We start from the raw sequence: 57,671 nt of genomic DNA on the forward strand, positions 1-57,671 counted from the left end.
GTATTTCTTATTAAAATTCCAGGAGGGATATAAATGTATAGTGATATTGAAGCAAGGGTAAGGAATATTTTAAAAGAGGAATTGAGTCAGTTAGCTTCGAGTGAAGCTATTGGCCCGGAAGAGGATATTTCTGTTCTAGGAATTACCTCTGTAAGTTATATAAAGTTACTGGTTCTTATCGAAGCTGAATTTGGGTTTGAGATTAATAATGAAGATTTGTCTTATGAAAATTTCAATACCATTCAAAAAATAGTTGTATACATCGAAAAGCGGTTGAAAGTTGCTTGAAATCCAGAAATAAAACCGGTGATGGTTTTGTTTTCAACTATTTGAATTTAGGGGGATAAATTCCTATGCATGATGGTTTTGAAATAAATGAATTTAGTCAGAATAAAAAAAATGAATTAAAAGTAAAGTTACATAATGAGATTACAACTTATTTATATCGTTCATTACCTATAGCAATTATTCTTTCCGAAAGCAGGTTACTTCCATGGTTTAACCAACATTACATACAAATCTGTTCTCAAATAAATCGAAACGGGTATATTATGGTGGATTATATGGAGCTTGGCTTAAATTTTGACGATATACTTGAGCATTCGTATATAGGCTATGATGCAATGGATCATACAGTGAATATAATCGATTTTGTAAGGGAACAGATAGAACATGGTTATTATGTTATTGCTTGCCTAGATGAATTTTATCTTAGCGAAAAAGAGTTTTATAACAAGAGGCATTTTGTGCATGAATCCCTTATATATGGTTATGACAATGTAAATAAGAAGTTTATGGGGATTGGATTTAACCGTTCTCATTCTTTCAGTAAGCTTAATTTTGACTATGATATGTTTTATAATGCATTTGAAAGTGGAAGAGGGTGCTATATGGAGACAGCTCCCTATGCAACAGACCAGGCTTTACAGCTTATACATATTAAGCCTTCAGGACTTAAATGTCGGTTTGATTTGAGTAATTTTCTGAAAGAAATCAAAAGTTTGATTGACTCAACCGGAAATATTAAAAGGGTAAATTATATTTCACCCCCGAACCATGAAAAAGATCAGTGGGATAACAATAATGCTTTTGTTTTAAAAAACCGGGTCATATACGGAATAGATACCTACGATGTAATTATAGGCGGTCTTGATTGCATACTTGAAGGTAAACAAGTTATGGATTATAGGGCATTTCACTTATTATTTGAGCATTCTAGTGGGATTTCCAAAAGGCTTGAGTATATCAGGTCAAATTTTAAGAAAGCAAATAATATTGAGAGTAGTTGTAGAATGTATGACTATGAGGTGAAAAAACTGGATTCGCTAAGGCTGGATGCACTAAAAACCCCCTATATTTCACAACCTAAATTAGAAAAGACTATTATTGATATGAAAAATTCGTTATACTCAGTTAAAGAAAATTCAAAAGTTATTTTATCAGAAGTATATGAATATTTATTGCGTATTTTGTAATGACATCGAATAGTTGGACAAAACCGGAAAGACTCGAAAACCCGCAGCATATAATAAAACTCAGACTTGTGGACACAATGTCCACAAGTCAAAAAACCACTGAAATCTGTTAAATTTCAATGGTTTCAAGTTATTTTCTATAATGCACCATCAGGGATTCGAACCCGGGACACCCTGATTAAGAGAAATATGTTCCAAAAGTCTGAAATGCCATTACTGTAAGGGATTTAAGGTGATTGATTATAAAAATACTACAATAATACTACATGGTAAATTATTGAAATAATCTTAAAATTAAATTGAGTATATAAAACTTATATGTTGAATTGAATTTTAAGGAAAAATTTGATAAAATAAAACCTAATACAAATAAAGGAGTTTAAATATGATAAGTAAAATTATTGCAGGAGATTATTTAAACCAAACTTTAATGATACATCAACCTATGTTTAAAAAAGAAATATTATATATAGTTAAAGGTTTTACCAAAAAGAACTGGATTGAAATAAATAAAGATACAGTTGAAGCATATGAAGTATTAAATAAAGAACATCAAAAAAGTGCTACAAGTGCTATAGGAAGAGCTTTTATTGGATCAGCTTTATTAGGTGGTATTGGTTTATTTGCTGGATTATCAGCTAAAAATAAAGGCATATATATAATTGCAATACAATTTAAAGATGGAAAGAAAAGTCTTTTAGAAACTGATGAAAAAATGTATAAGAAAATAATGCAAATTCTTTTTTAGTATATTTTAAAATTAAATAATTAAAGGAATAACATCAATTAAGTGTTATTCCTTTTTTTTTTACGATTTTTATAAAATAAAATTTATATTAATTTTCATTATAATATTGTTTCAATATAAAAATTATTTGAGCTGATGTACTTCTTAAACTTTCATCTGCATCTTTATTTATTTTTTCTAATAATTCTTTAGGACATGCAAATGTTACATTTTTATGTGTATTTGGATTAATAGCCATAATAAAACCACCCTTTATAAAATTTATTATTAATAGTATACAACTATTAAAATTTTTTTGCAACTATTATATGAAATTAAAAGTAAAAAATAACCATTAATAATAATTAAAAATATATTTTATTTTTTAAAAAAAGTTATTGACAGTCTGTAACTATTCGTATATAATTTAAACATAAGATAAATCAATCAAGGGGAGGAACAAAAAATGTTTATAGTTAATGAACAAAGTCAAATAGCAACAAATTTAATGTTTAAAGCAAGATATGGTTTAAGTTCTTACACAAACGAAAAGGTATTAATAGAAGAAAGAATTACTGAAGATAATTGTTGGGATTGCGGTGAAGATTTAAGTTCATTAAGAAAGTTTCAACCTAATATGTTAAGTGAAGAAGAAGTACAACAAATAGTTAAATTATTAAATAAGTCTGCTAAAATAGCAAGTGCTAAAGTTGAAAGTAATAGAGTACATATAATGTTAAAACTAAAAAACGGTAACCAAACAGGAATGTCACATGCAGTTATAAGAGAAGCAATAAGAAACAATTCTTTAAAATATTTTTTCCAAAGATATTCTAATCTACACTAGAGGGATAGGAAAGCTATCTATCCCTTATTCAAAGCAAGGTAATATAATTCTATTAGTAATTATTAAAATGTCTTAAAACTAATCCTAGGCTTTAATAAACAGGAGGATTTAAAAATGCTATTATACATTATTCTTTTACTGCTTTTCCAATCAATTGTAAATCCTGTACTTAGTTACATACTTATATCAGATATCAAGAAAAATTATATTCAGGAGGGTATTTAAATGGAATTTTATATTATGGATGAAAATGGTAATTACACTTTTAAAGATGGAATCAAAAAAGTAGGCAAAGACTTCTATTACAATCCTACTAAACAACCAGAAAGAGGATATTTGACAGAAGATATAGCAACAGAAGCTGTAAGTAAATTGGAATTGCATAACCAAGCAGGAAATTTAGGTCATACATTTAAAATTATTAAAAGCACAAGTCAATATGTAATTATGGAAGGTAATAGTAATACAATTGTAGATGAAAATTGCTTTGTTAAAGAATCGAAAGATAAATGGAAATTTGTTGGTGTTACTGGATACAACAAAGAAAGATCTGTAACAACTTATATAATAGATAGGGCAGAAGAAGTATTAAATAAGTTACAGGGCATAGGAGCAGGATTAAACTTTTACATTAGAGAAGTAAAAGATATACCATTCAACGGTCAAGTAATAACTATGGAGGTATGAATGTTATGGATATTAATATAAATCAAATAAGAATACCTAAATTATTTAGAACAAGTACACCAAATCAGAAAAAAATAAATAAAGTTAAAGAGTTTTATATTAAAAATGGATGTTTAAACAAACCTATAGTTATTTTAAGTAATAAAACAATACAAATAAGAAAACTAAAAATGTGGACATTCTGAAAACCATTGATATTATTATGTTTCAGACATTTAATAATTTATATAAATTTTAGAATCCTTTGATATCAACACTTTCAAGGTTTATATAAATTTTGCTTAATGGTATTTAAGGGAAGCATAACTATGTACATTGATAAATTCGGACGAAATAGAAAAGTCTGAAAAAACCTAATATAACTATATTATTTAACATTCTCGACAAATAGAAAATTATATAAAAATGTACTTCAAATCTAGTTATATCAATGCTTTCAAGTAATATTTTCAAAATTGTCTACTAGGGAAAGAGTATACTGATATACAAAGTGAAGAGATATAACTATCCCTTTTTATGAATAAGGGTATAAATATTATACCCTTATTTTTATAAACTATTAAAATAAAATTTATGGGTGATGACCGACATCAAGGAAAAATAAAGTAGTTATAAGAAAGAAGAGAGATAGAGAAAGAAAACGTAAAAATCGAGTTTTAGAAAATGATTAAAAATCCTTAAAGTTATTGCTATTACTATGCTTGGTTTGATTTTCATTATTTACTATAAAGGAATAGATAATAAATATTGTGGCAAAAAAATAGCTAAATTGAACGAAAAATTTTATTTGATATGCTTTAAATATAGATATATCAATAGTTTCAAAAAGCGTCATCTTTCTTGTATATGATATATATTTAATTTTTTAATATAGTAATCTGATTTAAAATCCAATGAAAATGGCTAAATGTATATTAGAGTTGGAAAGGATTTATGGAATTAGACAAGGTAGTGAAGGTAAAAGAAGTTTAGAGTCGAATAATTCTACTCTAAAAAATCAAAAGGAACTAGCAGAACAAATAGGTATAGATAGAACACAATTAATAAACTACAAAAAACTCCTTACACTTATACCAGAACTCCAATCTCTAATTGAAGATGGCGAACTATAAATATGCAAGAAATAAATTATAAACTTGTATTAATAATTCGCTTATAAAAAGTTAATAAATCTTGAAACTATATCAAAATCAACCTTTGTTAAATTATACCATTGACTTTTTATAAAAAATATGTTATAATTAAATTATAGGGTGGGTATGAATTTTGCAAGAGATTCTTGACAAAACTTGCAAATTTAAAATCATGATTATAAAAATAAAATATTTTTAAAAAGTGTTGACTTATTTTATTAAGGGTGATATAATATAATTAGAGGGGAAAAGTAATCTTTTCTCATAAGTGTATTTAAATAAGTTTTTTGATATGGTATATGAAAATGGTAATTTTAAAATAGTATTCTTTTTTAATGTCATTTTTCATATTCCCAATAATTATTAAAACAAAATTCTACCGATAAGCCAGAAATCTGCCAAACGGATAAATCTTTTCATACACGTAATGAGCGGTGGAAAAAACACCCACCGACCTAAAACAGAATGCTTCGATGGGAGAAAACACCCCATCGGTAAGAACATCAGAAAAACTAGCAGAAATACATAAAGTTAATGAACGTACTATAAGAGAAGATGGTAAATATGCTAAAGCTGTAGATAAAATTGGACGAAATAGAAAAGTTTTAAAACACTTGACATTATTATATCATAATTTAAAATTATATTTTTTAACTTATGATTATTAATATAAAATTATACGAAACTAACAAAAAGGAGGTATTACTGATGCAAGAGTTTAACCCACAAGAATTTAAATGCACTAGCAACAAACTAAAGAATTTTTTAATGGATAAAGGATTAAGGTATGAAAAATGTTATGTAGATGATAATGGCTGGACTATTTGGACATTTTCAAAAACTAACGAATTTTACAAAGTGTTAAGAGAATGGGAAAGAAATAAAAAAGCTTCGATATAGTAAAGGACGGTTAATATGGATAAAACAAATATAACAAAAGGACAGGTAATTAAGAATTATAAAGTTTTATGTGAAATTTTAGGTCATAAAGTTAAAGCAGGTAAATCTAAAATATTACATATGAAAGACTTAGAAAGATATTTTAAATTTCATTTTGATAAGCAAAAAATAATTATTGATGAAGTATATGATACTCCTAAAGAAAAAGTAGATGGTAGAATTACTAATGGTAAATCAAAATATGATAATTTAATGGATAATATTATTACAAATAGAGTACTTACTTATAATACAATAGAAGCTTCAAAAAATGATTTATTTAAAAATTACATTGAATTATTTACACCACAATATAATGATTTATTTTTAGATACTGAAGGATTTGCAGAAAGTAATAAATTAGGAATTGGAATAACAAACGAATACTTAAGCAAATTAAATAATATAGTAATGAATTGTACTACTTCAGCACTTAATAGACTACAAAAAAAAGGAGTAATTAAATGGTCATTGGATATGTTTATTAAGGATAACCCTGAAGAATATTATGCAGATCCTGAATTATTTCAATTGCTTAAAGTAAAAGAAAAGTTAGCTTATGAAGAAATGCAAATTAAACCTTTTGCCAGAGCAAACATTAGTATAAACAAAAAGTTTAAAAGACTTGTATGTGATTTTATTAATGAAGATATTAATCGTAGTATTTATAATTATTGGAAAGTTTATAATATTTCTTTGATTAAAGAAGATATTGAAGAACAAATAGAAGATATTGAAGAACTTAAAAAAAGATTATCTATATCTATTTGTGAAAGTGTTAAAAATAGAAAAATGTTTAATAAAGAAGTAGGTATATTTTATCCTTATGTAGCTGATAAATACAAAGAACAATTAGAAAAACTTAATCAATTAGTATTTGGAGTAAATGAAATTATAAATATAAAAGATAATACAAATATCATTAACATTGAAAATTATCTTAATATTGAAAATGAAAATAATAATGAAGATATGTTTTATGAAAATGAAGAAATGTTTCCATTTTAATTTTGACACCAATCAGCTCCTATATTATGTGCTGACGCACAATGTAAAAATTATTAAAATAAAATATATAAAAATTGACACAAATCAACTATAAGAATATAATATATATATATTATATATAATGTAGTATATTAGTGACAACTTTATTAATATAATATTATTTATATTTATTATTAATAATTAATAATATAGTTGATTAGTGACAAAAAATAAAATATTTTTAATGTAAGCTTCAGCTTACTCATATAAAAGCTAATAAGTGACAAAAAATAGTAACCAAATAAACAAATAAACGATTAACTAGCGGAGGTTGATATAGTATGGAAAAAGTAAATAACAAAAATATTGATTTAACAAAAGGTATATATATACCATCTATAGAATGTAATTGGTTGTATAAGGCTTATAAAGATTATATAGATTATGAGAATAAAAAGAAAAAAGAAGGTTTTAAAGAAGATATTAAAGATAAAAAAGATAATAATTATATTGTGGAGGAAAAGTATTTAGATAAATTATTAAATTGCAAAATTGATTGGTCATTTGAACTAATGGAAAATAATATATTACTAGATAAAATAAATATTATAGAAGTTAAAGAGACAAAGAAAAATAAAGAAGGTATAGAAGAAGAAGTTGTGGTTAAATTGTATACATTAGATATTGTTAATGTTAAATATACAAAAAAATATAAAAATAAAACTAAAAAAATGAAGAAAAATAAAAAAGGCATAGAAAAAGAAGTTATAGTTAATTATTCTAAATCTACAAAACAATTAAGGGATTGGTCATATGAATCTGGATTTGTTTTTAATGGTAAGAAAATGACTAATTGGAAAAGGTCTGGTGGAAAAGCTAGAATTGGAGAAGATTTGTTCATATTAGATTCTATTGTTAGTGAATGTTTAGATTGGTCAAGGATGGATTTAAAGTTTAATAATCCATTATCTATTGCAGCTATAAGAGCTTATGAAAGCTTACCTTTGTCTAGTGCTTTTACAAGTATAGATATTCCTGAACCACATAAATCAATTTTGGTTATTGATGATTTTAATAGTAAATTTAGTTTAAATATGTCTCAAACTTGGTTAGAAAATAAGGAGTTACATACAGCAACAAAATTAACAGAAGAATCTAATAGTATATGGGATGGTCAAGGCTTATTAAGTAATGAAATATTTAATAGTAATGAATTAACTATTGGTCATGGTAATATGTTGTTAAGAAATAGATTAACCAAAATCAATGGCATATCATGCAAAATAGAATTATATTACAGAGATTATTGTGAAGCCAATGGATTAGATTATGATACATTTACTGTTAAGGATATTGCAGGAAGAACAATATATGTTAAGGATATATTATTAATAACTACTCCTAGTGCATTAAAAATAGAAAAGTTTAATGACAGAGTTCTTGAAGAAGAAGGATATAAACAATATGGAAAACATGCATGGTTATATTACTATTTAGATAATTGCGGTAATAGATATGCAGTATGTAAAGTAGATAAGCCATCTAAATATGAAGATGGTAAGAATGTTTTGTCGTATCAGATGGTTAATACAATACCTTTTAGCAAAGAACAATTATCTGAACTTGTTAAACCAGAAATAGCTTATGTGGAAAAATTAAAAGATGATTTAAATTTCTTCTTAGCTGAAGTTAATAAAAATATAGAAGATGATGAAGATACTTTAAATTTTGAAAAAATAGAAAATCTTATTAATGATGATGATAACAAAATAAGAATAAGTAAAAATACTGATGTTACTGGAGCATTTACAGTTATGTGTAAACATAATCCTAATTTTGCTAATACATCTGTATTCAAAGAGTTTAGAAGAAGTTTTATTAAGGCTTATGTGGAAGAATTAAGACAGGGCAAAATTAAAATTTCTGGAGATTATTGTATTGCTAATGGAAATGTTATTGAAATGCTTAAAGCTACTACAGGAGATTTTGATGGTAAAACAAGTACATTGAAATGTAATCAAATATTTTGCAGTAGATTTAAAGAAAATGAATTAGTTGTAGGATTTAGAAACCCACATGTGAATATTTCAAATATTGGTACACATATAGTTGTGAATGTGCCTGAGATTAGAAGATATTTTGCATGTACAGCTAATCAAGTATTTTTGAATTCTATAGATTATCCTACATTAAGCTTATATCAGGGTGAAGATTTTGATATAGACAGTAATTTAATAACCAACGAACCATGTATTATTGATGCTTGTTTAAATGTAGATAAGACTGTTACAGCTATTAGTGTTAATAAGATAAAAGAAAGTGACAGTAATAAACAAGAATTAACACCTGAAAATATGTCAAAAGTAGATCATATAATAAGCAAAAATTATATTGGTGATGTTATTAATTTGTCACAAGAAATAAATAGTAAGTTTAATCATTATAAATATAATAAAATTAATACAGATAAATTAGGTTTATTGTTTGATTTGTCTAGTAGATGTAGTTCAATGTCATGTTGTGAAATTGATAAAGCAAAGAAAAGTTTTGAGGATTTAAATATTAATAAAGAGATTAAAAAAATTAAGAATACTGAAGGTTTATTTGATTTAGTTGATAAAGAATTAGATACAAGAAGAATTAAACCATATTTCTTTAAATTCATTGGAGATAATAAAGCAAAAAAGCAAAGACGAATCTCGAATAGAAAACATAGAGAAAAAATAGATTTGCCTATAATAATCAATTATTGCAAAGAGAATAAAATAGAGATTATTAAAGAAATAAAGGATAATGGTAAGATTAAATATAATATTGACAAAATAAAAGAACTAAAGAAAAATGATATTAAATTAAAGAAATTATTAAAAGATAATGATAAGATCCAAGAAGAATGGGAAGATAAAATGTATGACAAATTAATTGATACTCCTATGAATTGGTTAGAACTTGAATTAGATAATATTAAAGATGCAGAATCTATACCAACAATGCAAGTTATACAATTAATTAAGAAATCACACAAGGTAGCAAATGAACAAAAGGTTAATAAAGTGATTGAAGCTATTAAAGCATTAAATGATAATATAAAAAATTATAAGACTAATGATAATTTAGTTTGGATGGAAAAAGTTAATAAGATTAAACAATCCAAATTAAACACTTGTAAAGAAATTAAAAAGATTAAACTAAATAAAGCTGATTTATCTGGAATATTGATAGAAGGACTTAATAGTATAAAGAAAAACAAAAAAATTGATACTAAATCAAGCATAGAATCAATATTGTTAGAAATTTTGTTTCAAGTTTATGGAATTGGTTTGTTGACTATGTTTAAAAATGGGGGAGATTCTCAAGAAGAAAAAGAGGTTAAAACCAAGTAATAAGTAATGTTACAAGATTTTTAACTGTGTGGGTTAATATGGAGAGAAAGTAGATAATAAGTCGAAATCTCTTCCATCTAATAAATAGATGGCTATAGTAAAATAGATTAAGGGGTTGTTAATTGCAATCCCTTTTAATCATTTTTTGTGTTAAATTAAAGCTATAATGGGGTAAATTTCGATTTAAATCAATTGGTAATATAAATTATCATTAAAAAAATTAAATAGAAATTTAAGGCATATATGACTATCAGTTTATATGTCTTTTATTTTTAAGCTTTTTAATGTATATCACTTTAATAATAACATGATTAGATAACAATGTCAATATATTTTGAAAAATATTTAAAGGAGAATTAATATGAATTATAAATACATAGATTTTAAGAAACGAGAAGTTGTAATAGGAACTATAGATGTAAATGGTGATATAGATATAGATACTACAGTGCCATATGTAAACATTAATGATGTTTTTGATATTATATCTGATAAATTATTTCCCATTTATAATAAAAATAAATATGCTATTCCATTAAGAAATATGGGATATAGAATTGTTTGTACTAGAGCTAATAGGAAAGATCCTTCCAAGGATGTATATTTCTTTTTAAACACTCCTAAATTCCAATATTCTTTTAACATGCTTAGAGAAAAATATCTAGCTGATCAAGTTTGAATAATTCTAATTTGAATTTATGGAATTAGAGCCGACAAGAATAATTCTTGTGGGGTATTATAAAAAATCAGATGAAAATAATTTTAATCTGAAAACTCAATAAGTTTAGAGTGGAATTATTCGACTCTAAAAAATCAAACAAGAATTATTCTTCTTTGTAAGGTTGCCGAATTATTCGGTAAGCTAATCAAGGTAATCAATGGGTAGAGAATAATTCCTTACCCAAAAAGCTATTTATTTTTTTATTGCTAAAAATGGGCATACTATGCACTTCTGTATTTAGTATACCCTTATTATAACTAAAAGTCAAGAACTTTATACATTTTTTTAAACAAAGGGAAACGGTGATTATTATGAAACAAATAGGTGTATATCAAATTGTGAGAAAAGATACTTTTGAAAGTTATGTAGGTCATTCTAAGGATATTAAGAAAAGATTTTCTACACATAAATCTAATCTTAAAAAGGGTAAATTTAAGTATTATAATACCTTTAACGAAGGTTGGAAGATAAGTCCAAATAATATTGGTTTTGAAACATTAGATGAATGTACTGTAGAAGAATTAACACAAGTAGAAAATGATTGGATTGAACATTTAAAGCAAGCTGGATTTATTGTTGTTAACAAAAATAAGGCAGGTAAAGTTCAATATAATTCTGAAGAAGTAAAGAAACATAAATCTATTGCACAAACAGGAAGTAAAAATGGTAATGCTAGATTAAAAGATGAAGATGTTATAGAAATGAGAAGGAAATTTGATAATAATGAAGCTAGTTTAAACGAATTAGTGGAATTATATAAAATGTCTTATTCACAAGTACATAAAATTTGTGTTTCTAAAACTACATGGAAACATTTATTATAATTATAAAAATAATTTAATTAATATAAATTATTTAGAACAACAATTTATTTTTTTGTTCATAATATGGCGAAGGTTGTCGTTATCCCTATGGTTCGATTCCATCCTCCTATTTAAAAAAAGTAAAGCGACTGTAGTTATCGAGGAATTATAACAAGAGTAGGTACTAATTTAAAGTACCTACTTATTATTTTTTATTAAGGAGGTTAATTAAATGGATACTAATATGGAACTTTTTGCAAAACCAAATAATAAAGTTATTGTTGTATCAAGTAAGTTTATTGAGGATAGAAAAAAGAATAAAATTGATCCTGAATTTTTAGCACAATGTTTAAAATATAAAGATATGCTTAACAAAACAAAAGGAGATAACAAATGATTGCGAGGTAATGATATATGAGAATAGAAGAATTATGTGAAATATATGGCTTTACTTTTGAAGAAATGGCAAATCATATAAAAATTAGAAGTAAATTTGATACTTGGTATATAGATAAATGGATAGAAGATTTTAATAAACGTGAAATAATTTTATATCATGAGAATTCAAATACATTTAGTGTATCTATGTTTAAAGGTTTTAAGAAGTCTTTTAAAAATACTTTCAATATAAATAACAATAAAATATGGCATAAACAAACAAATAGAAAATTCAATTTAAATGAAGTTTTCAAGTACATAGCAAAACATGATAGAAAATATAATGTGAAATGTGAGGTAACAATATGAAAATAGTTAATAAGGTTAAAATAGGCTATAAGGATTATGATATTAATTTAGTTGATCGTGATATTTATGTTGATGGTAAAGAATGTTATGGACAGATCAATTATGATAATGAGTACATAAATATAAATAATAAATTTAATGATAATCAGAAAAAAGCTACCTTTATTCATGAAATAGTACATGGTATTGATGAAATGTGGGGTAGTGATATGACAGAAAAACAAGTTGAATTGTTTAGTAATGGACTGTATAAGTTTTTATTAGATAATCCTGAAATATTTAATGGTAAAGAGGTAGGGAATAACGAATGTGTTAATATACATATTCCTGAATTTAGTTATGAATTTTCAAAAGATATAATTGATAATGTTACTAAATCAATAAAAGATAAATTAATGCAAGAAGTAGCTGTTTATATATATAAATAAGATTATTAAAATAAAATTTAAAACAAATAAAACGGAGGAAATATTATATGGAAAATAACTTTAAAAATTTTATAAATTTCATTGAAGCTTCTCATGAAGTATTTAGTACTTATTTAAATAAATCTACAATAACATCAAAATTAAATGATATTTATATTGATAATTTTGAAAAAAACAAAGAAGAAAATTGTGAATGATTATCTTAGTTGGGTTACTGATTAAGATTATGAATTACATACTTTTATCAACTTTGTTAATTGTTAACAAAGTTATACTTATCACTATGGAACTTAAGGTTCAAGTTAATAAAGATTGGTTGCTAAATTTAGTACACCAGTAAAATGATTATATACTCATAAGGTATGTAATTAAATAAGTCGGAATGAAGACATTAAACTCATTTCCATTGGTCAATAAGATAAAGAAATAAAGGGTCTTTGTTAACTTTGTTTTATTGACCTAAATTATCTAGTTTATTATATAAATATTCAATTTTCATTAATTAGGGAGTGCTGATTAATGATATTACAACTAATAATGTATTCTAGTGCTATGCATTAGATATGGTGAATCTCTACCATAAATGAGAAGTTTTAAATTAACCTTATATTTATATAAGGCAATAGCAAATTTAGACAATATTGTTTAGAAAACAACTTTTTTAGAAAACAAGCAAGGTTTCACAATGTACCTTAAACATTGTTGATACAAAGCAACCCACAAGGGATATGTGGAATTCCTGTAGATATTAATAAATATGAACATGGTTAAATTTACCTATACATTTATTAATATCTTATCCCACAGGAAATTGGATTACAACTTGGTTTAATTGCTAACTAGGATTAAATAAAGGGAAACTATTTAGATAGTTTTCATGATTAAATATTAAAGTAGTCGTAGACCTTATGGTATAACTACTTAGATACCTTAGATTTAATTGCTAAGGTTTTTCTATTAATTATTAATATAAAACTATAAACAATAAGAACAAATAAAGGATGATAATTATATGGATAATATAGAACAGGTAAGAAAAGAATTATATGATTATATTTATAAAATAGGTGCTTTGGAATTGTTAGAAGAAAATAAAAAAAAGACTTCAGAACAGTTATTAGCAGAGGTTAAGGAAGATATAAAAAAATGGGAAAGTAGAAAGTAATACTTTAGTCATACTTATTTAAGAAGGTAATACAAAGGTAATACTTTTTTATGATTGTTAATATAAAAATAGAAAGCAGAGGAAAATAATATGTTAATTAAAAGAGTATATAGAAATGATAAGTTTTTTAACTTAATAGAAATATTAGAATATTATAAAGATAATGATAAATTTTATGAGGTAGTAATTGATTATAATGATTATATTAAAAAGGTTAAGATTGATAAAGAATGTGTAAAACCTATTATTGATTTAATGGATTTTATAAAGACTCGTTCTCAATTAGTTTTATATCTTAATATGTTTGATATATTATTTAGTCCAATTTATAGACATGAAAAAGAAATGTTAGATAAAGATAAAATAAATGGTTTAATAAAATGCAATGTAAGTGTTGGAACATTAAAATAAATTGTTGATAGGTTGGAGTGATAAAAATGCTAGATGATAGACACTATAAAGCTATAGAAATGTTACTTGATGGAAGTTATAAAATTAATGAAATAGCTACTATTTGTGGTGTTGATAGAACTACTATTTGGGATTGGAGAAAGAAGAATAGAGAATTTATCGCAGAACTCGACAGGAGGACACAAGAGCATAAAAGTTTTCTAAAGAATAGTAGCGAAAAGAAGTTTGAAAATAAGCTTGATGTTGCTATAAATACCATAATAAATATAGCTGAAACAGGTAAAAATGAAGCAACTAAGCTTGAAGCAGCACGTTATATATATGAAGTTCTTAATGGTAAGATACCGTCAAAAGTTACCGTTACAGACAATACAGAAGATACAGATAACACAGGTAATATCATAGAAGATATAGATGATTGGGATACAGAGGATACAATAAAAGATTAATTTTATGCAGATATATTATAATTATACATTAGTTTGTATATTTATTAATGGAAATATAATTAACATAATATCATTGTTAAGTCTTTAACATTAAACAAAATATTATTTTTGCTTAATCATGTATCATTGAATATATCTATGTTTGATGCCTATAATGCATAATATTCATATATTTTATGTGGTAAATATATATGGTTTACAATAATATTATTGGTCATAAAAGTATTAACTACAATATATAGTTATTATTTTTCTAGTGGCTATATATTATGTTGTTGTATAATTACCATTAATTCGTATGAAATTCATAGGGTTATTGCATGAATATACATACATGATACCCTACCCATACCCTTCTTTTTGGAAATCTCAAAAATCAGGGGTGATTACCTCTACAGTTTTTATAATATTTTTTAAGGATTTGAACCCTAAGAAACAGGTGAATTAAATGATAGACAATAATTTTGATAATGATAGATATAACCAAATTACACTTCACAAATATCTTACATTTCAATTAATACAAGAAAAAAATTATCCTAAAGCTGAAGCAAAGAAAAAGGCAACTGAATTAATAAGAACAAGTACTAATTTATGGGGAAAAAATGGATTAGCTTATTATTTAGGTCAAAAGTCTTTTGAATTCTTTTGTTTATATTACTTACAGGATATATTTGTTGCAAAACCAACTAATAAACAAAGAGGATTAGCACCAGTTCATTATGAAATGTGGAATTTCATAGATGAAATGTTTATTAAAGATTACTTTGATAAAGGTAATATGGTTATTCCAAGAGGTTGTGCAAAAACAACCGTGTGTGATTTAGCTTTGACAATATGGCTTCATTGCTATAAACAATCTATATTCACTATAATTGGAGCAAAAAAAGAAAGAGATGCTAAACAATTTATGGATAATATTAGAACTGTATTTGAAAACAATCCAAATATAATTAAAACATTTGGCAAATTGATTGATACTAAAAAGTTTACTGTAAATAGTGAAGAAATTGAATTGGCTAATGGTACAGATATTCAAATAGTATCTTCAGGAGCAAGTGTTAGAGGTATGAACTATAGGGGAATAAGGCCAACTTGCTTCATTGGAGATGATTTTCAAGATGAAGCAGATGTTTTAACAGAAGAAGCGAGTTTAAAGAAATGGGATAAGTGGTGTAAAGAGATTGAAGAATTTGGTGATACAGCAACATATAGAGATGGTATTAAGGTAGGTAAAGCAACAAAGATTTTATCTATTGGTACTATAATGAAAAATAATTGTCTTATAAGTAGATTATGTAGGCAAAAAGATTATAAGACATTATTAAAAAGAGCAATTATTCTAGAAGGTGGACAAAAAATTGAAGATATATTTGATAAAGACTTATGGTTAGAATGTAAAAGGATTTATTTTGATAATAAACGTGATAATCCTTATCAAGAAGCAAAGGATTTTTATATAGAAAATAAAGAAGCAATGTATTTTCCTATACTTTGGGAAGATAAGTGGGATAGGTTTGAGGATTTAGCTGTTAAGTATTGGAAGAATCGTGAAGCATTCATGACTGAAAAAATGAATGATGCAGCTACTATTGGAGAAAAGAAATTTAAATCTAATAGAACTGAATCACCAGAAGAAATTAATAAACATAATTTCTTAAAGACTATGCTTTGTATTGACCCAGCAGGTACAAATACAAAAGTAAAAGGTAAAAAGAAGGACTATTTTGCATTTCTTGTTGGTTCATTATCTGATAATGGTTTCAAATATTGTCGCAAAGGTGAATTACTTAAATTTGAACACTCAAACGGAAAAGAATATGATGCTTATATTAAACATACTTTAGACCTTTTAAAAAAGTATAAAGATATTACCCACATATGGATTGAAAAAAATACCTATGGTGGAGCAGATGCAATTAGAATTCGTGAAGAATTATGTAAAGATCATGAATTAAGATGTAGAGATATAGAAATTATTAACACTTCTCAAAATAAAAACAAGGACGATAAAATTTCAACTATTGTTGGTGATGTTAACAATGGAAGAATTATATTTAATTCTGAAGATACTGAATTCATTGAACAAATAATGGAATTTCAAGGGTGTAATTATTCTGCCCATGACGATGCAGCAGATATAACATCTGAATTTAATAATAGGATAGATGAAATTGAAGTTCTTGAACCTATAGATATATATAAGATAAGTGACTTATTTAGAAGAAGGTAAGGTGGTGAGAGATTTTGGAACAGATGCAATTAATAAAGAAATGTTTTGAACAGTTAAATATAAATATTGCTGCAAAAATGATATATCAAAAATATTATATTGGTTTGCATGATATATATGAAGATTATAAAAGGATTGATTCGAGAAGTAATGATATTCTTGTAAAGAATTTTAATAAAGAGTTTATAGAAAAATATGTAAGTTATTTATTATCTAATCCAGTAAATTATATACATAAAAATGCTGATAAAACTGTTACAGATATAATAGATTTAAATTTCTCTACTTGGGAAACATTACATAATCAAGAGTTATTAAGGTATTGTTTAATATTTGGTGAAAGTTATGAATTGAATTATATCAATTCTGATATGGAATTTGGTTCTTTGGCTTTAAACCCTTTAAATGCTTTTATTTTGGAAGATGGAACAGCAGATAAGAATGTATTACTTGGATTGCACTTTTATGAAGATGCTATAGATAGTATTGGTACAGCTTCAAGTATTGTTAAAAAGTACCTTGATGTTTATACTGATACTGAAGTAATAACTTATAATGTAACTAATTTACAGATTGGTGAAGAAAAGAGCAGGAAGAAGCACAATTTTAGTAAAGTTCCTTTGCGTGTATTAAGATTAAATGATTATGCTATAGCAAATATAGAAGATTACAAGACAGAACAAGATGCTTACAATACTTCTATTAGCAATTACCAAAATGAAATAAATGATAATAGAAATGCAATTTTATTTTCTAAAGGCATGTCTATTAAACCAGATTCTGATGGTTCAGGAAATACAGATGAATTTTATAAAGATGTTGTTAATAATGGGTGGGTAAATTGTAAAAATAAAGATGCTAGTATGGAATTTGTTACTAAAGAAATTGGTGAATTTGTAAGTAATCATATAAATAATTTAAAAGAAGATGTATATGGTGCTGCATCTATGATTGATGAAGTTAAAACACCTACAAGTAATACAAGTGGAGATGCATTAAGACAACGTTTACATGCTTTGGAATGTAAAGTAAGTTTAATGAAATCTGCAATAGAAAAAGTATTAAAACAAAGATTAAAATTGTTCTTTGATTATTATTATAAATTAACTGGAACAAAGTTTGATTATAGATTAGTAAATGTTAAATTCACATTAAATATACCAAAAGAGATTACAACATTATCCAATGCTATACCAAATCTATTACAAATATATCCTAGAACTCATATATTATCAAAATTTGGTGATGTAGATAATCCAGAATTAATATATCAACAATGGCTTAAAGAACAAGAGATGGAAATAAATCCAGATACTAATAATCAATTTGGATTTAATCAAAATACTGGTGGTGGTCAATAATGACCAATAAAGAATATTGGATTAAACGTACAGAGCAAAATTTAATATTACAGGAAAAGAAAGCAGAAGAATATGGTTTATTATTGTTAAAGTCTTATGAAAATGTAAAAGACAATATAGATAAAGAACTATCTGTTTTCTATCAAAAATATGCAATAAATAATAATATAAATTATGTAGAAGCACAAAAGCTTTTAAGTAAATCAGAATTGAGTAAATTTAAGGATTCATTAGATGAATATATTAAACAAGCTAAATTATATTCAGATAATCCAGAATATATAAAAAAACTGGAAAATATGAGTATAAGAGCTAGAGTTAGAAGAATTGAAGCTTTAAAAATTGAAATAGAACATCAAATTGAAATATTAACTTCTAACAATAATATAGAAACTGGTAATTTACTTAATAATATTTATTCTGATGGTTACTATAGAAGTATTTGGACAGTACAAACAGGTTTATCAATTGGATTAAATTTTGATAAATTAAATACTGATGCTATTGAAAAAGTTGTTAAAACTAAATGGTTAGGTGAAAATTATTCAGATAGGATTTATAAAGATAAGGAAAAATTAATTCGCACACTTGAAACTGAATTGACACAAAGTTTTATTCGTGGTGATAGTGGACAAAATACAGCAAAACGATTATCTAAGAGATTAGATATATCATATAACAATGCTATAAGGTTAGTAAGAACTGAAAGTAATCATATTTCCAATGAAAGCTTTGGAGATGGTTTAATTGCTTCTGGTGTAGTATCACAGTATGAATATGTAGCTACATTAGACAATTTAACTTCTGAAATTTGTCAGGGTTTAGATGGATTAGTATTTAAACTATCTGATAGACAGGTTGGTGTAAATTATCCTCCTGTACATCCAAATTGTAGGTCAACAGTTATTCCATACTTTAAAGATGAAATAGCACCTGAAAGAATTGCTAGAAATAAAGAAGGTAAAACATATTATGTTGAAGGTGATATGACTTATGAAAAGTGGAAAGAAAAATATGTTGATTGACCTGGACTAAACTACCTATATTTTATTAATTAAATAACTTTAAACCTTAGATATATAAGGCTTTAAGGTGCAGGACTTACTAAAGGGTTTACCCCGATTGAATTTAAAGTATAACCACTTTGTTTATAGCAAGGTGGTTTTTTATATTAACTAAAAAATATCAAAATAATTTTTATTGCGTTCTTAGGGATTTAATCGTTAAGAGGGCAGAAAGGGATGGATTTAATATGGATTTTAATGAAGTAAAAACATTTATAGAAAGTAATAAGGATTCTAACGAGGAATTAAAAACATATCTTCAGGGGTTCAATAAAATAACCGTTGATGGTGTGCAGAAATTTCTTAATGAAGATAAAGATGCTAAAAGTTGGTTTGATTCTGAAAAGGATAAACATGGTTCAAAGTCTTTGGAAACTTGGAAGACTAACAATTTACAAAAAGAAATTGATGCAGAAATAAAGAAACGTTTTCCAGAAGCTGATCCCAAAGATATAAAGATGAAGGAACTTGAATTAAAGTTAGAACAGATGCAGAAAGAGACTTTTAAAAAAGAGTTAACTAATTCTGCTATTAAGACAGCAACAGAAAAACAACTTCCTGTATCTATTATAGATTTTCTTTTAGGTGCTGATTTAGAGAGCACTAATAAAAATATAGAAACTTTTGAAGCTATTTTCAATGATCATATACAAAAGCAAGTAGAAGCAAGAATAGCAGGAAATTCATATGTGCCACCAAATGGTGGAGGAAGTAATAACAATTCTGAATTACAAGCATTGCAAGCAGAATACGCAACGGCAATGAGTAGTGGAAATATGCCTTTAGCAATAGCAATTAAAAATAAAATATTTGCATTGCAAAATAAAAAATAATTAATTTAAAAAATAAGAGGAGAATGATAAATATGGCAAACGTAGCAGCAGGAACAGTATGGAATCTTCCAAATTATACAGGTGAGCTTTTTACAGCAGATGCAATTAACACACCTTTTCTTTCAATGATTGGTGGTTTGACAGGTGGAATGATGACAGAAAACTTTGAGTTTCCAGTAGATTCATTGTATTCGCATCAATCAGCTAGTCAACCTGCAATAACTGAAACAGCAAGTTTAACAGCACCTACAGCAATATCTTATGTGAAAACACAGGATAAAAACGTAACACAGATTTTCCAAGAACAGGTATCACTTTCTTATGTGAAAATAAGCAATGCTGGTAGACTTTCTGGTATAAATACAGCAGGAGCATCAAATAATGCACCTTCAGAAAGAGATTTTCAGATAGCTAGAGCATTAGAAAAGATTGCTAGAGATGTTAACTATACATTCTTGAATGGTACATATCAAATTGCAACAAATGCAGGTGTAGCAAATAAGACAAGAGGTATGATAGAACTTTGTTCTACAGGAAATACAGTTGATGCAGCAAGTGCAGAATTAACTAAAGCATTGATAGATTCTTTGTTGCTTGAAATGCATACTAATGGAGCATATTTTAAAAATATGGTTCTTTTCTGTAATGGTTATCAAAAGCAAAGAATATCTAATGCTTATGGTTATGCACCCTCGGACAGGTCTATAGGTGGATTAAACATTAAACAGATTGAAACTGATTTTGGAAATATAGGTGTCCAACTTGATAGATTTATGCCAGCAGGAACAATTGGTATTTTTGATATGTCTGTAATTGCTCCTGTATTCCAACCAGTACCTAACAAAGGTAATCTATTCTATGAAGAACTTGCTAAAACAGGTGCAGCAGAATCAGGTCAGATTTTTGGACAGATTGGATTAGCTCATGGGGCTTCTTTTATGCATGGTACTATCACTAATTTAAAAGTTTAATAATTTAAATTATTAGTTAAGGGAATTGAAATATATTCCCTTTTTTATTTGATAATAGAAAGATAAGGTGAATTTAAAATGCAAGATACATTAATTGGAATACAACCAAAATTAAGAGAAAAATTAGCCAATTTGCAAAAAATTATTATATTAACCCAAGCAGAATATGATGCACTTCCTGAAACTAAAAATACAGATGGTATTGTATATATGATTAAGGAGTGATAACAAACGATGATATTTAATAGTAGTAGTATTGCAGATGTAAAATATAATAGTAATACAATCACAGATGTTTATTTTAATGGTCAAAGTTGTTATTCTAGCAGTTTAATCAAGCCTAACACTAAGATATTACTGGATGATTTTGCATCAGTAAACAGTTATCATCCTTCCACTGTACCTACTTTAATAACAAATCCAACATATTCACACCAAGCAGATGGAAAAGCTTTAGCTATTACTACACCAGTTGATAGTACATTAGCGATTATAGATAAGTATATACAAAAAGATTTAAGTGACCTCAATTGCCTTGATGTATGGTGTTATATATCTGATATCTCACAAGTTGATAAAATAGGTATTATATTAAGGACTTCAAATTCTGCTTACCCACAGCTTGAAATGCTTTATCGCAGTTATTATGCAGATAGCACAAAACCAAATTTATCCAATGGGTGGAATCACTTGAAAATAACAAAAAGTATGTTTAAGAACATAGACGAGGCAACATGGAATTGGATTGAAATATTATCTTACAGAGTATGGGCGATTGGAGAAAACAAACCAACAGTATATTTTTCTGATTGTAGTTATAATGAATATGTTAAACCAGCAGTTTTAATTCACTCAGACGATGGATATAGGAACAATGTAACTGTAACTCATGCTTTAGCAAAGCAATATGGAATCAAGTGGAATTTGTGGATACCACATTCTAGCATAATCGGTGGTAATGAAAACTTACTTACTGAACCAGAATTAGATGCTTTAGCACTTGATAGTGGCACTGTACAGTTATGTAATCATAGTTGGACGCATAAGGATAATTTACACTTGGAATTACCTCAAACGCAAATTGATGAATTTGCTTTAATGCGTGACTACATGCTGGCACGTGGTTGGGGTGATGGTGCATATTATTTCGCAACTCCTGGTGCAGGAGAATGTTGGGATGAACCTATGATGCAAAGATTGCGTGATAATGGATGTAAGTTAGCAAGGGTTAATAGAACAGGAATACCATTGGCATTACCAATTGCAGATAAATGGGAATTATGCAATATAGCATTAGAAGCATCATCTAGTTGGGAAGATGATATTAAACCATATTTAGATTGGTGTTTGGAAGGTGGGGTAACTCCTATGTTTTATTGGCATGATGTTAGCCCTATAGGAGTTGAACCAGTAGGATGGCAATTCCCAGGTGATTTAGTACAGCAAATGTTCCAGTACATTCATGACAAAGGAATAAAGACTTTGTTCATGAAAGATTTATTAAAAATGGTATAAAGAAAATTAAACTAAAAGAGGTTGTTAATTCAGCCTCTTTTATTATTTTTATTTGAGGTGAAATAAATGAAATTTTATGGTCATGGTGTAATTTGGGATAAACAAAATGATGAAGTTTTATGTAAATTTGTTAATGGAGAATTTGTAACTGAAGATATTGCTATTATAGAAAAATTAAAAAGGCTTAATTATTCTTGTGATGAACAATATAATCAAGAAATTAATTCAGATAATGATGAATCTTGTGATAATAATGTAAATAAGGAACCTGATAACAATGAAAATAAAGATATAAATTATTCAGAATTATCTTTTCAAGACTTAAAAAAAATTGCTAAAGAAAAAGGTGTTAAGCTTGAAAGAAGCATGAAACAGGAAGATATATTAGAAGCATTAACGAAAGTTGGTGAATAGATATTATGACTAATTCAGAAATATTATCCACAGTTAAATTACTGCTTGATATTTCAGATACCAGTCAGGATGCAATAATTAACTATTATATTTCTGCTTTGCAAAGAAGGATAGTTAATATATGTTGTCTATCGTCATTTCCTACAGAGTTATCAGATTTAGTTGTAGATATTATAGTTAGGAAAATACAGGATGATAGAATAGATGGCTTGGATTCTGTTAATATGGGTGACACAAATATAAAAATAAAAAGTAGTAAAGATTCTAAAAATATAATTGGTTACTTGGAAGAAAACATGTCTGAATTACAAAATTTTCAATATACAGAGGTGATTTAACATGTTAAATTCAAGTACTATTGATTACATTAAAAAGCAATATAAAAAACTATATACTGATACTGCTAATGTATATAGGTATAGCAAAACAACTACTTCAGCAGGAGCAACAAGAGTAAATGTTGGTTTAACACCAAGTATTCAAAACATGCCTTGTAGAATAAGTCAAAAAGAATTAAACAGTCCTATTCAAAGTCAAACACCAACTGAAAACAATATATCTTATGAAATTAAATTGTTTTGTTCTATTGATTATGAACTTAAAACAGGTGATAGAATTGAGATAACAAGAAATGGTAAAGTAATTAAAACTTATGAAGCAGGAGAACCATTTTTATATCCTACACACCAAGAATTGTTGTTACATAGGCTTGATAGAGGATAGGAAGTGTTATTATGCCATTAGATGTACAAGGATTTAAGGATTTTATACAAAATTTTGAAAAATTATCACAAACAATAGATATAGAAATTGAAAAGTTTTTTTATGAAATAGCTTTGAAAGCTTTAGCAAGAACTAAAAAACGAACTCCTGTATTAACAGGTGATTTAAGAAAACAATGGGTATTATCAAACATTCAAAGAAATGGGAATAGTTTAACTGTTATTTTATCAAATCCATTGGATTATGCTAGTTATGTAGAATTTGGACATAGAGTTGATAAACATTATGTGCCTGGGGAATGGAAAGGCAAAAGATTTGTTTATAACCCAAACTCAAATAAAGGTGTAGTAATGGGAACAAAAACAGCATGGATAGAAGGTAAGTTTATGGCAACTATTTCTTTAAAAGAAATTGAAGATATTATACCCAACGAATGGAATAAACGATTTAAACAATTATTAGGGGGTATGGTATGATAATTACAAATATAAAAGATTCAATTGTTAAAGCACTTAAAACATCATATCCAACCTATGAAATATATGACGAAATAATTAAACAAGGATTCCAAGAACCTTGTTTTTTTGTAAAAATAATAGAACAAGATACAAAGAAAGAATGTAAAAATAGATTTAAATTTAATATTATGTTTGATATTCATTGTTTTTTAGATGAAAATACAGTTAATATGGATGAACAATATCATATGATTGCTGAAGATTTATATGAAAAGCTAGAATTATTTTCTGATTTATCAGGTGGTAATTTAAGGGGATTAAATAAAAGACATAATATTGAAGATAAAATTTTACATTTCTTTTTGGATATAAATGTTAGTGTAACAATACCAGTTGAAAGTGTTAATATGGGAACACTTGATACTAATTCATATATAAAGGATTGATGATCATGTCAAAAAAAGAAATTGAAAAAGAAGTAGAATTTGTTAGTAAGTATACAAAAGATCAGATTTTAAATAGTAAAAAATTTTCTACTTATAACAAAGATGTAATCATGGCAATTTTGAAAGATGATTGTACTTATAGTATAGAAGAAGCAGAAAATTTAATTAAGGCATTTTTGGAAAGGGTGGTATAAAGTATGGCTGGAGGAACTTGGGTAACACAGAATAAAGTAAGACCTGGAGTTTATGTTAATTTTAAATCAATTCCAGACAGTTTAGGGAATGTATCAGATAGAGGTGTTTGTGCTTTACCGTTAATAATGGATTGGGGTGCTGAAGCAACAGTTACAGAAGTTGATATTGAATCAAACTTCTTTAAATTATTTGGATATGATTTATTTAATTCTAATTTATATTCATATGCAACATTAGCTACACCTACTAGTGAATTATTCTATGTTAGAGAAGCATTGAGAAATTCAAAAAAAGTTTATGTATATAGACTTAATACAGGTACTAAAGCAACAAAAACATTTGGAACTTTAGTTGTTACAGCAAAATATTCTGGATTGCGTGGTAATAGTATTTCTATTGCAATACAGCAAAATATTGATGATAATACCAAATTTGATGTTATAACCTATGTTGATTCTGTAGAACAAGATAGACAATCATTAATTACTACTGTATCAAGTTTAAAAGCTAATGATTGGGTTGTATTTAGTGGTACTGGTAATGTTACAGCTTCAGCAGGAACTTTGTTGGCAGGTGGAGCAAATGGAAGTGTAACAAGCACAAACCATACTAATTTTACTACTGCTATTGAAGTTGTAGATTTTAATACAGTTGGATATATTGGTGATGATTCTGATATTAAAGCTGTATATAAAGCTTTTGTTGCTCGTTTAAGAGATACAGAAGGAAGAAAAATACAGGCAGTTCTTTATAATTATGCTTCTGCAAATTATGAAGGTGTTATATCAGTTAAAAATGATGCTAAATTAGTACCTTGGACAGTAGGAGCAGTAGCAGGAGCAAATGTAAATCAGTCTCTTACATATAGAAAATATGATGGTGATGTTGTTGTAAATCCTACTTATACAAATAGTCAAATTATAACTGCACTCAATGCAGGAGAGTTTGTATTTAGTAAAAATGCAAGTGGAGAAGTTATAGTTGAACAGGATATAAATACATTTGTTTCGTTTACTTCTGAAAAAGGTAAAGAGTTTAGGAAAAATAAAGTTATTCGTACACTTGATGCTATCGCAGTTGATGCGAAAAAGATTTATGAAAATTTCTATATTGGTAAAGTTGCTAATAATGCTAATGGTAGAAATCTTTTGAAGAATGAACTTATAACTTACATGAAGAATTTACAGAGTTTAAATGCAATTCAAAATTTTGATGCAAAAACTGATATAGAAGTTCTTGCAGGTGAAGAATCTGATTCAGTTGTATTAAATCTTTATGCTCAGCCTGTAGATGCTGTAGAAAAGATATATGTAACTGTGAATATAGCATAAGGGGGTAAATAAACTATGGCTTTTAATAATGTAAAAGATACCGTTAGTGGTGCTGAAGGTATAGCATTTGCAACTATTAATGGAAATATTGAAGAATTAGCATATCTTAAAAAAGTAGAATTTAAGGTAGAAAAAAATAAAGAAGAAGTAAAAACACTTGGTAAACGTGGTACAGGTTCAAAAACTAGAGGTTGGAAAGGTACTGGTTCAATGACCATTTACTACATGACTTCAATCTTTAGAAATTTAATGTCAGATTATAATAAAACAGGAAAAGATACCTATTTTGATATTCAGGTTACAAATGAAGACTCTGCTTCAGAAACAGGTAAACAAACAACTGTATTAAAGAATTGTAATATTGATGGTGTAATAATTGCAAAACTTGATATTGATGCTACAGCAATGGATGAAGAAATTTCATTTACATTTGATGATTTTGAAATACTAGATAGTTTCAATAATCTGTAAAATAAACATATAGGAGTATATATTAAATTATATACTCCTAATTATTATAACAAAATAAACTAAAATTAGATAAATTAAAAGGAGATATTAATTATGTCAAAATTACAAGCGTTTTTAAATAAGAATATAATTGAGGAAATAACAGAAGATGTTTTTGTTTCTAATAGATTTAAAGATGAAGAAACTGGAGAAATATTAAAATTTAAGATAAGATCAGTTCCTTTATCTGAATATAAAAAAATTCAAAAGGCTTGCACTAAAATAACTAAAACTGGTGCAGAGTTTGATAATGTAACCTTTGCAGAAAAAATTGTTATAGAAGGAACGGTTGATCCTAATTTTAAAGATGCTGAAAGTGCTAAATTAGCAAATTGTGTAGGAGCAAACGCACCAACTCAGTATTTATATAAAGTTTTAAAAAGTGGTGAAGTTATTTCACTTTCAGAAAAGATACTTATATTATCTGGATTTGGTGAAGATATGGAAGATTTAGTTGAAGAAGCAAAAAACTAATAGAGCAAGGCGATACTGAAGCCAATATGGCTCATTATGCCTTGCATAAACTTCATATATTACCTAGTCAATTTGTTGATTTACCTGATCCTGAAAAAGCATTTATATATGCAAGTATACTTCGTAAAATTGAAGATGAAAAAAAATATGAAAAAAATTAAAATAGATTATATAAAAACCACCTGTTTAATTATGGGTGGTTTAATTTTATTATAGTGGAGGTGTGAAGAATGTCAACGTATTCATCAACTCTAAGATTAAATGATCAATTTTCAAAACCTTTGCAATCAATTGTGAAAGCAATGCATATGACATTAAATGTAATGGAACAACTTAATTCTGCCTCTGCAAGAGATATAAGATTGAGTAACACAATTGCATCTGCAAGAGCAGAAGTAACTAGTGCAAATAGAGCAATACAGAGAATGACACAAAGTATAAACGATACTAATAATGGTATTAATCATACAACAGAAGCACAAAGAAGATATAATAGTGAAGCACAAAAATCAACAGGTATATTTTCTAATTTGAAAAATATTGTAAGTGGTTTGATTGGCTTATATGCTATTAAAAAATCTATGGAAACATTAGATAATTTATCAAATATAAGTGCAAGATTAAACTTAATAAATGATGGAAGTCAAACACTTGCCCAACTTCAAGATAAAATATATCGTGCTGCACAAGAATCTAGGGGAGAATATGCTTTAATGGCTTCAAGTGTTGGTAAACTTGGTATATTGGCTAAAGATGCATTTAAAACTAATGATGAAGCTATTTATTTTGTAGAACAGATGAATAAACAATTTAAAATTGGTGGTGCATCTATTCAGGAACAATCTTCAGCAATGTATCAGTTAACACAAGCTATGGCAGCAGGTAAATTACAAGGTGATGAATTTAGATCAATAATGGAAAATGCACCTTTGTTAGCTAAAGCAATTTCAAAAGAAATGAATGTGCCAATGGGTGACTTAAAGAAAATGGGTTCTGAAGGTAAAATTACAGCACAAATTATTAAAAATGCTATGATAAATTCAGCTAAAGAAACAGATGCCCAATTTAAGAAAATACCAATGACATTTGGAGATATAGGTAATTTAATTAAAAATAAATTTATGATTGGTTTAATTCCTATTCAGCAAAGTATAACAAATTTATTTAATTCAGAAGGTGGTATGGCTTTTGTTAATGCTTTGGCAAGTGGTTTAAAAATAGTTGTAATGGTTCTTAGTGGATTGTTAAATTTAATTGTATCAATAGGAACATTCTTTCAGCAAAATTGGAATATAATTCAGCCTATTTTGATAGGTATTGGATCAGCATTTTTATTATGGGGAGTAACACAAATTCCAATGTTAATTACTAAGCTATGGTTAATGGTAACTCCTATATTAGCACAAGCAGCAGCATGGGCAGCAGTAAATTGGCCTATATTATTAATTGGTGCTGCAATAGGATTATTATTATTTACGATAATAAAGTTTGGTAATATTGTTGTAAAAGTTGTTGGTGTAGTTGGTGGAATATTTGGTACATTATTTGCATTTTTATTTAATAATTTTGCATATTTCGCCAATATAGCTTTATCTGTAGCAGAATTTTTCATTAATGTTTGGAAAGATCCTATTTATACAGTAAAGAAATTGTTCTTTGATTTGGCTATAAATGCATTAAGTTTTTTAACTAATATAGCAAAAGGTATTGAAAATATAATCAATAAAATTCCAGGCTTAAATGTCAATATGACAGGTGGAATGACAGGGTTATTAGACAAACTTAAAACTGAAAGAGATAATCTAAAAAGTGATAAAGATGTTGTTAAACTTACTAGATTAAATCAAGTTAGTTATGGAGATGCATTTAATAAAGGTCAACAAATTGGTGAAAAAGTAGGACAGTTTGCAGTAAATGGTGTTCAAAATATTGCAGGTGCTATAGGAGATAAATTTAATAAATTAATTGATAATCAAGATGACTTATTTGGAAAAGGTAATTCACAAATAGGAAGTATTAAAAGTGATGTTAAAATTAATGCAGAAGATATTAAGCTTTTGCGTGATGTAGCTGAAAGAGAAGCTATTAACAAGATTTCAACTTTAGCACCAAATATAACTGTTAAATTTGGTGATGTTCGTGAAACAGCAGATGTAAACGTTGTTGCTAATAGAATAAAAGAAATGTTAGAACAGCAAATTGCATTATCAGCAGAGGGGGCGTATAGATAATGATAGAAGAATATGGTATATTTTTTGATTTTGAGGGTGAAACTATACGTCTTCCTCAAAATCCTTCTGAATTTCAAATAAAAGTAAAAAGTTCAAATAAAACATATGAATTAGTTAAATTAGGTGAAATATCTGTAATTAAAGATATACCTTTAAGAGAAATAAGTTTTAAAAGTACTTTACCTAATAATAAAGATTATCCATGGGTATTAACCAAAAATCTATTTAAATATCCAATATTTTATTTGGTAAAATTTAGACAATATAAGGAAAGTAAAAAACCTGTTAGGCTTGTAGTAACAAGAAAAACATATGAAGGTATTTCAGATGTTCAGACAAATATACTTGTTACAATAGAAGATTATACTGCTACGGAAGTTGCAGGTTCTTTAGGAGATTGGGATTATTCATTAAATTTAAAAGAGTATCGTGAATATGGTACTAAAAAATTAAGTTTTCAAAAATCTACATCTACAAGTACTTCAAAAGTTGTAAATGTACAATCTAATAGACCAATTACTAAAAATATACCTAAAACATATACAGTCAAAACAGGTGATACATTATGGTTAATAGCGAAAAATCAATTAAATGATGGCTCTAAGTATATTAATTTATATAATTTAAATAAAACGGAAATAGATAAAAAGAATAAAAATACATCAAATTCAAAATATACTGTATATGTTGGGCAGGTGTTAAAACTTGGATAATATAGAATTATTAATACAAGATAATACCAATAGTGATATATATGATATTTCGGATATAGTAGAAGGTACAATTACTTGGAGTACAGAAAGATTAGGAGAAGCAAGTAATCTTGAATTTAGTATTATTCCAAATGGAGAACTATCATTTTATGAAGGTTCAATTGTTAGATTTAAATACCATGGGAATAACATATTTTATGGATTTGTTTTTTCTAAAAGTAGAAATAAAGATAATGTAATAAAAGTTGTAGCTTGTGATCAATTAAGATATCTAAAAAATAAAGAAACATATGTATTTCAAAACAAAAAAGCAAGTGAAGTTTTAATTAAAATTGCTAATGATTGGGAATTGAAAACAGGTAATATAGATGATACAGGTTATGTAATTCCTTCTATGGTAGAAGATAATCAATCCTTATTAGATATCATATATAAAGCAAATGATTTAACATTATTATCTACGAAAAAATTATATGTTTTATTTGATAATTTTGGAAAGCTGGATTTAAGAAATGTTGAAAATCTTAAAACAGATTTAATTATAGATGGTCAAACAAATTTAATTGATTTTGATTATTCAAGTTCAATTAATGATACATATAATCAGATTAAACTTGTGAAAAAAGATAAATCTGGTGGTAGTAGAGAGGTTTATATTGTTAAGGATAGTAGCACTATAGCAAAATGGGGTAAGTTACAATATTATGAAAATGTAGATGATAGTTTAAATGAAGCACAAATTATTGAAAGAGCAAATAAATCATTGGCTTTATATAATAGAGTTAATAGAAAATTATCAATCCCTGTTATTGGAGATGTTAGAGCTAGAGCAGGTTTTTCTATTTTTATAAACAATTTAAATTTAGGTGACATTATTTTAAATCAATTCATGCTTATAGAAAAAGCAACTCATTCATTCTCAAACAATGACTATACTATGGATTTAGAATTAAGGGTTATTTAAGGATGGTGGTGATTAAATGTTTTTACCAGAAATACAATTGTCAATAAAAAATTATTTGGAAACTATAAAATTAACAGATTATGTATATGGCGAAATTACAAGTCTTTCACCATTAAGGATTAAAATAGACCAAAAATTAGAATTACCTGATAGTGTTATTATTCTTACATCTAATGTAATTGAAAAGAAAATTATAGTAGGTGTTGAAGAGATTACAATAAATGAAGGTTTACAAATTAATGATAAAGTTATTTTGTTGCGAGTAGAAAAAGGACAAAAATTTATTGTATTGTCAAAGGTGGTGTAATTATGGCATTAATACCTAGTAGCGAAATTAATATTGGAGAAGACATAGAAGTAGTTAGCCAACCTACTTTAACATATTATTGGGATACTGCAAATAAAAGAATAATTGGTTATGTTGATGGAAAGCAAGCTATGAAGCAAGCAATATATAAAATAATTCAAACAGAAAGATTCCAGTATGCAATTTATGATTGGAACTATGGGATTGAATTAGATGGGTTAATGGGTAAAGACCCTTTGTTTGTTTCAGCAGAATTAGAAAGAGTATTTACAGAAGCTTTAACAGCAGATGATAGAATAATATCATTATCAGATTTTAATATAAATGAATCAGAATCAAGCATATTTGTTGTATCTTTTACTGCGAATACAACTGAAGGTGATATTACTATAGAGGGAGTGGTTGTAAATGTTTGAGGGGAAATCATATGAAGTAATATTAGCTAATATGCTTGCTAGAGTACCTAATACAATAGATAAAAGACAAGGAAGTATAATATATGATGCACTTGCACCAGCAGCAGCAGAATTAGCACAGTCTTACATAGATTTAGATACAATTTTAAATAGTGCTTTTGCAGATACAGCAGAAAATACAGATTTAGACAAAAAGTGTTCTGAAATTGGGCTGGTAAGGATTCCAGCCAGTAAAACTATTCAAAAGGGTATTTTTACAGGTTCAGGTGGAGTAGCATTAGATATTGAAATTGGAAGTAGATTTACAGTAGTAAATTCAAATGTAAATTTTATAGCTATAGAAAAAATAGCAAATGGACAATATAAAATGCAATGTGAAACAGCAGGCTCTATAGGAAATACTGTAACAGGTCAAATGATTCCAATTTCATATATTGAAGGATTACAAACAGCAAATCTTACTGAGATATTAATATTAGGTGAAGATATAGAAGATGATGATAGTTTAAGACAAAGATATTTTACTAAGGTAAAAAATATTGAAAAAGATGGAAATGTTGCTCAATATATAGAATGGGCAAATGAATATGCTGGAATTGGTAAAGCTAAAGTTTTTCCATTATGGGATGGAAATAATACAGTAAAAGTATCTATTTTAAATTCAAACAATGATATTGCATCTACAGAATTAATTAATTCATTTCAACAATATTTAGACCCAAACAGTCAAGGACTTGGCGAAGGTGCAGCACCTATTGGAGCAATCGTAACAGTAACAACAGCAACTTACAAAAATATTAGTGTGAATGCTACTGTTAATGTTGCTGAAGGTTATACATTAACACAAGCTCAACTTGCTACACAATTAGCAATAGAAAACTATTTTAGAAATGAAATTTCTTATGAAAAAAATATGGTTAGTTATTTTACTATTGGTACAGTATTGACAAATTTAAATGAAATAGAAAGTATCATTTCTTTAACTTTAAATGGTGGAAATTCAGATATAACATTATTAACAGAAGAAATACCAAATTTAAACAATTTAGTATTAACTGAATCTACATAAGGGGTGATTTACTTGTCAGTTCAATATGAAAAAATGAAAAAATATTTACCTAATGAATTTAATGAAATTTTGGAGATTGATTCCATATTACAAGCAGAATCACTAGAATTTGAAGATATTAATAATAGTAAACAAGATATCAAAAATGAAATGTTTATTGATTCTGCAACAGATTATGGGTTGAATAGATGGGAAAAAAATATTCTCAAAATTAGTCCTAAAAGTGGTGCAACATTAAATGATAGACGAGGAACTATAAAAAGCTATTTAATAGGTTTAAATAAATTAAATGCTACTCGTATCCAAGAATTAGCACAAGCTTTTAATTATGGAAGAATTAATGTTGAACTATTAGATTCAAAATTGATTATTACATTTTTGGATTACTATTCTCCACCTTCAGAGTATAGCAATTTTTATAATTATATTATTACAAGAAAACCTGCACATTTAGGATTGGATATACAGTTTAAAACAATTGATTGGAATAGTGTGGAATATTTGAATTTAACATGGAATCAAATCGAAAATTTAAATTTAACATGGACTGAAATAGAAGAAGGGAGTTGGACAAATAATGTCTAGTTTAACAACAAATTTAGGATTAATAAAGCCTGATGGCACTGATTTATTTTTTAAAAGGGAAGATTATAATAGTAATTTAGATATAATTGATGAAGCTATAAATAATATAACTACTTTACCAAATGTAAGATTAAAGGCCATTGGAACAACTGTACTTATACCTTATAATAGTGGCCTAGGATTATATGTGCCATGGACTGGAACAGATTATGATACACATGGAATGTTTAACATATCTCAACCTGATAGGCTTACATGTAAGGTTGCAGGTAAATATAGAATAAGTGCTAGTACCAATATAGACATAGCAGTTACAAACAGTAGCTATAGGATAAAAACACAGTTAATTTTGACTAGAGGTACAAACGATATATCATTAAATGTTGATTATGACCCTGAATTTAACTCTTCACTATATCAAAATGTGTCAACAAGTGTTCAGATGAATGTAAACGACATCATCAGGGTCAGGGTTAGCCCTGAAAGAGATTACAATGGCTTTATGTTATTTAGGGGGACGAATAACACAATGTCTTTTTGTGCTGAATGTTTTGAATTGATTTAGTTATTTATTATGGAAAAATTAACATTAGTGTAGAAAGAGGTTTAAATATATGAAAGACAATAATTTAATAAATGTAATTATAGGAGCAATAGGTGGTCTTGGATCATACTTATGTGGCTTAAATTGGGAAGTAATTATAATTTGGATAGTACTAATGATTTTGGATATTTTAACAGGCTTGATAAAGAGTAGCAAGAAAGGCAATTTTACAAGCAAAGAAATGAAAGCAGGACTCTTCAAGAAGGTTGGAGAGTTCTTTTTAATGTTTGCCTTAATACTTGGTCAAAGAGTTGCTATGATAAATGGAATCAATGTACCCGTAGGAAGTATTTTTGTGGGTTGCTTCTGCATTAAGGAGCTTGGTTCAATTATAGAAAATAGTATACAAATGGATATTCAAATACCAGAAGTTGTTTCAAAGTGGTTTAAAGTAGCTAAAGACCAGATTGAAAACTCTAAGGATGGTGATAAGAATGGCTAAACTGAAGGAATTTATTGATATAGCAAATACAAAATTAGGTTGTGGATATGCTTGGGGTGGAATCTTCGATAAAATATTGACCAAAGAGGAATTACAAAGATTAGTTAATGTATTTGGTAAAGAACATTACTATTTTAATGGTTATTCAGTTGAAAAACACTTAGGAAAATACAGTGGAGATTGTTCAGACCTTATTCTTTACTCTCTTAGAAAACTTGGACTTATTAAACCTACAGAGGATTATACTGCTCAAGGAATATTCGACAAATTTTGCAGACCTGTTACAAAATCAGAATTAAAAGCAGGAGATTTGGTATTTACTAAAGGTACAAAAGAAATTGTACATATTGGAATATGCCTGGGTGCAAACAGGGTATTACATGCTCGTAGTACCTTCTATGGAGTCTGCAATACTCAGTTATTTGATTCTTTCAATGTATTTGGAAGATTGAAATTCTTTGAGAATGAAGCAGAAGTAATCAATCCAACAATCGAGGAATCAATAAACTTACTGATGGAAAAGACAGTTAACATAATAACTGATAAGCAAAAGTGGATTGATAAAGCAAGTAAAGACAAGGATGTTTATTGGTTGATAGTAAAGGCTGCAAGCAAATTCAAAAAAGTAATTTAAGGAGATGTTTTAATCAATATTCCAATGGACAAAATCAATGTTAAATCTAGACACTCCAATAATCAAAGATGATCAACACAGTATGACAGTAACATATGACTATACAATATTATAAATGTAAATAATTACAAAAATAAAATAAAATCCATATCTAATAACAAAGACAGCTAATAAGTTTAAGAAGTAACAAATAGATATTAACATATATTCTTCCAAAACTATTCACAATTCTACATAATATGGTATAATAGATCATATGTAAAAATACTTTAGTGAGGAATTGATAATGGAAGAATCTTTAAATAATGCAAAGAAATCATTAGATAAATTCTATGAGAAGTATTGCACAACAGATGATAATAAAAGAAAATTACTTGCTTGTGATTATTTAAAATGGATTACAATTAAAACAAAAATTATATATAATGAAAAAGATTTTAGAATACCTGAAAATATTCAAATAAAAAGAGGAATGGTTTTTTGGATTAATTTTGGATATAATATTGATGAAGAATTAGGTGGTAAACATCCAGGTTTAGTATTAAGAATCGGTGGGAAAACTGCAATAGTTATTCCTTTATCTACTCAAGAACCAACACAAGAACAACTTAAAAGTGGTACATATGTAGAGATTATGAAAGTTTATAATTTTAAAAATGTAAGACGTTGGGTAAATGTATTGAATACAATACCTATAAGTGTTCAAAGATTTGATTTTAATTCATCAATTGGGAATGTTAAAGGTACAGAATTAGATAATATTAATGCAGGTATGAAAAAATCAGGACTTTGGAAATTTTAAAAAAATAATTTAAAAAAGTATTGCAATAATATGTAAGTAAGTGTATAATCAAATTGTATGAACGTGAAGGAGCTTATGCTCAGAGAAGAACGTGAAGGAAGTCTGCTTATAATAAGCAGACTTCAGTTGTTGTATCAAAGTTATATTTTTTGCATATAATAAATTATGAAAGTGAAGAACCAATTTGGTTAGGAATGAAAGTGAAGATAGAAAGACCATCTCAAAAAGGTGGTCTTTTTCGTTGTTTATTTTTTAAGATTTAAGTTAAAACAAGTATTTTATGTAAAATGTAGCCTTACAGACTGTAGGTGTTTAAGACTTAAAAAATCTTGAACCTTATGATTTTGTAAGGCTATAAGTAATTTAGTAAGAAATATAAGTAAGTAATTAGTAATATAAAATTTTAGAGGTGATTTTAATATGCAAGTAAATAAACAATTTATACTAATGAATAGAGATGAGTTTAAAAATTGGTTATTTAAGCAAACATTTAATAGAAAAATATCAATAATTCAGCAACATCATACATATGAACCTAGTTATAATGATTTTAATGGTAAGAATCATTTTGAATTAGCAATAGGAATGGATAATTATCATGAGGATAATTTAAACTATAATGATATTGCACAGAATATAACAATATTTCCTGATGGTATGATAATGATATGTAGACCATTTGATACTGTACCAGCAGGAATTTTAGGAGCTAATCAAAATGCATTATGTATAGAAAATATAGGTAACTTTGACATAAATAAAGACATTATGACAATGGAACAAAAAGAGTCAATTATATTTGTTACAGCTACATTATGCTTAAAATTTAATATAGTTCCTTCTATTGATACTATTACTTATCATCATTGGTGGGATCTTTCAAGTGGAAAAAGAATATTAGATAAATCAGGTAATACTAAAACTTGTCCAGGAACTAATTTCTTTGGAGGAAACACAACTATTTCTGCAAAAACTAATTTTATCCCTTTGGTTTTAAATAAAATAGGAGATGATAATATAATGATTAATAATATAAATTCAAAATCTCTAATTGGATACAGAAAAATAAGAATGTATGATTCAGATGTTCATGTTTATGAAACAAATAAAGATGAGGATGTAGATGTTACATTGGGTCAAGCTGGAAAACTAGAACAGTTAAGTAATATAACTGATCCTAATAAATATATAGTAGCTAAAACTAATGGAGGATTTTTTAATCTTAATGGAAGTTGTGAGCATTTGGGAACATTCGTTGATGAGGGTAAATACTACACTCCTAGCAATCCTATATTTATAGATTTTATATATTACAAAGATGGTCATACTGAAGTAAAATTTTTGAAAGATATTAATGAAGTTGCCTATGTCCAAGGGAATTCTAAATGGACAATAGGAACAAGTTGGTCGTTAGTAATCAATGGAGAAATTAATATAATTAATGCAGATAAAATTGACCATAGCTGCCAAAAACATCCAAGAACATTATTAGGACAGAAAAAAGATGGTACATTTATATTAGTTGTAGTGCAAGGAAGAACATCAAATAGTTTAGGTGTAAATGCACAACAATCAGCAGATATAATGTATAAATTAGGTTGCTATAATGCAGTAAATCTTGATGGTGGTGGTTCTTCAGAAATGATAGTAAGTGATCAGATAAAGAACATACCTACTGATGGAACTGAGAGAAAAATTGGGTCAGCTATTCTAGTTTATAACAAAAATAAAAAGGTTGATAATACTATTTATAAAATAACACCTACCATTAAAAAAGGCAATAAAGGAGATAATGTAGTTAATTTGCAAAAGAGTCTTAATAAATTGGGTTATAGCTTAGTGACAGATGGAGATTTTGGAAATAAAACTGATATGGCAGTTCGTGATTTTCAAAAGAGAAAAGGATTAGTTGTTGATGGCGTTGTAGGATCAAATACAATAAATACAATTTTAAAATGTTTATAAATTTTAAGGAGATGTTACATAATGCAAAATAAAATTAAATCAAAAGCTTTATGGATAGCAATAGCAGCTTTTATATCATTTACTCAACTTTCCCACTTGAAAAAGTGAACTGAACCTTGAAAAATTAACACAGAAAGCACAAAAAAATATAAAGAACCGTGCCTTTTTTGATATAATAAATCTGCGAAAAAACCATATCGAAAGGACGATTCTTTATGAGAAATATTATACCAGAACAAGTGATAGATGATAATACAATTTCAACAAAAGTTGATTGCTTTTTTAAAATCAATAAAATTTATAAAGCACTGAGCAAATGTGGATTCTACAAGGAAAAAGGCTTCTCTTGTATTCAAATTTGCAAATCGCTTTTTAGTCTTGTCTTCCAGGGCAAAAACCTTTATAGAGTTCTTACAATGGAAACTGGGCAGGTAGACTTCAAGAAAAATACTGCGTATAGATTTCTTAACAACCCAAGCTACAATTGGCGAAAGCTTCTTTTAATTCTGGTGACTCAGATCATCTATACCATAAACAAGCTAACCTCTGAGGACAGAAAGAACGTAATCATAGTTGATGATACACTATTTGATCGTAACAGAAGTAAGTCTGTTGAACTTCTAGCAAGGGTCTTTGATCACACCACCCACAGGTTTGTTAAGGGTCTTAAAATGCTTACATTAGGTTGGTCAGATGGTAATACCTTTTTACCAGTAGCCTTCTCAATGTTAAGTTCACAAAGAAGTAAAAATAGACTATGTGACATTAACCAAAAGATAGTAAAGGGACTTCCTGCACAGTATATTCTTTTTGATAGCTGGTATGCTTTTCCGGCCACTATTGCAAGGATTATTGAGGATTTTAAGAAACATGTTGTTTGTATGCTTAAGAAAAGCTCAAGAATACACTTTTTCTATAATGGTCAATGGATGCCTCTTAAGGAGTTATACAAACAGTTACCTCAAAGTACTGATAAAAACATTAGAGGTGAACTAGTTGTTGGTATCAGGAGAAACAAAAAGTCTGACCCTATTAACGTTAAAATTGTATTTGTCAGTGACCGTCGTTCTGATGACTGGCTTGCTATATTATCAACAGATTTGGATATTCCTGCTGACGAAATCATAAGGCTATATGGCAAGAGATGGGATATTGAAGTGTTCTTTAAAATGTCCAAATCCAATCTAGCCCTAGCGAAAGAATTCCAAGGCAGTCCTATGATATGATGATTGCTCATACAACAATAGTATTCTTAAGATACATCATGCTTGCAGTTGAATCTAGAAACTCAAAAGACATGCGAACAGTAGAACTATTTTACTATGTTTGTGATGAGCTTACTGACATCAAATATGCAGAGGCTTTGTTATTACTACTGGAACTTCTTAAGAATCTTCTTTCTGGTGTCGCCTTACTTCCAGAAAAGCAAGTCAATGAAATAATGGACTTATTTATATCATCATTACCAAAGGTCTTTAAGCAGCGGTTAAAACTTTGTGCTTGATTTGTATTAATTTTTCAAGGTTCATACCCATATTTTAATGTGGGAAAGTTGAGTCATTTATATTAAAGACATATTTTAATATAGAAATACCTAAATTTGATATAGCTATAGATATGCTTTTAGGTATTCTTGTTATGTTTGGTATAATTAATGATTATAAATAAAGTAAGTTTATAAAAATAAAATAAACCTTAATTAGTGGCTAATGCCATCTTTAATCCATAAAGGAGTATTGCTAATATAGAATACTCCTTTTTTATTGCTAATATTACAAATTTAATGTACAATGGAGGTCTATTATGAACCTTGAAAATAAAATAACATCAGTTGATCAATTACCACTTTCCCTTACAGTTAGTGATATTTCACACATTTTAGGAATAAGTAAACAAAATGCATATAATTTGTGTCATTCAGAAAGTTTTCCATCAATACAAATAGGCAAAAGAATAATAATAACAAAACTTGCCTTTATTGAGTGGATGAAGAAACCAAAAAATAATATAGGAGTGTGAAATATATGGCTAAACGTGGAAATGGAGAAGGCAGTATATATAAACGCAAAGATGGTAAATGGATGGGTAGTTTAACAATTGGAAGAGATTCTTCAGGAAAAATTATAAGAAAAACTATTTATGGTAAAACAAGACAAGAAGTTTTAATTAAAATGGATACAATTAAACATGATATCAAAACATCTAATTATGTTGAACCTGATAAAATAACAGTTGAAGAATGGTTATTATATTGGCTTAAAAGCTATAAAAAGAATAAATTAAAGCCAAGAACCTATGATTCATATGAATCTTTATCTAACATAAACATAATACCATATATAGGTCAAATTAAGCTTCAAAAACTAAAAACAAAAGATATTCAAGATACTTATAATAAAAGATATGAAGAAGGATTATCAGCAAGTACCATAAGTAAAATCAATATTGTTTTAAAATCAGCTTTAAAAAAGGCAATTACAGAGAATTACATTGTGAAAAATCCAGCAGATTTTGTTGAATTACCAAATATAGAAAAGAAAGATATTAAAGCGTTTACATTAGAAGAACAAAATATTTTTGAGAAAGTAGCAAAAGATTATAGTTTATTTCCTGCATTTATAGTAAATCTTGATACAGGCTTAAGGAAATCAGAAATACTTGCCTTAACATGGAATGATATTGATTTTGATAAAGGTGAAATATCAGTTAACAAAAATCTTGTAGTAGTAAAAGATAGAGATCGAGAAAAAGGAATTAAAACATTAATACAACAAAATAATGGAAAGACCAAAAACAGTGTTAGAATCATTCCATTAACTAAAAGATGTATTAATATATTAAAACAACTAAAAGTAAAACAACAATCATTAAGTAATATCGTATTTTGTTCTAAAGTAGGAACACATGTATCACCAAGAAATTACTCAAGAGCATTTCAAAAAGTATTAAAGAAAGCAAATATTGATATGTGCAATGTTCATACTATGAGACATACTTTTGCTACAAGATTATTTGAAGCAGGTGCAGCAGCAAAACAATATCACAATTACTTGGTCATTCAAGTGTATCATTTACATTAGATACTTATACACATATTTTACCTTCAACTAAAAAACAGGCAATTGATTTATTAGAATCATGTAGCAATAATAATTAAATTTATTATCTGAAGCTTAGTATTAATAATACTTTCAAGGTCATAATGTAGTACTACAATAAATACTACAACTACGATAATTTTAAACGATTTTATAAGAGATTAGAAGGGAAATAACACCATGATTTTCCATATTATTATTTGTTATATAAAACAAAAAAACTATCGAAATCAGCCAATTTCAATAGTTTCAAACTTAAATACCTAATGCACCATCAGGGATTCGAACCCGGGACACCCTGATTAAGAGTCAGGTGCTCTACCAACTGAGCTAATGGTGCGTGTCTTGTGTTCAACGACCTTTATTAATATAGCAGATATTATTATTAAATGCAAGAGTTTTTTTGAATTTTTTTAAAAATTTATGTTCACCTTATATTTTGCCTTGAATATTCCGATATTTAAAGAGGTTGATGTTATAGATGCCGAACTGAAAAGTTATTTATCAGTTCGGTACCTATAGTTTAATATTGGAGAAGCAAACAAGAAGGTGAAGATAATGGATGAACAAACAAATGCTGCACCACAGAAATCAATAATTGAAACTATATACATTGGTGTGTTATTTTTGCTCTCTTGCCTTATACTTTATGTACCAGCTATGCAAAATGATACGTACTGGCTTATCAACATAGGTAAGTACATGATTGAAAAGGGTTTACCCCATACAGAGAGTTTTACAATTCATGAAGACCTTGTGTTTAATGCACAGCAGTGGGTGACTGAAATTGTTTTTTACAAGATATATAGCTTATATGGTGATATTGGTATTCATATATTAGGCATTTTAATATACATCTTTATATCGATGTTAATATTTAAACTCGCAATGCTGCTAAGTGACAGTAATAAACTTGTCTCAATGGGGGTTTCTCTTTTCTCCTGTATATTTTTAAGCTTTTATATGGTTCCGAGACCGCAAATATTTTCTATACTGATTTTTATTCTAATTATATATGTACTTGAACTGCATATTAAAAGTAAAAAACAAATTTTTCTGTTTTTTATACCGATTCTTTCAGTATTACTGGTTAATATACATGCTGCAATGTGGATATTCCTATTTTTGATAATGGTTCCATATATAATTGACGGTATAGGTTTTAAGCTATTGATATTTAAAGGGCATGGCTATAGGATTATTCCTTTTATTGCAGTATTTCTGACTTCTTTTGCGGTGGGTTTTATTAACCCATACGGCATCAGGAACATGATTTATGTATTATATTCATATGGAAATAAAATGGTAAGCGACAGTATAAGTGAAATGCAATCACCGGATTTTAAAGGTATCCTTGGTATTATAATATTTGTGGTTCTACTTGTATTTGTACTGCTTCATATAATAGTCAGAGGTAAAACCAGGCTTAGATATGTGCTTTTGACAATTGGAACAATATATATGGGCCTATCGTCATTAAGAAGCTTTGCATTGTTTTTGGCATGCGGGCTTCCGTTTTTAGCCTATTATTTGAAGGATATCAGATTGTCTCCTGTAGAAGGTGTAAATAGCAGGCTAAAGCATATTATTTTAGCTGCAATTGTTGGGATACTCATAATTACAGTGGTCTTGAAAAAATATGATTATACCGACAGTATGAATGAATTCAGGCCTATTGGAGCTGTTGAATATATCAAGAAAAACGTCAGGACAAATGAAATGAGATTGTATAATGATTTTAATACAGGCGGGTACATTGAATTTGCAGGACTTAGAGCTTTTATAGATTCAAGGGCTGAAATATTTCTCAAGTCCTTTAATAAGAAGGATGATATAATTATAGATTTTTTTAACATGAGGAAGGGCAGTATGCATTATAGGAAGTTTATAGAAAAGTATAAATTTACTCATTTTCTCATGTCGAAAAATGATCCGCTGTATGTTTTATTAAGCGAAGATATGAGCTATAAAAAGTCTTATGAAGATAAAAGGTTCGTTGTATATGAAAAAATTTATTAAAGTAAATATTAATTCTCTAAAACTGGCTAGGTTTTAATATTTATTGTAAATTCTTAATTAATTGGTAACTATTTCTTAAAGATTCCATAAATTATACCAATATATATTATTATAAAATTGTAATATTAATATATAAACTAATGATATAGATACCGAACTGATATATAACTTTACAGTTCGGTATCTAACAATTAATAATGGGGAGAAAGATGATGAAAAAAATATTGGGTAAAACAAGGAAAATACTTTTAGGAATGGTGCTAGCAGTAAGTTTGGTAACAGGTACAGTATTTGCAAATACAATACAGAAGCAAATTACAGCCACTTCTGATCCTGACAAGAGCTATCAATTAGTAGAAGAAACTTACACAGATAAAAATGAGAAAATAAATGTGAAAATAAAATATCCACAAATTGTTAACCTAGGAGATGCTGTAAAACAAAAAAACATTAATCAAATAATAAAAGATGATGCTATAGCTCTGTATGAAGAAACACTCAACGAATTAGAGGATTCATCATCTTATGAAGCTGATGTAAGCTATGAAATAAAGCTGAAAAATGATAATATACTCAGCATAGCATATTCAAGCTATAACAACATTGTACCATCAGCACATCCATACTTTTTATTCCACACAACAAACATTGATCTTACAAACGGGAAAAAAATGACTTTAGCCGATATTGTACCCAAAATGAATGAAGATTTTGTAAAGGCTTTAAGAAATGCAAAATATGTTGGAATGTTTTCTAGCGATCCTCAGGCAGTAAAATATGCTATATCATATTCATTTGGTGAAATAAGTGATAGTGAACTTTTGAAATTGCTTTCGAATAAAGCAGCTAATATGGAAATCTATGGCTACCTGACGAAAGATGGAGTAGGAATAAGCGTACCTGTAGGGCATCCATTAGGAGACCATGCGGAGTTTGAAATAAGTAATAGTGAACTTCCAAAATAATAGCGTTATGATACCTGAATATTATCATTTTTACACATAAAATGAGGGAGCGAGACTGTCTTATAGCCTTACTCCCTCTAGTCTTTTAGTGGTTTAAAGTATTACTTCTTTACCGCTTTAAAAGCATTCTTTCTTATCATTAAATCCGACAGTTTTCCAAGATGCATTATTTTTTCAATCTCATTTTTATACTCATCTATGTTCAATGGGCTTCCGTCTTTTATATTGTATACTTTGCTTTCAGATGCATCATAGAGATATTTGTCTGTTACAACTGAATAATCCCTAAGAAGAGCAAAACCATCCTTTTTGTTGAACATGTCCTGACCCATTGCATATGGAAAATCAATATCCATTAAGTTTGCTATTGTAGGCAGCAAATCAACCTGAGCAGATGCAGTACTTATGGTTTGGCCTCCTTCTACACCAGGGATGTGTATGATAAGAGGAACTTTTTGAAGCCTCAGCCAGTTGAAGTTATTTGGCTCAACATTTTCAAGCTTGTAAAGATCGCTTGCCTGAGTCTTTGGCAATGCATAATGGTCACCATAGATTACTACAACCGTATTGTCATATAAGTTGCGTTTTTTTAGGTCTTCAATAAGCTTTCCGATGCAACTGTCAACATAATTTATAGCACCTAAATAGTTACCAAGTACTGTTTTCTCATATGGTTTTACATCAAGGTTGGTCTTTTCACCAAAATAATCATATGGGTGATGGCTTGACAGCGTTATGAGCATGCTGCAAAAAGGTTTTGTTGTATCAATTTTCTCCAGAGACTGTCTGAAAAAGGACTCATCGCTTAATGCATATCCGCCCCATCCTGCAAATTCATCCAGATTAAAGTCTTCATAGCTTATAAAATTCTGGATGCCAAGACTCTGGTACATGATAGACCTGTTCCAAAAGCTTGGATTGTAAGCATGGAAGGATGAGGTAGTGTAGCCTCTTTCTTTAAGTGCCTTCGGAAGTGTATTATATACGTTGGTTGGATACCTTAAAAATACTGCTCCCTCATTAATGGGGTACAGGGAAGTATTGGTAAGAAACTCAGCATCTGAGGTATTACCACCCTTGACCTGATAAAAGTAATTGTCGAAATAGAAGTTTTCCTTTGCCAGCTTGTTTAAGTTTGGTGTTACTTCTTTTCCGTTTATAGTTTTATTCATTGCAAAACCTTGAAGCGACTCTACCTGAACTATGAGTAGGTTCTTGCCCTTTGCAACTCCCTTGAATTTATCTCCTAATACCTGCTTGTTTTTGTAGAAGTCTTCCATTTGTTTCTTTTCTTCAGCAGTCATGGTTTTGCTTTGTAAAAGATCATCCTTCACAAAATGGAATATGTCATTGGCATGGAAATAGAGTATTCCCATATTCTTAATGACTTGGTTGTTATCAAATACTCCATTTTTAAGGTCCGATTTATTAAAGGATATAAACATTGCAGGTACAGATAAGACAAGAACCACTGCAAATATAATTAGTCTTTTTGCAAAGTTTGCTTTTAAATGAATTCTTTGTTTAAAAACAAACAGAAGGGCTATGAGGAATGGAAAATCAAGAAAGAGAAATATGTCTTTCTTGCTAAAAAGACTAACAACGCTTCCTTCAACGGAATCGAGAAATTTAAGTGCAAGAAGTACAGGAACTGTTATAGCAGTTGTATAGTATCGTATATATAATATATCAGCAACAAATAATATGGTAAGGACAACATCAACAATTATAAGTACACCGAAGGTTCTTTTGCCTGAAAGGAGAAAAACCAGGGAGAATATCAAAAAAATAGCGGCAATTGAAGATACCAGCATGGATAAATTGCTGGACCCTAAAACAGGCCTTCCATTAATATGTGTTATAAATTGAAAATAAATAAGTTTAAGAAAAATTCCGCCAAAAACTGCAAGCATTAGAATTACTTCCATAAAGGGTTTTTTAATTAAATTTTGTATTGTATTTGATTTAACACTGGGTACTTCCATTTAATTACCTCCTAAAAAGTATTAAGTTTTAAAATTATAGTATTCTTTTTATCATGGAATCATGGGCACGGGATTCAATGACATCGTCTAAAGGCTGCAGAGAAACAAAGTCCTTGTACTTTTGCTTTAGAGCAAGGGTCAGAAGGTGATCGGTAAATGCAGGGTTTTTAGGAAGTAAGCTTCCATGAGAATATGAGCAGTGGACATTTTTATATAAGGCACCCTCACAATCGTCTTCTCCATTATTTCCGTTTCCTCTAAGTACCCTTCCTAATGGTTTTACATCAACGCCAAGGTAGGTTCTGCCTGAGTGGTTTTCAAAGCCTATTACCTTTCCGTCACATGATTCGCTTTTTAAAAAATCGCATTCAAAGGCGATGTTGCCTATCATTCTCTTCTGACCTCCTATGGTCCATAGATCAAGAATTCCTAAAAATTCTATTTCCTTGCCGTCCCAGGTCTTGTAGTACTTGCCCAGAAGCTGGTATCCTCCGCAAATGCACAGAAATATCTTATCGTTCATGATGGCATTTTTAATCTCTCCGCCTTTTTTCTTTAAAAGATCATCTTGAATTATTGTTTGTTCGTAATCCTGGCCTCCTCCTAAAAAAATAATATCATAGTTTTCGGGAATAAAGTTGTCTCCGAGTGTTATGTTTGAAACGGTTATCTTTATTCCTCTCCACTCGGAACGCCTTTTTAATGCAATAATATTTCCCCTGTCCCCATAAAGGTTTAAGAGATCGGGGTATAGATGGCATATATTTAATTCATACATAAAAAGATGTTCCTTTCATTGGTTTTTATTATTTATTATAATTATTTCCAGAATTCCTTTAGACCGAACTTTTTTCTCAAGAACTTTCTCAGTTCTGTCATAGCCGTATAGGTTGGCAGAATATATAAGTTTTGGCCTTCAGGGGTATTCTGGAGAGCATTTTCTATGAGTTCTTTATAATCCTTGATTATACATATTTTATTTGTATATATCCCGGCATATTTGAGTCTGAGGGCCATATCCTCGGCACGTATGCCTGAAGCATATACATTGCCGATATTATGTTGGATTTTTTCAAGCTTTTCAAAGTCAACATCCCAAACCCAGGATATATCAGTACCATCTGCCAGATTATCATTGAGGAGAAAAGCAAGCTGCATTTGCTTGTCCTCTGTAAGCAGATAATTAAGTACCTGGTTAAAACCGGTGGGGTTTTTAACAAGTATCAGCCTTATCTTTTTACTTCCAACCTTGATGGTTTCCATTCTTCCAAATCCGCATTCAAACTTGCCCATAGCTTTTATTGTATTTTCAACAGGCAGGTTTAAAAGGCTTCCGCAGGCAGCTGCAGCAAGTGCATTGTATACATTATAAAGGCCTGGAAGATTTATACGGGCATCCAATATTTTGTTTTTATCATCGCTGTTTATGGAAAAATGCATATTGGAGTACTCTGCATTAAGCTCCAACACTTTAACACAATTTACAGATGAAGGAGGCCTTCTATATCCGCACTTGGGACATGAAAAGTCACCTAAATGACCATATATATGACTTTGGTATTCATATCTTGTCTGGCAGTATAAACAGAATGAAGCATCATTATTTATGTTTTCTTCTATACTGTCGCAGGCATTGTTGTTTACACCATAATAAACAACCTCTTTATTGGTTTCTTTACCTATGGATGCACAAAGAGAGTCGTCTGCATTTAAAACAAGTTTAGTTTTCTTATGCTTTGCAATACCGGCTTTAACTCCATTTAATGTGGTATAGAGCTCACCGTATCTATCCAGCTGATCTCTGAAAAAATTTGTAACGACCAGAATATCGGGCTCTACAAAATTACTTAATGACTTAAAAGCTGCCTCATCAATTTCCAGCAATGCATGAGAGCAAGGGAAGTTACCCTTTATATCGATAGCATCAAGAAAAGTAGTTGCAATTCCGCTGACAAGGTTTGCACCGGATTTGTTTGAAATAAACTCTATTTTGTTTTCATTAAGTATCTGGCTGATAATTCTTGATGTTGTGGTTTTACCATTTGTTCCGGTCACCATAATGATCTTAAAATTCTGGGTTATTTTTTTTATAAAATCCGGGTACAACTTTAGGGCGATTTTTCCGGGAAGAGTTGTCCCGCCACGCCTTAGAAGCCGTAACCCCTTTATTGTAACCTTTGATACAGCAATTGTTATAGAAAGTCTTAGATCCATGTCACTATCCCTTTTTATAGTATAGTAAGGTTGCAAAATCGCAAGTGATTTTGTTCATTAAATTATAACACAATAGTTTGATTATAACACAAAAAAATTATTGGTATTTATTACCTGATATTGAGAGGAAATAATTGAGTAATAAAAATATTGCAAATGGTTACTAATTAAGGAATGATGTTTTAAGTTGATTGATGACTAACTCAGTGATAAAATAGATGGTGTTATTGAAAAAAGGCATGCATAGAAAATTACCCATGAAATAACACAACCAGGTGGTTGTGAAATAGGCCCCAGACCTATAGACCTTCACCTCAAGGCAATAAAAAAGATGGGTGCAAAGGTACATTTTATGCAAAAGGGCTTTGTTTATTGCGAAGCAGAAAGACTTAAGGGATGCGACATTCACCTTGATTATCCAAGTGTGGGAGCCACAGAAAACATAATGCTTGCAGCGGTATTTGCCGAGGGGGAAACCTGTATAAGAAATGCAGCCAAAGAGCCGGAAATAATTGATTTGCAAAATTTCCTCATAGGCTTGGGTGTTAATATATGGGGAGCGGGCACCAGCATAATACGCATTTCGGGTAATAATACCAAGCTAAGGAGTATAGTACATAATGTAATTCCTGACAGGATTGTGGCAGGTACATATATGGTGGCTTCAGCAATAACAGGTGGAGATATACTTTTAAAAAATGTGGTTCCAGAGCATATAAGTTCAATGATATCAAATCTGAGAGATTGCGGATGCAGTGTAAATGTAAAAAGAAATCTCATCAGAGTCAGTGGACCTGCAAGACCAAGGTCCATAGATATTATAAGAACATTGCCTTACCCTGGGTTCCCTACAGATATGCAGGCACAAATGGTTTCTCTTCTTTCTATAGCCAGAGGAGAAAGCATAATAGTAGAAACGGTTTTCGAAAACAGGTATAAACATGTTGAAGAGCTTATCAGGATGGGAGCTAACATAAAGATTGAAGGTAGAATTGCCGTTATTAAGGGAGTGAAAAGACTTGTAGGAGCCAATATAACTTCCAAGGACTTAAGAGGCGGTGCTGCACTTGTTCTGGCAGGCCTTATTGCAGAGGGAGAAACAAGGATAGATGGACTTAAACATATTGACAGGGGATATGAAGATATAGAAGGAAAGCTCAGAGGCGTTGGAGCTTCCATTGTTAGAATTGATGATGAATAATATTTTTTATACCAATATTATTTCAATCAGGCTTTAGAATACAATTATGCAGTAAGGGGTATGAGCCTTGAAACTACGAAGGATTAAGAGAGACAATGAGATTACCAATAAGAAACAAAAGAAACTTAAAAAGAGTAATAAGAAAAGGATCAAGACTATTAGAAGGATTATTCTTTTTATTCTCTTTATAGTATCATTGGTAATACTTGCCTTATCTCCCTTGTTTAATATAATTACTATTGAGGTTTATGGAAACAATAAAATTGATTCAGATGCATTGATTTCAGTTACCAAAATTCAAATAGGGAGCAATGGGTTTAAAAAGGTTGGAAAAAGTTTTAAAAATTATTTTTTCTTTAGATATGGAAATGAAGAAAACAGTATTTTAAATAGCTTCTCGTATGCTAAGAAGGCAAAGGTAATGTTTTGCCTTCCTAATACTGTTAGGATAAATGTTCAAGAAAGAAGCCCCATGTTTTACATATATCATAAAGGGCTATATATTCTTCTTGACGAGGGTGGCTATGTTCTTGAAGAGTCGGACAAGCCATACAAGGATGCTATTTTAGTGGAAGGTGTAACATTTAAGAATTATAAAAAAGGACAGGCTTTAATAGCAGGGGATCCGGATTATATTAAATATATAAAGAAGCTTAAGACTGAAATTCCAAAGTATGATGAAAATAATCATGTCAAAATTAATCCCCTTGTGACAAAAATAGATGTGGGTGATCCGTTCAGAATTAAAGTAGAACTTGATGGGAGGATCATGGCTGACCTTGGGGACCTTAGTGAAATTGGTTACAGATTGGATTTTATTAGGGATATTTATTTTAATAAACTTAAGAAAACAGATAAAGGTTATCTGGAATATAATGAAGACCGTAAGTATAATTTTAAGATGAAGTAATGCATTACTGAGCGAAATTTATAACTAAAGTTATTTTATCATCATGACTAAGAAATGATTAAGGAACAACTAAAACAAGGAGGAGAAATATGCTGCCACTTATTGGTATATTAGTAGGAATAATTATAGGAGTAATTTTGCCATTTCAAATTCCATATCAGTATTCGACTTATGTTGCTGTGGCAATATTAGCAGCACTTGATTCTGTTTTTGGAGGAATAGCAGCTTCAATGCAAGGCAGGTTTGATATGAAGGTTTTCCTTTCAGGCTTCTTCATGAATGCGCTGTTGGCAGCTGCATTGGCGTACATTGGTGATCAACTTGGAATACAACTTTATCTGGCGGCATTATTTGCTTTTGGTAACAGGCTGTTTTTAAATTTTGCAATTATTCGTAGAATTCTATTGAATAAATATTCAAAAAAAGATAATATATAAAATGAATTAAAATTGTATTCTTCGACATTTCCATATAAGTTATAAGATGAAAAGAGTAATAATCTTATATTTGGCAGAGCAAATAACGAACGGTTTAACGGGATTTGCGATAGACAAATATAAAAGATTATTAACTTTTCATCAAGATGAAAAGTGCAACTGATCTTATATTTGGCAGAGCAGATAACGAACCGTTTTAACGGGATTTGCGATGGACAAATATAAAAGATTATTCACTTTTCATCAAGATGAAAAGTGTTATATAAATAAAACTGTTCTTTTTATTATAATAGGAGGTTTTCATTAGTGGGAAACATTATCGTTGGCATAGATATCGGAACCTCAAAAGTGAGTACTGTTATTGGCCAAGTCGGCAAAGCAGGTGAATTGGAAGTTTTAGGCCACGGAATGGAGCAATGTAATGGCATAAAAAAGGGTGTTATTGTAGATATAGAAAGCACATGTTCCAGCATCAAATCCGCAGTTCAAAAAGCAGAAACAGTTGCAGGTCTAAAAATCAGTTCTGCATATGTAAGTATAAATGGTGTTCATACTTCAATAATTAAAAGCAGAGGAAGACTTGCAATTTCAAATGAGAACCGTGAAATAACCAGTAAGGATGTTGATAAGGTTCTTCTTGCCGCAAGAAGCATTAATATTTCAGATGATAGAGAGATTATTGACATCATACCCCAACAGTTTATTGTGGATGGCTATGATGAAATCATTGATCCTGTAGGAATGGCTGGATTGACTCTTGAGGTTGATGCAGATATAATTACAGGAAAAATAACTTCTGTTCAGAACATAGTTAAAAGTATGGAAAGAGCTAATTTAAAGACAGACGGTCTAATAGTGGAAGCACTTGCAACCAGTCAATTAGCTCCTACGCAGGATGAAAAGGAAATGGGAGTTATTCTTATAGACATTGGCGGCGGTACAACAGATATATCGGTATTTAAGAATAAAAATATGATTTTTAACGAGTGCATAACAGTAGGTGGAGATCATATTACCAATGATGTGGCAATTGGTCTAAAGATTCCGTATTCTGAAGCTGAAAAATTAAAAAGAGAATTTGAGTTGGCTCTTAGTTCACTTATTAAAAATGATCAAGAAGTTACTGTAATAGACATTAATGAAAATAAAAAGAAATCTGTTAAAGTATCTGAGATAGTAGAAATTATAGAAGCGAGAGTGTTTGAAATATTTTCACTGTGCAAGGAATTGCTGGAAAAGAGTCAGATTAAAGGGGAATTCCCAGCTGGAATTGTACTTACAGGTGGAGGAATATCCTATGTAGATGGTGGCAGGGAGCTGGCTACCGAAGTATTTGATTTACCTTCTAGAGTTGCTCTGCAAAAAACTGATAGTGTTTCTAAAATAGAATATTATACAGCAGCAGGGATTGTAAAGTATGTTGGATCCCACAGCAAAGGAAACGCTTATGGAAGTGAAGTGAAGCATCATAAACAAAAAACTCAGAAAAAGGAAAAAAATATCTTAAAAAGAATTCTCAAATTTTTTGCATGAATATTATTACAATTGAGTTCTTATTTACGATATACATAATAGAAAAATTGTTATATAATATAAAAATAAAAAAATGGTTATATTGCGTTATGTACAATAATGAGGTATTATTATTCTGTGTGATTTTGTGAGTTGTTTTAATCGACGAAAATTTACAATTGTACGATATAGATAAGGGCCAGTTGTTTTATGCATTCTGTAATGCTCATTAGTTTGTTTTTTTAAGTGTTACAAAGTGATGCAAAACGTTTAGCAGTATGATTATTTGTAAGTGGATTGTTTGTAAACGAGTTCTTATTTATTAACCAATGAAAAAAGAAGGGGGACTGAAAATTGCTGGAGTTTGATATTGATCTCGAACAATTTGCTCAGATAAAAGTTATTGGAGTGGGTGGTGGAGGAAATAATGCCGTAAATAGAATGATAACCGCCGGACTCCGTGGGGTTGAGTTTTATTCAATTAATACAGACAAGCAGGCATTGTTTTTGTCAAAATCAAATACAAAGATACAAATCGGTGATAAGCTGACTAAGGGCTTGGGAGCGGGTGCCAATCCTGAGATCGGTGAAAAGGCTGCAAATGAAAGCAAGGATGAAATAGCTCAAGCTATAAAAGGTGCAGATATGGTATTTGTTACAGCAGGTATGGGTGGTGGAACCGGTACAGGTGCAGCACCTGTTGTAGCACAGATAGCCAAAGAAATGGGAATTCTTACAGTTGGAGTCGTTACCAAGCCTTTTATGTTTGAAGGAAGAAAGAGAATGCAGCATGCAGAAAGGGGTATTGAAACCCTCAAATCTACAGTGGATACTTTGGTTACCATTCCCAATGATAGACTTTTACAGGTAGCGGAGAAAAAGACATCCATAGTTGATGCATTCAGAATTGCAGATGATGTTTTAAGACAGGGTGTGCAGGGTATTTCAGACCTTATTGCAGTACCGGGTCTTGTTAACCTTGACTTTGCTGATGTTAAGACAATTATGTTTAACACAGGTATAGCACACATGGGCATTGGTAGGGCAGCTGGTGAAAACAGGGCTGAGGAAGCAGCAAGACAGGCAATACACAGTCCTTTGCTGGAGACATCCATAGACGGGGCAAGAGGTGTTCTTCTCAATATTACCGGAGGTGCCGACCTTGGTCTGTTTGAAGTGAATACTGCAGCAGAGTTGGTTCAGCAATCTGCTGATCCGGATGCCAATATCATTTTCGGTGCTGTTATTGATGAAAATCTGAAGGATGAAATTCTTATAACTGTGATTGCTACAGGATTTGATAAAGGACCTATTATTAACAAGATGGAAAAACCTTCATTTGATAGGAGCAATGAAAGACCACAGGAAAGAAATGTGCCCAATCAACCGGCAAACGAAAAGCAGCAGCCGGCAGCAAACAATTATAACAATGCAAATCAGAGCGATGAGCTTGATATTCCTACTTTCTTAAGAAGGAACAGGTTTAAATAATACCTGATTATAAAATATTATGACTAAAAAAATAATGCATGATCCTAAGAACTGAGGGAAAATATACCATCAGTTCTTTTTGGTGTGAAAAAATTTTGTGTATTACACGCCATAATTTTTTGACTATAATCGAGATAGGACAATTATTATTAATTAAAGCCAATCACAGCAATTGACTCTAAAGAATAACAGACATATGATTAAATTAAAGCATGAATGAAAAATTACTTCCGCTTTCTAAGCGGGTGTTGACAAGTAGATCCTGTGTCTGCATTTGCATTGAAAAATAGAGGGGGGAAGATTTATATAAATAGTTTAATATGCAAATTTTAAATAATTTTAGGGGGATCGAATTTATATGTCGAAGAATGTTTTTTTTAAGAGAAGCTTAATTGTACTTCTTAGCTTTAGTTTTTTCATAAGTACAGTTATCTCTTTTCCAGCAACAGTTAATGCTGAACCCGAGTACAATTTTGCTAAAGCACTTCAACTTTCCCTTTATTTCTATGATGCAAATAAATGTGGACCGGGTATAACAGGCGGGCGTCTTGAATGGCGTGGGGATTGTCATGTGGAGGATAAGGAGTTACCATTGATTCCCTTGACAGAAGGATTTAGAGGAACAAATCTTTCTCAGAGTTTTATAGACAAATACAGGTCGGTACTCGACCCGGATGGGAACGGTTCATTGGATTTAAGCGGCGGTATGCATGATGCAGGGGATCATGTTAAATTTGGTCTTCCTCAATCTTATGCAGCATCTACTGTAGGTTGGGGATACTATGAGTTTCGGGATGCATACATAAAAATTGGTGAGAAGGAACATGTAGAAGATATCCTCAGATGGTTTAACGATTATTTTCTTAGGTCCACATTCAGGGATAAAGACGGTAATGTTATTGCTTTCTGCTATGTGGTAGGAGAAGGGGATATAGATCACGACTGGTGGAATCCACCAGAACTTCAAAATTCAAAAATGATTAAGGACTTTGAAAGACCTGCATATTTTGCTACTGCTGAGAAACCTGCAAGTGACCAGTGTGCCGGTGCAGCAGCTTCCCTTGCAATTAATTACCTCAATTTTAAAGATGAGGATCCGGAATATGCAAAAAAATGTCTTGATACGGCTATAGCACTATATGATTTTGCTAGGAAGTATAGAGGACTTGGGTATTCCGATGAATACTATATGTCATCCTATGATTATGATGAAATGTCCTGGGCTGCAGTTTGGCTCAATATAGCAACAGGAGAAAAGGAATATATAGATCATATAGTAGCTACTGATGCAAGTGGAAAATATACCGGCTACATGCAGAGAATAATTGTTGATACAGGTAATGACTGGCAGAATATTTGGGTCCACTGCTGGGATACTGTATGGGGCGGAGTGTTTGCAAAGCTTGCACCCATAACAAATACTGAAAGAGACTGGTATATTTTTAGATGGAATTTGGAATATTGGTCGGGAGTTGCCCACGAAGATCCCAAGGACACGAATTTCCTTTCGAAGACTCCTGCAGGGTTTAGTATGTTAAATCCATACGGTTCTGCAAGGTACAATACAGCTGCCCAGCTTTGTGCTATGGTATACAGGAAGTGTAAGGGAAACACTGCTTTTACCGATTGGGCCAAGAATCAAATGGAATATATAATGGGAAACAATCCAATGAAAAGAGCATATATTGTGGGTTATGCACCTGATGGTGCCTCACATCCGCACCACCGTGCGTCTCATGGCTCCAAAACCCTTAACATGGATAATCCTAAAGACCAGGTACATACTTTATGGGGTGCTTTAGTAGGGGGACCGGATGCAGAAGATTTTCATAAGGATATAACATCTGATTTTATTTACAATGAAGTTGCTGTTGACTACAATGCAGCTTTTGTTGGGGCTTGTGCAGGCCTTTATACATATTATGGAGAAGGCCATGAGCCAGTACCGAATTTTCCACCGAAAGAAACCAAACCGCTGGAATTTTTTGTGGAAGCTAAAGTCAGCACCAGCCAGGAAAACAATGAAAGATCACAAATTACCCTTCGTATCCATAATGAAAGTGCATATCCTCCTCATTATGAGACCCGCATGAAGGTACGGTATTATTTTAATATCAGTGAGATATTGGATGCAGGTCAAACCATTAATGATGTACATATGGAAGTATATTATGATGAAAATGAAAAGTGTTATGACGGAAAGGCAAAATATTCAGAGATTATGAAGTATGATGACAAGGGTACATATTATGTTGAATTTGATTGGGAGGGAAAACAAATATATGCTGCCCGTGAAATACAGTTTGCCCTTATTGCAGATCAGGATAAAACAACTTACAAGGGAAATTGGAATGCTAAAAATGATTACAGCAGGGAAGGCTTAGGAGACGAATATGTAATAACTAAAAAGTGCCCGTTATATATAGGCAACGAGATAGTGTTTGGTGAAGGACCGGAAGGGCCAATTCCCACAGTGACAACTATACCTGCGACACCTACACCGGATTCAAATAATTTCATAGAAGGTTATATCAAACCCGACTTTACATATACAGATACGAGTATAAATTCGGGATTTAAAGTAGAAATAGAAGGCTCTGGTAAATCTGTATTAACAGATAGCAAAGGTTATTTTAAGCTGACTGATGTGAAATTTTCCTCAAGCTCTCAAACTATAAAGATAAGCAAAGAAAACTACCTTTATAGAGAAATAAAGAATATAGTTATTAATAAAAATGTACAACTTAGTACTGCTCAAAGCCCTATAATGATGTGGGCCGGTGACATTGTAAAGAATGGAGTACAGGACAATTCTATTAACATGAAAGATGTTTTGGAAATTGCCAAATCATTTAATTCAATATCCGGCAATGCACTTTATAACATTAACGCAGATTTGAATTTGGATGGTGCTATTAATATGAGTGATGTAATTATTGTTTCAAAGCATTTCTCAAAGACTTCAGCTGATTATATGTAATGGTAATAATAAGTTGTTTTTTCAGTAATACTTAACATTATTAGTTTTAAATGAGTATTTTATAGAGTCTAGATAAGCACTTTAGATCGTAATGGTCTAGAGTGTTTTTTATGTCTAGAAAATTACTGTGGCCTCACCACAATTTCTCATGGTCACATAAAGATTAGCAATCTTTTTTGAATATAGGAGGATTTTTATAATTTTAATAGAATAATATTTATATATAAAAAATCATTTCACTATTCATCCAACTTAGTATTTGTAATTATGTAAATTATTTCAAAGACCATAGTGCCTTTGTATTCTGTTGTTGATTTCCTGGAAATTTAATTAAAGGAGGAATAAAATGTTTAAGAACTTATCTGTTAGGTCAAAGTTGTTTATAGCAGTATCAATACCTTTATTAGCTATGATCCTTATCTCAATAATCGCATTTATAAGCTTGAACTCTATGTTTCATAATATGGATAATAAGATTAAAAAACAGAATTATGAAGCCATATCATTGGTTCTGAATGCGGATCGCGATATGTATCAAGCTATGGTGGCTTCAAAGCAGTTTTTATATGAGAGTCCTAAAGCGGAAGACAAGAAACAAAATAAGGAATCCTTTGAGCAAAACACTCAGGAAGCATCAGACAGAATAAATAATGCAAGAAGCAAATTTCCTCTTGATGATAGCTTTTGGAGTACATAT

At 29.3% G+C, this 57,671-nt stretch carries 66 protein-coding genes and 1 tRNA gene (2 of these 67 running past the window's edge); 62 read left to right on the plus strand and 5 right to left on the minus strand.

Going from position 1 to position 57,671, the window contains the following annotated elements; all coding sequences use genetic code 11:
* The 4 genes from Bccel_RS01060 to Bccel_RS01075 all read left to right on the plus strand — a co-directional run.
* Positions 1 to 14, plus strand: partial view of a beta-ketoacyl synthase N-terminal-like domain-containing protein gene (locus Bccel_RS01060; RefSeq protein ID WP_050752961.1) — the final stretch only. Its footprint begins 4,789 nt before the window's first position; only the last 14 of its 4,803 coding nucleotides appear in the window; its start codon lies off the left edge, out of view; its stop codon occupies positions 12 to 14.
* 19 nt (positions 15 to 33) lie between these two features.
* Positions 34 to 288 (plus strand): acyl carrier protein, encoded by a 255-nt coding sequence (locus Bccel_RS01065; protein ID WP_036939683.1) that lies wholly within the window; start codon positions 34 to 36, stop codon positions 286 to 288.
* Positions 289 to 353: 65 nt separating this feature from the next.
* Positions 354 to 1,475 (plus strand): hypothetical protein, encoded by a 1,122-nt coding sequence (locus Bccel_RS01070; protein ID WP_036939686.1) that lies wholly within the window; start codon positions 354 to 356, stop codon positions 1,473 to 1,475.
* Between the two features lie 385 nt (positions 1,476 to 1,860).
* Positions 1,861 to 2,223, plus strand: a complete 363-nt coding sequence (locus Bccel_RS01075) for a hypothetical protein (RefSeq protein WP_036939689.1) — start codon at positions 1,861 to 1,863, stop codon at positions 2,221 to 2,223.
* Positions 2,224 to 2,311: 88 nt separating this feature from the next.
* Here Bccel_RS01075 and Bccel_RS30005 read toward each other — a convergent pair whose 3' ends face one another.
* On the minus strand, positions 2,312 to 2,461 hold the full coding sequence (locus Bccel_RS30005; protein WP_154673449.1) for a hypothetical protein: 150 nt from the start codon (positions 2,459 to 2,461) through the stop codon (positions 2,312 to 2,314).
* Positions 2,462 to 2,668: 207 nt separating this feature from the next.
* Here Bccel_RS30005 and Bccel_RS01080 point away from each other — a divergent pair, with 207 nt between their 5' ends.
* From Bccel_RS01080 to Bccel_RS01300, 49 genes are all read left to right on the plus strand, one after another.
* Entirely contained in the window at positions 2,669 to 3,049 is a 381-nt protein-coding gene (locus tag Bccel_RS01080; RefSeq protein ID WP_036939691.1) for a hypothetical protein, read from the plus strand.
* A 225-nt stretch (positions 3,050 to 3,274) separates the two neighbouring features.
* The gene (locus tag Bccel_RS01085; protein WP_036939694.1) at positions 3,275 to 3,736 is read left to right on the plus strand and encodes a hypothetical protein; all 462 of its coding nucleotides are present in this window, start codon (positions 3,275 to 3,277) and stop codon (positions 3,734 to 3,736) included.
* A gap of 5 nt (positions 3,737 to 3,741) precedes the next feature.
* On the plus strand, positions 3,742 to 3,921 hold the full coding sequence (locus Bccel_RS01090; RefSeq protein ID WP_152965885.1) for a hypothetical protein: 180 nt from the start codon (positions 3,742 to 3,744) through the stop codon (positions 3,919 to 3,921).
* A 714-nt stretch (positions 3,922 to 4,635) separates the two neighbouring features.
* Positions 4,636 to 4,848 carry a hypothetical protein gene (locus Bccel_RS32780; protein WP_457920558.1) on the plus strand — a complete coding sequence of 71 codons (213 nt, stop codon included), beginning with the start codon at positions 4,636 to 4,638 and terminating at the stop codon, positions 4,846 to 4,848.
* Between the two features lie 494 nt (positions 4,849 to 5,342).
* Positions 5,343 to 5,537, plus strand: coding sequence for a hypothetical protein (locus Bccel_RS01100; RefSeq protein WP_036939700.1), 195 nt, complete (start codon positions 5,343 to 5,345; stop codon positions 5,535 to 5,537).
* Positions 5,538 to 5,577: 40 nt separating this feature from the next.
* Complete coding sequence (locus Bccel_RS01105) at positions 5,578 to 5,769, plus strand: hypothetical protein (protein ID WP_036939703.1); 192 nt, start codon at positions 5,578 to 5,580, stop codon at positions 5,767 to 5,769.
* Positions 5,770 to 5,784: 15 nt separating this feature from the next.
* A complete protein-coding gene (locus Bccel_RS01110; protein WP_036939705.1) occupies positions 5,785 to 6,816 on the plus strand; it encodes a hypothetical protein in 1,032 nt (343 codons plus the stop codon).
* 320 nt (positions 6,817 to 7,136) lie between these two features.
* Positions 7,137 to 10,178 carry a hypothetical protein gene (locus tag Bccel_RS01115; RefSeq protein ID WP_050752963.1) on the plus strand — a complete coding sequence of 1,014 codons (3,042 nt, stop codon included), beginning with the start codon at positions 7,137 to 7,139 and terminating at the stop codon, positions 10,176 to 10,178.
* A 361-nt stretch (positions 10,179 to 10,539) separates the two neighbouring features.
* A complete protein-coding gene (locus tag Bccel_RS01120; RefSeq protein WP_036939708.1) occupies positions 10,540 to 10,857 on the plus strand; it encodes a hypothetical protein in 318 nt (105 codons plus the stop codon).
* Positions 10,858 to 11,210: 353 nt separating this feature from the next.
* Positions 11,211 to 11,723, plus strand: coding sequence for a GIY-YIG nuclease family protein (locus Bccel_RS01125; RefSeq protein ID WP_036939711.1), 513 nt, complete (start codon positions 11,211 to 11,213; stop codon positions 11,721 to 11,723).
* A gap of 211 nt (positions 11,724 to 11,934) precedes the next feature.
* The gene (locus Bccel_RS30010) at positions 11,935 to 12,099 is read left to right on the plus strand and encodes a hypothetical protein (RefSeq protein WP_154673450.1); all 165 of its coding nucleotides are present in this window, start codon (positions 11,935 to 11,937) and stop codon (positions 12,097 to 12,099) included.
* A 17-nt stretch (positions 12,100 to 12,116) separates the two neighbouring features.
* Positions 12,117 to 12,449 carry a hypothetical protein gene (locus tag Bccel_RS01130; protein WP_036939713.1) on the plus strand — a complete coding sequence of 111 codons (333 nt, stop codon included), beginning with the start codon at positions 12,117 to 12,119 and terminating at the stop codon, positions 12,447 to 12,449.
* On the plus strand, positions 12,446 to 12,877 hold the full coding sequence (locus Bccel_RS01135; RefSeq protein WP_050752964.1) for a hypothetical protein: 432 nt from the start codon (positions 12,446 to 12,448) through the stop codon (positions 12,875 to 12,877). Before Bccel_RS01130 ends, Bccel_RS01135 begins: the two co-directional genes overlap by 4 nt.
* 47 nt (positions 12,878 to 12,924) lie before the next feature.
* Positions 12,925 to 13,074: a hypothetical protein gene (locus Bccel_RS30015; RefSeq protein ID WP_154673451.1), complete on the plus strand. Its 150-nt coding sequence runs from the start codon at positions 12,925 to 12,927 to the stop codon at positions 13,072 to 13,074.
* Positions 13,075 to 13,889: 815 nt separating this feature from the next.
* Positions 13,890 to 14,042, plus strand: coding sequence for a hypothetical protein (locus tag Bccel_RS30020; RefSeq protein WP_154673452.1), 153 nt, complete (start codon positions 13,890 to 13,892; stop codon positions 14,040 to 14,042).
* Positions 14,043 to 14,132: 90 nt separating this feature from the next.
* On the plus strand, positions 14,133 to 14,453 hold the full coding sequence (locus tag Bccel_RS01140; RefSeq protein ID WP_036939716.1) for a hypothetical protein: 321 nt from the start codon (positions 14,133 to 14,135) through the stop codon (positions 14,451 to 14,453).
* A 26-nt stretch (positions 14,454 to 14,479) separates the two neighbouring features.
* Complete coding sequence (locus tag Bccel_RS01145; RefSeq protein ID WP_050752965.1) at positions 14,480 to 14,902, plus strand: phBC6A51 family helix-turn-helix protein; 423 nt, start codon at positions 14,480 to 14,482, stop codon at positions 14,900 to 14,902.
* A gap of 448 nt (positions 14,903 to 15,350) precedes the next feature.
* On the plus strand, positions 15,351 to 17,135 hold the full coding sequence (locus Bccel_RS01150; RefSeq protein ID WP_036945473.1) for a terminase large subunit: 1,785 nt from the start codon (positions 15,351 to 15,353) through the stop codon (positions 17,133 to 17,135).
* 23 nt (positions 17,136 to 17,158) lie between these two features.
* Entirely contained in the window at positions 17,159 to 18,496 is a 1,338-nt protein-coding gene (locus Bccel_RS01155) for a phage portal protein (RefSeq protein WP_242853207.1), read from the plus strand.
* Positions 18,496 to 19,521, plus strand: a complete 1,026-nt coding sequence (locus Bccel_RS01160) for a minor capsid protein (RefSeq protein WP_036945476.1) — start codon at positions 18,496 to 18,498, stop codon at positions 19,519 to 19,521. Before Bccel_RS01155 ends, Bccel_RS01160 begins: the two co-directional genes overlap by 1 nt.
* A gap of 227 nt (positions 19,522 to 19,748) precedes the next feature.
* Complete coding sequence (locus Bccel_RS01165; RefSeq protein ID WP_036945479.1) at positions 19,749 to 20,393, plus strand: DUF4355 domain-containing protein; 645 nt, start codon at positions 19,749 to 19,751, stop codon at positions 20,391 to 20,393.
* A 32-nt stretch (positions 20,394 to 20,425) separates the two neighbouring features.
* Positions 20,426 to 21,364 carry an SU10 major capsid protein gene (locus tag Bccel_RS01170; protein WP_036945481.1) on the plus strand — a complete coding sequence of 313 codons (939 nt, stop codon included), beginning with the start codon at positions 20,426 to 20,428 and terminating at the stop codon, positions 21,362 to 21,364.
* A gap of 78 nt (positions 21,365 to 21,442) precedes the next feature.
* Positions 21,443 to 21,589: a hypothetical protein gene (locus Bccel_RS30025; RefSeq protein WP_154673516.1), complete on the plus strand. Its 147-nt coding sequence runs from the start codon at positions 21,443 to 21,445 to the stop codon at positions 21,587 to 21,589.
* A 9-nt stretch (positions 21,590 to 21,598) separates the two neighbouring features.
* Positions 21,599 to 22,879, plus strand: coding sequence for a polysaccharide deacetylase family protein (locus tag Bccel_RS01175; RefSeq protein ID WP_036945484.1), 1,281 nt, complete (start codon positions 21,599 to 21,601; stop codon positions 22,877 to 22,879).
* A 66-nt stretch (positions 22,880 to 22,945) separates the two neighbouring features.
* Positions 22,946 to 23,293: a hypothetical protein gene (locus tag Bccel_RS01180; RefSeq protein WP_036945485.1), complete on the plus strand. Its 348-nt coding sequence runs from the start codon at positions 22,946 to 22,948 to the stop codon at positions 23,291 to 23,293.
* Positions 23,294 to 23,298: 5 nt separating this feature from the next.
* Positions 23,299 to 23,631 (plus strand): phage head-tail connector protein, encoded by a 333-nt coding sequence (locus Bccel_RS01185; protein WP_036945486.1) that lies wholly within the window; start codon positions 23,299 to 23,301, stop codon positions 23,629 to 23,631.
* Position 23,632: 1 nt separating this feature from the next.
* Positions 23,633 to 24,016: a hypothetical protein gene (locus tag Bccel_RS01190; RefSeq protein ID WP_036945488.1), complete on the plus strand. Its 384-nt coding sequence runs from the start codon at positions 23,633 to 23,635 to the stop codon at positions 24,014 to 24,016.
* Positions 24,017 to 24,027: 11 nt separating this feature from the next.
* Complete coding sequence (locus Bccel_RS01195; RefSeq protein WP_036945490.1) at positions 24,028 to 24,492, plus strand: HK97 gp10 family phage protein; 465 nt, start codon at positions 24,028 to 24,030, stop codon at positions 24,490 to 24,492.
* Positions 24,489 to 24,920, plus strand: a complete 432-nt coding sequence (locus Bccel_RS01200) for a phage tail terminator family protein (protein WP_050752966.1) — start codon at positions 24,489 to 24,491, stop codon at positions 24,918 to 24,920. Before Bccel_RS01195 ends, Bccel_RS01200 begins: the two co-directional genes overlap by 4 nt.
* 5 nt (positions 24,921 to 24,925) lie before the next feature.
* On the plus strand, positions 24,926 to 25,114 hold the full coding sequence (locus Bccel_RS01205) for a hypothetical protein (RefSeq protein ID WP_036945492.1): 189 nt from the start codon (positions 24,926 to 24,928) through the stop codon (positions 25,112 to 25,114).
* Positions 25,115 to 25,117: 3 nt separating this feature from the next.
* Positions 25,118 to 26,446 (plus strand): phage tail sheath family protein, encoded by a 1,329-nt coding sequence (locus tag Bccel_RS01210; RefSeq protein ID WP_036945494.1) that lies wholly within the window; start codon positions 25,118 to 25,120, stop codon positions 26,444 to 26,446.
* Between the two features lie 15 nt (positions 26,447 to 26,461).
* Positions 26,462 to 26,917 carry a phage tail tube protein gene (locus Bccel_RS01215; RefSeq protein ID WP_036945495.1) on the plus strand — a complete coding sequence of 152 codons (456 nt, stop codon included), beginning with the start codon at positions 26,462 to 26,464 and terminating at the stop codon, positions 26,915 to 26,917.
* A gap of 93 nt (positions 26,918 to 27,010) precedes the next feature.
* Entirely contained in the window at positions 27,011 to 27,430 is a 420-nt protein-coding gene (locus Bccel_RS01220) for a phage tail assembly chaperone (RefSeq protein WP_036945497.1), read from the plus strand.
* Between the two features lie 230 nt (positions 27,431 to 27,660).
* The gene (locus Bccel_RS01225; RefSeq protein ID WP_050752967.1) at positions 27,661 to 29,661 is read left to right on the plus strand and encodes a tape measure protein; all 2,001 of its coding nucleotides are present in this window, start codon (positions 27,661 to 27,663) and stop codon (positions 29,659 to 29,661) included.
* Positions 29,661 to 30,374, plus strand: coding sequence for a LysM peptidoglycan-binding domain-containing protein (locus Bccel_RS01230; RefSeq protein ID WP_050752968.1), 714 nt, complete (start codon positions 29,661 to 29,663; stop codon positions 30,372 to 30,374). The genes Bccel_RS01225 and Bccel_RS01230 overlap by 1 nt, the downstream gene beginning before the upstream one ends.
* A complete protein-coding gene (locus Bccel_RS01235) occupies positions 30,367 to 31,338 on the plus strand; it encodes an XkdQ/YqbQ family protein (protein ID WP_036946129.1) in 972 nt (323 codons plus the stop codon). The genes Bccel_RS01230 and Bccel_RS01235 overlap by 8 nt, the downstream gene beginning before the upstream one ends.
* A gap of 16 nt (positions 31,339 to 31,354) precedes the next feature.
* Positions 31,355 to 31,645, plus strand: a complete 291-nt coding sequence (locus Bccel_RS01240) for a DUF2577 family protein (protein ID WP_050752969.1) — start codon at positions 31,355 to 31,357, stop codon at positions 31,643 to 31,645.
* A 2-nt stretch (positions 31,646 to 31,647) separates the two neighbouring features.
* Positions 31,648 to 32,061, plus strand: coding sequence for a DUF2634 domain-containing protein (locus tag Bccel_RS01245; protein ID WP_036946131.1), 414 nt, complete (start codon positions 31,648 to 31,650; stop codon positions 32,059 to 32,061).
* The gene (locus tag Bccel_RS01250; protein WP_036946134.1) at positions 32,054 to 33,130 is read left to right on the plus strand and encodes a baseplate J/gp47 family protein; all 1,077 of its coding nucleotides are present in this window, start codon (positions 32,054 to 32,056) and stop codon (positions 33,128 to 33,130) included. The genes Bccel_RS01245 and Bccel_RS01250 overlap by 8 nt, the downstream gene beginning before the upstream one ends.
* A gap of 12 nt (positions 33,131 to 33,142) precedes the next feature.
* Entirely contained in the window at positions 33,143 to 33,715 is a 573-nt protein-coding gene (locus Bccel_RS01255; protein WP_036946136.1) for a putative phage tail protein, read from the plus strand.
* Positions 33,708 to 34,280, plus strand: coding sequence for a hypothetical protein (locus tag Bccel_RS01260; RefSeq protein WP_036946138.1), 573 nt, complete (start codon positions 33,708 to 33,710; stop codon positions 34,278 to 34,280). Before Bccel_RS01255 ends, Bccel_RS01260 begins: the two co-directional genes overlap by 8 nt.
* Before the next feature lie 49 nt (positions 34,281 to 34,329).
* On the plus strand, positions 34,330 to 34,761 hold the full coding sequence (locus tag Bccel_RS01265; RefSeq protein ID WP_036946140.1) for a phage holin family protein: 432 nt from the start codon (positions 34,330 to 34,332) through the stop codon (positions 34,759 to 34,761).
* On the plus strand, positions 34,754 to 35,395 hold the full coding sequence (locus Bccel_RS01270) for a C40 family peptidase (protein ID WP_050752970.1): 642 nt from the start codon (positions 34,754 to 34,756) through the stop codon (positions 35,393 to 35,395). Before Bccel_RS01265 ends, Bccel_RS01270 begins: the two co-directional genes overlap by 8 nt.
* 286 nt (positions 35,396 to 35,681) lie before the next feature.
* Complete coding sequence (locus Bccel_RS01275; RefSeq protein WP_036946142.1) at positions 35,682 to 36,197, plus strand: type II toxin-antitoxin system PemK/MazF family toxin; 516 nt, start codon at positions 35,682 to 35,684, stop codon at positions 36,195 to 36,197.
* A gap of 420 nt (positions 36,198 to 36,617) precedes the next feature.
* On the plus strand, positions 36,618 to 38,162 hold the full coding sequence (locus Bccel_RS28525) for a phosphodiester glycosidase family protein (RefSeq protein ID WP_081927308.1): 1,545 nt from the start codon (positions 36,618 to 36,620) through the stop codon (positions 38,160 to 38,162).
* Between the two features lie 215 nt (positions 38,163 to 38,377).
* A complete protein-coding gene (locus tag Bccel_RS01285) occupies positions 38,378 to 39,388 on the plus strand; it encodes a transposase (protein ID WP_050752971.1) in 1,011 nt (336 codons plus the stop codon).
* Complete coding sequence (locus tag Bccel_RS31135) at positions 39,385 to 39,666, plus strand: hypothetical protein (RefSeq protein ID WP_050752972.1); 282 nt, start codon at positions 39,385 to 39,387, stop codon at positions 39,664 to 39,666. The genes Bccel_RS01285 and Bccel_RS31135 overlap by 4 nt, the downstream gene beginning before the upstream one ends.
* Positions 39,667 to 39,965: 299 nt before the next feature.
* On the plus strand, positions 39,966 to 40,181 hold the full coding sequence (locus Bccel_RS01295; protein ID WP_036946144.1) for a helix-turn-helix domain-containing protein: 216 nt from the start codon (positions 39,966 to 39,968) through the stop codon (positions 40,179 to 40,181).
* Between the two features lie 5 nt (positions 40,182 to 40,186).
* Complete coding sequence (locus tag Bccel_RS01300; protein WP_050752973.1) at positions 40,187 to 41,242, plus strand: tyrosine-type recombinase/integrase; 1,056 nt, start codon at positions 40,187 to 40,189, stop codon at positions 41,240 to 41,242.
* A gap of 285 nt (positions 41,243 to 41,527) precedes the next feature.
* Here Bccel_RS01300 and Bccel_RS01305 read toward each other — a convergent pair.
* Positions 41,528 to 41,600: transfer RNA gene (locus Bccel_RS01305), tRNA-Lys, on the minus strand.
* Positions 41,601 to 41,818: 218 nt separating this feature from the next.
* Here Bccel_RS01305 and Bccel_RS01310 point away from each other — a divergent pair.
* Together Bccel_RS01310 and Bccel_RS01315 are read left to right on the plus strand one after the other, a co-directional pair.
* A complete protein-coding gene (locus Bccel_RS01310; protein WP_036946150.1) occupies positions 41,819 to 43,279 on the plus strand; it encodes a hypothetical protein in 1,461 nt (486 codons plus the stop codon).
* 209 nt (positions 43,280 to 43,488) lie between these two features.
* Positions 43,489 to 44,244: a DUF4163 domain-containing protein gene (locus tag Bccel_RS01315; protein ID WP_160317676.1), complete on the plus strand. Its 756-nt coding sequence runs from the start codon at positions 43,489 to 43,491 to the stop codon at positions 44,242 to 44,244.
* 101 nt (positions 44,245 to 44,345) lie between these two features.
* Here Bccel_RS01315 and Bccel_RS01320 read toward each other — a convergent pair whose 3' ends face one another.
* The 3 genes from Bccel_RS01320 to Bccel_RS01330 are packed head-to-tail and all read right to left on the minus strand — an operon-like array spanning position 44,346 to position 48,443.
* The gene (locus Bccel_RS01320; protein ID WP_036946154.1) at positions 44,346 to 46,229 is read right to left on the minus strand and encodes an LTA synthase family protein; all 1,884 of its coding nucleotides are present in this window, start codon (positions 46,227 to 46,229) and stop codon (positions 44,346 to 44,348) included.
* Between the two features lie 34 nt (positions 46,230 to 46,263).
* Positions 46,264 to 47,007 (minus strand): type 1 glutamine amidotransferase, encoded by a 744-nt coding sequence (locus tag Bccel_RS01325; protein WP_036946156.1) that lies wholly within the window; start codon positions 47,005 to 47,007, stop codon positions 46,264 to 46,266.
* A gap of 41 nt (positions 47,008 to 47,048) precedes the next feature.
* Complete coding sequence (locus tag Bccel_RS01330) at positions 47,049 to 48,443, minus strand: Mur ligase family protein (protein WP_036946157.1); 1,395 nt, start codon at positions 48,441 to 48,443, stop codon at positions 47,049 to 47,051.
* 262 nt (positions 48,444 to 48,705) lie between these two features.
* Here Bccel_RS01330 and murA point away from each other — a divergent pair, with 262 nt between their 5' ends.
* From murA to Bccel_RS01365, 7 genes are all read left to right on the plus strand, one after another.
* The gene (gene murA / locus Bccel_RS01335) at positions 48,706 to 49,644 is read left to right on the plus strand and encodes a UDP-N-acetylglucosamine 1-carboxyvinyltransferase (RefSeq protein WP_081927312.1); all 939 of its coding nucleotides are present in this window, start codon (positions 48,706 to 48,708) and stop codon (positions 49,642 to 49,644) included.
* Between the two features lie 67 nt (positions 49,645 to 49,711).
* Positions 49,712 to 50,554, plus strand: a complete 843-nt coding sequence (locus tag Bccel_RS01340; protein ID WP_036946159.1) for a cell division protein FtsQ/DivIB — start codon at positions 49,712 to 49,714, stop codon at positions 50,552 to 50,554.
* An 89-nt stretch (positions 50,555 to 50,643) separates the two neighbouring features.
* A complete protein-coding gene (locus Bccel_RS01345; protein ID WP_036946161.1) occupies positions 50,644 to 50,991 on the plus strand; it encodes a small basic family protein in 348 nt (115 codons plus the stop codon).
* Positions 50,992 to 51,297: 306 nt separating this feature from the next.
* The gene (gene ftsA / locus Bccel_RS01350; protein ID WP_036946163.1) at positions 51,298 to 52,524 is read left to right on the plus strand and encodes a cell division protein FtsA; all 1,227 of its coding nucleotides are present in this window, start codon (positions 51,298 to 51,300) and stop codon (positions 52,522 to 52,524) included.
* 333 nt (positions 52,525 to 52,857) lie between these two features.
* Entirely contained in the window at positions 52,858 to 53,994 is a 1,137-nt protein-coding gene (gene ftsZ, locus Bccel_RS01355) for a cell division protein FtsZ (protein WP_036946165.1), read from the plus strand.
* 358 nt (positions 53,995 to 54,352) lie between these two features.
* Positions 54,353 to 56,974 (plus strand): glycoside hydrolase family 9 protein, encoded by a 2,622-nt coding sequence (locus Bccel_RS01360; protein ID WP_242853225.1) that lies wholly within the window; start codon positions 54,353 to 54,355, stop codon positions 56,972 to 56,974.
* 346 nt (positions 56,975 to 57,320) lie between these two features.
* Positions 57,321 to 57,671, plus strand: the beginning of a protein-coding gene (locus tag Bccel_RS01365; protein WP_036946167.1) for a HAMP domain-containing methyl-accepting chemotaxis protein. 1,866 nt of this gene lie beyond the right edge of the window; the window shows 351 of its 2,217 coding nt (coding positions 1-351); it begins with the start codon at positions 57,321 to 57,323; its stop codon lies beyond the right edge, outside the window.

It is taken from the genome of Pseudobacteroides cellulosolvens ATCC 35603 = DSM 2933 (genome assembly GCF_001262605.1).
GTDB lineage: Bacteria > Bacillota > Clostridia > Acetivibrionales > DSM-2933 > Pseudobacteroides > Pseudobacteroides cellulosolvens.

Coding starts and splice junctions, on each gene's coding strand:
- Bccel_RS01065 (WP_036939683.1), top strand. CDS start 34: ATGTATAGTGATATTGAAGCAAGGGTAAGGAATATTTTAAAAGAGGAA.
- Bccel_RS01070 (WP_036939686.1), top strand. CDS start 354: ATGCATGATGGTTTTGAAATAAATGAATTTAGTCAGAATAAAAAAAAT.
- Bccel_RS01075 (WP_036939689.1), top strand. CDS start 1,861: ATGATAAGTAAAATTATTGCAGGAGATTATTTAAACCAAACTTTAATG.
- Bccel_RS30005 (WP_154673449.1), bottom strand. CDS start 2,461: ATGGCTATTAATCCAAATACACATAAAAATGTAACATTTGCATGTCCT.
- Bccel_RS01080 (WP_036939691.1), top strand. CDS start 2,669: ATGTTTATAGTTAATGAACAAAGTCAAATAGCAACAAATTTAATGTTT.
- Bccel_RS01085 (WP_036939694.1), top strand. CDS start 3,275: ATGGAATTTTATATTATGGATGAAAATGGTAATTACACTTTTAAAGAT.
- Bccel_RS01090 (WP_152965885.1), top strand. CDS start 3,742: ATGGATATTAATATAAATCAAATAAGAATACCTAAATTATTTAGAACA.
- Bccel_RS32780 (WP_457920558.1), top strand. CDS start 4,636: ATGGCTAAATGTATATTAGAGTTGGAAAGGATTTATGGAATTAGACAA.
- Bccel_RS01100 (WP_036939700.1), top strand. CDS start 5,343: ATGGGAGAAAACACCCCATCGGTAAGAACATCAGAAAAACTAGCAGAA.
- Bccel_RS01105 (WP_036939703.1), top strand. CDS start 5,578: ATGCAAGAGTTTAACCCACAAGAATTTAAATGCACTAGCAACAAACTA.
- Bccel_RS01110 (WP_036939705.1), top strand. CDS start 5,785: ATGGATAAAACAAATATAACAAAAGGACAGGTAATTAAGAATTATAAA.
- Bccel_RS01115 (WP_050752963.1), top strand. CDS start 7,137: ATGGAAAAAGTAAATAACAAAAATATTGATTTAACAAAAGGTATATAT.
- Bccel_RS01120 (WP_036939708.1), top strand. CDS start 10,540: ATGAATTATAAATACATAGATTTTAAGAAACGAGAAGTTGTAATAGGA.
- Bccel_RS01125 (WP_036939711.1), top strand. CDS start 11,211: ATGAAACAAATAGGTGTATATCAAATTGTGAGAAAAGATACTTTTGAA.
- Bccel_RS30010 (WP_154673450.1), top strand. CDS start 11,935: ATGGATACTAATATGGAACTTTTTGCAAAACCAAATAATAAAGTTATT.
- Bccel_RS01130 (WP_036939713.1), top strand. CDS start 12,117: ATGAGAATAGAAGAATTATGTGAAATATATGGCTTTACTTTTGAAGAA.
- Bccel_RS01135 (WP_050752964.1), top strand. CDS start 12,446: ATGAAAATAGTTAATAAGGTTAAAATAGGCTATAAGGATTATGATATT.
- Bccel_RS30015 (WP_154673451.1), top strand. CDS start 12,925: ATGGAAAATAACTTTAAAAATTTTATAAATTTCATTGAAGCTTCTCAT.
- Bccel_RS30020 (WP_154673452.1), top strand. CDS start 13,890: ATGGATAATATAGAACAGGTAAGAAAAGAATTATATGATTATATTTAT.
- Bccel_RS01140 (WP_036939716.1), top strand. CDS start 14,133: ATGTTAATTAAAAGAGTATATAGAAATGATAAGTTTTTTAACTTAATA.
- Bccel_RS01145 (WP_050752965.1), top strand. CDS start 14,480: ATGCTAGATGATAGACACTATAAAGCTATAGAAATGTTACTTGATGGA.
- Bccel_RS01150 (WP_036945473.1), top strand. CDS start 15,351: ATGATAGACAATAATTTTGATAATGATAGATATAACCAAATTACACTT.
- Bccel_RS01155 (WP_242853207.1), top strand. CDS start 17,159: ATGCAATTAATAAAGAAATGTTTTGAACAGTTAAATATAAATATTGCT.
- Bccel_RS01160 (WP_036945476.1), top strand. CDS start 18,496: ATGACCAATAAAGAATATTGGATTAAACGTACAGAGCAAAATTTAATA.
- Bccel_RS01165 (WP_036945479.1), top strand. CDS start 19,749: ATGGATTTTAATGAAGTAAAAACATTTATAGAAAGTAATAAGGATTCT.
- Bccel_RS01170 (WP_036945481.1), top strand. CDS start 20,426: ATGGCAAACGTAGCAGCAGGAACAGTATGGAATCTTCCAAATTATACA.
- Bccel_RS30025 (WP_154673516.1), top strand. CDS start 21,443: ATGCAAGATACATTAATTGGAATACAACCAAAATTAAGAGAAAAATTA.
- Bccel_RS01175 (WP_036945484.1), top strand. CDS start 21,599: ATGATATTTAATAGTAGTAGTATTGCAGATGTAAAATATAATAGTAAT.
- Bccel_RS01180 (WP_036945485.1), top strand. CDS start 22,946: ATGAAATTTTATGGTCATGGTGTAATTTGGGATAAACAAAATGATGAA.
- Bccel_RS01185 (WP_036945486.1), top strand. CDS start 23,299: ATGACTAATTCAGAAATATTATCCACAGTTAAATTACTGCTTGATATT.
- Bccel_RS01190 (WP_036945488.1), top strand. CDS start 23,633: ATGTTAAATTCAAGTACTATTGATTACATTAAAAAGCAATATAAAAAA.
- Bccel_RS01195 (WP_036945490.1), top strand. CDS start 24,028: ATGCCATTAGATGTACAAGGATTTAAGGATTTTATACAAAATTTTGAA.
- Bccel_RS01200 (WP_050752966.1), top strand. CDS start 24,489: ATGATAATTACAAATATAAAAGATTCAATTGTTAAAGCACTTAAAACA.
- Bccel_RS01205 (WP_036945492.1), top strand. CDS start 24,926: ATGTCAAAAAAAGAAATTGAAAAAGAAGTAGAATTTGTTAGTAAGTAT.
- Bccel_RS01210 (WP_036945494.1), top strand. CDS start 25,118: ATGGCTGGAGGAACTTGGGTAACACAGAATAAAGTAAGACCTGGAGTT.
- Bccel_RS01215 (WP_036945495.1), top strand. CDS start 26,462: ATGGCTTTTAATAATGTAAAAGATACCGTTAGTGGTGCTGAAGGTATA.
- Bccel_RS01220 (WP_036945497.1), top strand. CDS start 27,011: ATGTCAAAATTACAAGCGTTTTTAAATAAGAATATAATTGAGGAAATA.
- Bccel_RS01225 (WP_050752967.1), top strand. CDS start 27,661: ATGTCAACGTATTCATCAACTCTAAGATTAAATGATCAATTTTCAAAA.
- Bccel_RS01230 (WP_050752968.1), top strand. CDS start 29,661: ATGATAGAAGAATATGGTATATTTTTTGATTTTGAGGGTGAAACTATA.
- Bccel_RS01240 (WP_050752969.1), top strand. CDS start 31,355: ATGTTTTTACCAGAAATACAATTGTCAATAAAAAATTATTTGGAAACT.
- Bccel_RS01245 (WP_036946131.1), top strand. CDS start 31,648: ATGGCATTAATACCTAGTAGCGAAATTAATATTGGAGAAGACATAGAA.
- Bccel_RS01250 (WP_036946134.1), top strand. CDS start 32,054: ATGTTTGAGGGGAAATCATATGAAGTAATATTAGCTAATATGCTTGCT.
- Bccel_RS01260 (WP_036946138.1), top strand. CDS start 33,708: ATGTCTAGTTTAACAACAAATTTAGGATTAATAAAGCCTGATGGCACT.
- Bccel_RS01265 (WP_036946140.1), top strand. CDS start 34,330: ATGAAAGACAATAATTTAATAAATGTAATTATAGGAGCAATAGGTGGT.
- Bccel_RS01270 (WP_050752970.1), top strand. CDS start 34,754: ATGGCTAAACTGAAGGAATTTATTGATATAGCAAATACAAAATTAGGT.
- Bccel_RS01275 (WP_036946142.1), top strand. CDS start 35,682: ATGGAAGAATCTTTAAATAATGCAAAGAAATCATTAGATAAATTCTAT.
- Bccel_RS28525 (WP_081927308.1), top strand. CDS start 36,618: ATGCAAGTAAATAAACAATTTATACTAATGAATAGAGATGAGTTTAAA.
- Bccel_RS01285 (WP_050752971.1), top strand. CDS start 38,378: ATGAGAAATATTATACCAGAACAAGTGATAGATGATAATACAATTTCA.
- Bccel_RS31135 (WP_050752972.1), top strand. CDS start 39,385: ATGATGATTGCTCATACAACAATAGTATTCTTAAGATACATCATGCTT.
- Bccel_RS01295 (WP_036946144.1), top strand. CDS start 39,966: ATGAACCTTGAAAATAAAATAACATCAGTTGATCAATTACCACTTTCC.
- Bccel_RS01300 (WP_050752973.1), top strand. CDS start 40,187: ATGGCTAAACGTGGAAATGGAGAAGGCAGTATATATAAACGCAAAGAT.
- Bccel_RS01310 (WP_036946150.1), top strand. CDS start 41,819: ATGGATGAACAAACAAATGCTGCACCACAGAAATCAATAATTGAAACT.
- Bccel_RS01315 (WP_160317676.1), top strand. CDS start 43,489: ATGATGAAAAAAATATTGGGTAAAACAAGGAAAATACTTTTAGGAATG.
- Bccel_RS01320 (WP_036946154.1), bottom strand. CDS start 46,229: ATGGAAGTACCCAGTGTTAAATCAAATACAATACAAAATTTAATTAAA.
- Bccel_RS01325 (WP_036946156.1), bottom strand. CDS start 47,007: ATGTATGAATTAAATATATGCCATCTATACCCCGATCTCTTAAACCTT.
- Bccel_RS01330 (WP_036946157.1), bottom strand. CDS start 48,443: ATGGATCTAAGACTTTCTATAACAATTGCTGTATCAAAGGTTACAATA.
- Bccel_RS01345 (WP_036946161.1), top strand. CDS start 50,644: ATGCTGCCACTTATTGGTATATTAGTAGGAATAATTATAGGAGTAATT.
- Bccel_RS01360 (WP_242853225.1), top strand. CDS start 54,353: ATGTCGAAGAATGTTTTTTTTAAGAGAAGCTTAATTGTACTTCTTAGC.